Here is a 55387-nt window from a genome sequence, read left to right on the forward strand (position 1 = left end):
ATCACGCGATCGACTCGGCTGAGGCTGTGGGTGACATGCTGGGGGAGTCGGACCAGAGCGTGTCACAGTGAGGTGGCCCATGGGTAATATGCCGGGTTTCGTATCCATTCGGGAGGTTGGGCCGCGCGACGGGCTCCAGAACGAGGAGCCGATTCCGACCGACGCGAAGGTGCGACTGCTCGATGCGCTCTCCCAGACCGGGGTGGAGCGGATCGAAGCGGTGTCCTTTGTGCACCCAAAGGCGATCCCGCAGATGGCTGACGCCGACGAGGTGTGGCGGCGGGCGGAGCGGACCGAAGGGGTGCGTTACTCGGCGCTGGTGCCGAACACACGGGGTGCCCACCGCGCGTTGGCCGCTGGGTTCACTGAGATAGAGGTGGTGGTCTCCGCCAGCGACACCCACAACCGGCGCAACGTCAACCGTTCCACTGACGAGTCGCTGGACGACATCGCCGAGTTGGTCGAACTGCTGCACAACGCTGGTGCTCGGGCGGAGGTCATCGTCGCGACCAGCTTCGGCTGCCCGTATGAGGGGGATATCGACCCCGTTCGGGTGGCGGGAATCGTGGACCGGGTGGTGCGCGACGGCGCTGATCGGGTGGCGTTTGGCGACACCACCGGCATGGCGACGCCCCGCCGGGTCCGCGAGTTGGTAACGGCCGTACGTGATCGCCACGCACACATACCGGTGCTGCTGCACTTCCACAACACCCGTGGCGCCGCGTTGGCGAACCTGTTGACCGCCATCGAGCTGGGGATCACCGAGTTCGACGCGAGCGTCGGCGGCCTGGGCGGCTGCCCGTACGCGCCCGGGGCCAGCGGCAACCTGGCCACCGAGGAGGCCGTGCACCTGCTGCACGACATGGGTGTCGATACCGGCATCGACCTGGCCGCCCTGATCGAGGTCGCCGAACTGGCCGAGGAGCTGGTCGGCCGATCCCTGCCCAGCGGTGTGCTCCGGGCCGGCCCGCGGACCCGGCTGACTCCCCTGCCAGGCTGACCAACTCGCCAGGCTGACCTCTCCCTCGCCGGGCTGGTTCTCACCACCGTGCGGTCGGACCGGCCGCACGGTGGTCGCTGCCGTGGAGCCGGATGGGCGTCCGGATCCGCCCGGTGTGGGGCAGGCAGATGGTGGGCATAGTGCGCTACCCTAACGATCGTTCAGGAAGGTTCGGTGGTGCGTGCGAGGTGCGCCGGACCGGGAGCGGCGGCACAGAAGGAGTCGGCGTGACGCTCGATGGTGAGGCGCTGGAGCAGCTACGCAAGCGGGCCCGGGCCGGTGGTGCGGACAAGTACCATGCGGCGAATGCCGCGAAGGGCAAGCTCTTCGCCCGGGAACGAGTCGCGTTCCTGGTTGATGAGGGGTCGTTGGTCGAGGACGGGCTCTACGCCAACGCGCTGGCCGAGGGGCTGCCCGCCGACGGCGTGATTACCGGAACCGCCACGATCGACGGCCGCCCGGTCTGTGTGATGGCCAACGACTCCACGGTCAAGGCCGGCAGTTGGGGAGCCCGGACCGTCGAAAAGATCATTCGGATCATCGAGCGTGCCTACGCGACCAAGGTTCCGATGGTCTACCTGGTCGACTCGGCTGGTGCCCGGATCACCGATCAGGTGGATCTGTTCCCCGGTCGGCGGGGCGCCGGAAAAATCTTCTGGAACCAGGTCCGTGCGTCTGGCTCGATCCCCCAGGTCTGTGCGCTCTTCGGGCCGAGCGCAGCGGGTGGGGCCTACATCCCCGCCTTCTGCGACGTGGTCGCCATGGTCGAGGGAAACGCCAGCATGTACCTGGGTTCGGACCGCATGGTCGAGATGGTCACCGGAGAGCAGACGACGCTGGAGGCGATGGGCGGGGCCCGAGTGCACTGTGCCGAGTCCGGCGTCGGTCACTTCCTCTGCCGGAGTGAGGCCGACGCACTCGACGTCGTGCGGCGCTACCTGTCGTATCTGCCGACAAACTGGACCCAGCAGCCGCCCTCGGCGCCCCCTGTCGAAGCACCGGCGAAGGTCGATCTGGCGGCGCTGGTGCCAACCAACGAGCGCCAGGCGTTCGACCTGCGTCGGTACGCGAAGGGGCTGCTTGACCAGGGCAGCTTCTTCGAGATTCAGGCGCTCTGGGCCAAGGAGTTGACCATAGGTTTCGGCCGGCTCAACGGCGAGGTCGTCGGCGTGGTCGGCAACAACTCGATGTTCAAGGGGGGCGTTCTCTTCGTTGACTCGGCCGACAAGGCGACGCGGTTCGTGCAGCTCTGCGACGCCTTCAACGTGCCGCTACTGTTCCTCTCCGACGTGCCCGGGTTTATGGTCGGCAGCGCGGTGGAGAAGCAGGGCATCATCCGGCACGGCGCCAAAATGATCACTGCGATCTCCGAGGCGACCGTACCCAAGATCTGCGTGGTGGTGCGCAAGGCCTACGGGGCCGGCCTCTACGCAATGGCCGGCCCCGGGTTCGAGCCGGACGCCACGATCGCCCTGCCGACCGCGAAGATCGCCGTGATGGGTGCGGAGGCGGCGGTGAACGCGGTCTACGCCAACAAGATCGCGGCAATCGGGGACGAGAGCGAACGCGCCGCCTTCGTCGCTGCCCGCCGCGAGGAGTACGAGCAGGACATCGACATCGTCCGGCTCGCCAGCGAACTGGTGGTTGACGCGATCGTGGAACCACCCGAGCTGCGAGGTGAGCTGATTCGCCGGTTCACCGCCGCCCGCGGCAAGGATCGTCACTTCGCGACCCGTCGGCACGGCGTCACCCCTGTCTGACCCGGCCGCCCCGGCGTCACGAGCGACGGGTGGCCCCTCCCCCTACCAGGAGAAACCCATGGACTTTCGGCTCACCGAGGAGCACGAGGCACTGCGGACGAGCGTCCGCGACCTCGCCCGCGAGGTGGTCGCTCCGGTCATCGCCGACCACTACGAGCGGCACACCTTCCCGTACGACGTCATTCGCCGGATGGGGAAGATGGGCCTGTTCGGTCTCCCCTTCCCGGAGGAGCACGGCGGAATGGGGGGTGACTACTTCGCCCTCTGCCTCGCGCTGGAGGAACTGGCCCGGATCGACTCCAGCGTGGCGATCACGCTCGAGGCGGCGGTTTCGCTCGGCGCTATGCCCATCTACCGGTTCGGCACGGATGAGCAGCGGGCGCGGTGGCTGCCGCGGCTACTTAACGGCACGGCACTGGCCGCGTTCGGATTGACTGAGCCGGGCTTCGGCTCGGACGCCGGGGGGACCCAGACTCGGGCGGTACTCGATGAGTCGACGGACGAGTGGGTGATCAACGGGTCGAAGGCTTTCATCACCAACTCCGGGACCGACATCACCGATCTGGTCACCGTCGCCGCGGTTACCGGTACGAGGCCGGACGGTTCGAAGGAGCTGTCCACGATCATCGTGCCGACCGGGACCCCGGGCTTCACGGTGGCACCGGGGTACTCCAAGGTGGGCTGGACGGCCTCCGACACGCACGAGCTGACCTTCGACGACTGCCGGGTACCGGCGGAGAACCTGCTCGGCGAGCGGGGTCGAGGCTTCGCGCAGTTCCTGCGGATTCTCGACGAGGGGCGGATCGCGATCGCCGCGCTCGCAGTAGGACTGGCCCAAGGCTGTGTGGACGAGTCGGTCCGGTACGCGAAGGAACGGCACGCCTTCGGCCGTCCGATCGGGGCCAACCAGGCGATCCAGTTCAAGATTGCGGATATGGAGCTGCGGGTGCACACCGCTCGGCTGGCGTACTACGACGCCGCGGCGCGGATGCTCGCCGGAGAACCATTCAAGCGCCAGGCGGCCATCGCCAAGCTGCATGCCAGCACCATCGCAGTAGACAACGCCCGGGACGCCACTCAGATCCACGGCGGCTACGGCTTCATGAACGAGTTTCCGGTGGCCCGCTTCTGGCGGGACGCCAAGATTCTGGAGATCGGTGAGGGTACCTCCGAGGTGCAGCGCATGATCATTGCTCGGGAACTGGGGCTGTAGCCGGACCGGGACGCTCTTCGGTGGAACTACCAGCGGCATCGCTGTCGGGTATCCGCAGTGGCCCGTCAGTAGGGCGACGATGACCTGTCGGCAATCGTCGTTGATCCGTACTCTTCCTGGCCATGAACCCGGAGGATGACCATCCACGGTGGCCGGGCGGACGGGTGGGGCTGCCCGACCTGCTCCGCGGGCACCGGCTCGCCGCTGGCCTGACCCAGGCCGACCTGGCGGGCCGGGCTGGCATCGGGGTCCGGACTGTTCGGGACGTGGAGCGAGGACGTTCGTCGCGGCCCCAGCGGACCACCGTCGAACTACTCGCGACCGCCCTTGGCCTGGCCGGAGCAGCGCGGTCCACCTTCGTCGCCGCCGCCCGACACGTGCCGACGTCCCGCTGCCCGGAGGACGAGTCACCGCTCTACGCCGGCCCGGAGGGCATGGTGTGGCCGACCGCGCTGCCCCCGGCCCCCGAACTGATCGGTCGGGAGCGTGACGTCGCCGAGCTGGTCGGGATGCTCACCGGCGAGCCGGCAGCCCGGCTGGTCAGCCTGGTCGGATTGGCTGGCGTTGGCAAGACGGCGCTGGCCCTGTCGGTGGCCCACGCGGCTGCCGAGCACCTTCCGGGTGGGGTAGCCGGGGTCCTTACCGGGGAGGGAACGGATGTTGCGGAGCTGCTTGCCGCCTCGGCGGCGGTCTTTGGGGCCGCTCGCCTCCCCGAGCTCGCCACCCTCCTTACGGATCAGCCGGCACTGCTGCTTGTGGACGCGGTGGAGCGGGCTCCCGGCCCGGTCGCCGAAGCCCTGCACCGGCTCGCGACCACGGTGCCCTCCCTGCGTGTGCTGGTCACCGGCCGGCATCCGGTCGGGCTGCGTGGTGAGCGGGTCCGGCCCGTAGCCCCGCTCGATACGCCACCGTCGGACCGCGACGAGGCGGGTCCGGCGGCCCTCGCCCGGTATCCGGCGGTGGCGCTCTTCACCACCCGGCTCGCGTTGGTCCGGCGGAACCCGCCGACGGCCGAGGAGTTGCCGGCGTTGGCCCGGCTGGTCCGGCGCCTCGGTGGCCTGCCGCTGGCGATCGAGCTGATGGCGGCGCGGGGGCACCTTCTCGACCTCAACGAGCTACTCGACCGATACGGCGATCGGGTTCTCGATCTGGCGACCGCCTCCGGGGCAGCGGAGCGGCCGGGTTGGAACGCTGCTGACCCGGGCCCGGCACAGCGATCGCCCGCGGCGGTCGTCGAGACGCTGCGGGACGCTGTTGCGACCAGCTATCTCCTGCTCAAACCCCAGGAGCAGGCGGCCCTGCGGCGGCTCGCCGTCTTCGGTAACCGTTGGTCGATCAAGCTGGCCGAGGAGATGCTCGAGGCTGGTGCCGAAACGGCGGACGTGGCGCTGGTCGGTGATCCGGTTGTGCTGCTGGACCGGCTCCGGGAGCTGGGTCTACTCAGCATTCGGGGAGTGGGGTCGTTCCGATTCCGGCTGCTCGACGCCGTCCGGGAGTTCGCCGTTGAGCAGGCTGCCGGCGCGGGGGAACTCACCCTGGCCCGACGTCGACATGCCCGGGTCATGGCCGGACTGGTCGCCGAGACGGCCCCGTACCTGGTCGGGGCGGACCTGACCGCGGCGGTGCACCGGCTGGATGATGTGGGCGGGGACATCAGCTCCGCTCTCGCGCATGCCGCTGTCGACGAGCCGGTGACCGCGCTGGGCCTGGCGGCCGGACTCGTCCGCTGGTGGCGCTTCCGGGGGCGGGACGTCGCCGGTCGGCAGTGGCTGCGCCGGTTGCTGGCGGATCCGCGTACCGCTGACGCTGCCCCCGTCCTGCGGGCGTGGGCGTTGCTGGGCGTGGCCCAGCTGGCTGCCGAACACGGCGCGGGGGCTGAGGAACTGCCGGCCGCCCGCGCGGCACTCGCCGCTTTGCAGTCGGCCGGTGACGTCACCGGTGAGCTGGCGGCCCGTACGGTTCTGGGCAGGTTGTTCACCGGCACCGGCGACCACGATGAGGCGCGGGGACAGGCCGAGGCGGTACTGGCGCTGGCCACCCGGCATGGGCGGATCCGGGACATGACGGTGGCGCAGAACAACCTGGCCTGGCACGGGATCCGGGTCGGTGACCTCGCCACCGCCCGGCGCCGGCTGGCTGCCGCCGATCGGCTGGCGGCCCAGTGTGGGGAGCGGCGGCTACGAGTACTCGCGATGGCCAACCTGGCCGAGGTCACGCGACTTGAGGGCCGGTACGACATCGCCGTCGATCAGGGGTGGAGGACGCTGGCGGCGTTGACGGCGCTGGGTGACCCGGGGCACCACCGTCGGGTGCTGGGCACGGTCGGGCTGGCGCTGGCACAGGACGATCGGGTGACGGAGGCGGCCGAGGTGCTGGCCGAGCTGCGGCCGGGGGGACCGGCGGCGGGTCTGAGCGGGATGCCGGCGGACGGGATCTGTGGGTTGATCGAAGGAACACTGGCGTTGCGCCGGGGTGATCGGGAGCTGGCGGCCGAGTGGTTCGCCGTCGCTGCCGAGGCGGGGGCCAACAGTCAGGACCGTCGCGACCTGGTGGAGGCGCTGGTGGGGCTGGCCGCCAGCACGGCGGAGCCGGCGGTGTTGGATCGGCTGGATGCGGTATGCCGGGTCAGTGGGATCCGTCTGTTGCCGCCGGAGGTGGAGGCCTTGGCTGCGGTTACCCGTCGGCCGTGACCGGTTGCGGCGGAGAACGGGGGGCCGGTGAACAGGTCCCGGGAGGTGGCGCGAGCGAGAGCCCCCTCTGTTACCCCTCGCTCGTCGCCCGCGCCCTCCCCCGGGTGCATCCCCCGTTGATTGGAGCTTAGTAGGCGGGTAAAAGTCGGCTGACCGATTTACCCAACAATGGGCAGGCCATGGACCAGTTCTGCCGCTCTTTCTGCCGGTGCTGTCCTCCACTGGCCGGATCGTCGCCAGCGGAGGACACCACCGGGCCAACCACGGCGGGTGTCAGTCGCTGCCCCGGTCCGGTTCCGAGCCGGTGGCACCGGCGGTGGCACCGGGGTGGGCCGCATCTCGCACCCGACGTAGTCCATCGAGGAGTCGGGCCAGCGACTCCGGGTCGAGCTGCCCGGTGAACCACTCCTCAATGATTCGTAGGTGGCCCGGGAGCACGGCGTCGAGCCGCTTACGGCCGGCTTCGGTAGCCACTGCGAACGAGCTGCGTCGGTCGGCGGGGCAGGCGCGTCGGGCGAGGAGCCCATTGCGTTCCATTCGGTCGACCACGCGGGTCGTCCCGCTGGTGGAGAGGGAGGTCTGTGCGGCGAGGTCGGTCATCCGAAGCTGGTTGTCCGGCGAGCGGGCGAGCCGGGTGAGCACCTCGAACTCCACCGGGGAGAGGCCGTGCTCCTCGAACTGGGCGGTGAACCGGGCCGACAGTCCGGCGTGCGCCTCGACGAGTAGGCCGACAGCGGTGATCCGGGGGTCGTTGAACAGATTGTGGTCCACCCATCGATCTTACCAGTAGTTGATCAGTGCAATATTGCTGCGGACGTATTTGCCCTGCATGTTATTTGCAAGACAAGCACATTGTGGACGGAACCTGGGCCCAGGTTTGGTGGGCTCGTGTGTGCCCGGCTCTGGCCTGCTGCCTTGGGCGCTCTTACCGTAAATGGTTCACAATGCGCTGCGGAGCGGCATCGCACCGTCACCTTTGGGCGCCAGGAGGACACATGGGCAGGGATGTCACGCGAGGCGCCTTCTCCCGGGAGGATCGGGTGCGCTACCGCCGCAAGGTACGTCGCTGCCTGGACGTCTTCGCCTTGATGTTGGACGACTTCGGGTTTGCTGCCGACCGGCCGACGACCGGCTTGGAGATCGAGCTGAACCTGGTCGACTCCGCCGCCGAACCGGCGATGCGGAACGAGGAGATTCTCGCCGACATCGCTGACCCGCTTTTCCAGACCGAGCTGGGGCAGTTCAATCTTGAGCTGAACGCAGCGCCCCGACTGATCGAGGGCACCGGCTTCGCCGGCTATGAACAGGACCTTCGCGGCAGTCTTGCCCGCGCCGACGAGCGGGCCGCCAAGTCCGACGCGAAGATCCTCCTGGTGGGAATCCTGCCCACCCTGACCGAGGGGCACCTGGTCGTTGACAACCTCTCCACCAATGAGCGCTACCGGGTGCTCAACGACCAGATCGTCGGAGCGCGGGGCGAAGACATCGAGCTCGACATTCGCGGGGTCGAGCGGCTGCAGACCCACACCGACTCGATCGCTCCCGAGTCGGCGTGCACCAGTCTGCAGTTGCACCTCCAGGTCGCGCCGGACAGCTTCGCTGACTACTGGAACGCCTCGCAGGCGATCGCTGCCGCCCAGGTGGCTACCGGGGCTAACTCCCCCTATCTGTATGGCCGGCAACTCTGGGCGGAGACCCGGATCGCGCTGTTCCAGCAAGCGACCGACACCCGGCCAGACGAGTTGAAGGCGCAGGGCGTCCGCCCTCGGGTCTGGTTCGGTGAACGGTGGATCACCTCGATTTTTGACCTCTTCGAGGAGAACGTCCGCTACTTCCCGCCGCTGTTGCCGATCTGCGAGGAAGAGGACCCGGTGGAGGTGCTGCACGCCGGGGGAGTGCCGAACCTCGGCGAACTGCGCCTGCACAATGGGACCGTCTACCGGTGGAACCGACCGGTCTACGACATCACCGAGGGGCGTCCGCACCTACGGGTGGAAAACCGGGTCCTGCCAGCCGGTCCGACTGTGATCGACATGCTGGCCAACGCTGCCTTCTACTTCGGATCGGCGCGCGGGCTGGCGGAGGCGGATCGTCCGGCCTGGAGTCAGCTGACGTTCAGCGCGGCGGAGGAGAACTTCCACTCCGCCGCCCGTCGGGGCATGGACGCGGTGGTGCACTGGCCTCGGCTGGGTGAGGTGCCGGTCGCCGAGTTGGTCCTCGACGTGCTGCTGCCGCAGGCGGCGATCGGGTTGGACCGGTTCGGCGTGGCTCCCGGTGAGCGAGACCGGCTGCTCGGCGTCATCGAGCAGCGCTGCCAGACCCGGCGCAACGGCGCGGTGTGGCAGGCGGAGACGGTGTGGGCGGCCGAGCGACACCGGAAACTCGACCGTTCGGCGGCGCTGCACCACATGGTCCAGCGGTACGCCGAACTCCAACGCACTAACGAGCCGGTGCACACCTGGCCGGTCGACTAGGCGGCCGGCGGGTTGACCGTAGGCCCCTCCGGCCGGAGCGTCGGGGTCGATGGTGACCGCCGGGCACGAGGCAGCGCCCGGTCGTAGGGCGCCCCGCCAGCACCGTCAGCTGGTGCGGCGGGTGGATCGGGGCCGGCGCGAACCCGTTTCCTTCGGCTCCGCTGAGGCGGGGGCGGAATCCTCTGCTGGCGCATCGTCCGCGGTGCGCTGAACCGGTACCCCGCTGGTGGCGTCCGCCTTCACGGTGCGGGGCCGTCGGCTGCCTGCTCCGCGGGGCCGGCCGCGAGTGGTGGGCGTCGCGACGGTCGAACCGTCCGGCTCCGGGTCGCTTGGGGACTTCGCCGACTGGGACGAATCAGCTGAGGGCTCCGTTGGCCGGTGCGCAGTTGTCCGCCGCCGGCGGCTGGCCTGTTGGCCGACTGCGGTGACCAGCGCCGAACCCCCAAAACCGAGGATGACCGCGTACGGGGCGATGAGGTGCGCTGACGTCTGGCCGGGAGCGAGGTCGGCCAGGTCCGGCACGGCGAGCAGGTAGGCGACCGCGACGAGGAGCGGGCCGGCTGCGCCGGAGGCGGTGGCACCCACCTGCTGGCCGGGACGTTGGGCCGGGCCACGGGCGACCAGTACGCCGATGACAAGGGCGGAGCCGAGGGATAGCAGCGCACCCGGCCAGTAGAACCAGTCGCGGAGCCACAGCTCGGTTCCGCCGACGCTGAGCTGCCAGATGCCGAGCTGGGCGGTATTCAGTCCCTGTCCCGCAATGACGCCATCCACCACCGCCACCACCGCGAGCAGCCACAGCCAGCCGACGGTTGCGATCACGTTGGTGGCGGCGGCGCGGGAGTGCAACGCCCAGCCGGCGATGGCCATGCCGACCAGGACACCCAGGGCGGCGTATCCAGCGGCGACCTCGCGGGGCGCGGCGACGCCGGGTACCACAGCCACCCGTGCCGGTACGGCGGTCAACAGCACCGTGATCAGAGCACCGCACCCGCTGGCGCCGACGAGCGCCGCTCTGCCGAGCGCACTGTCGGACTCGGCCAACTCGGCCTGGCCAGGCCCCACCCAGGTGGTCGGTGCGGCGGCATCTGATCCGCTCGGGTTGCCGGTCGTCGAGTCCGCTCTGGACGGCTCGCCGTGGCTGTTGGTAGGCGGATGCACCACCGGGCCACGACGACGGAGGCGTTGTGCGCAGATCGCACCAGCCACAGTAGAGGTAGCGGCGATCCACGTGGCCCAGATCAGGCTGGCTGTCCAGGCGGTGACGGCGACGCTCTCATCGGGCGGCGGGGCCCAGTTGATGATGCCCAGGCCGTAGCCGAAGCCCAGCGCGGCGGCGCCGGCCCCGGCAGCGGTGCCAAGCGCGGTCATGATCGATATTGCCCAGCCGCGTCTCGCCATGCCGGCGAGCGTAACGTCCTGTGGTCGGGGCGGGGAGTACCACGCTCAGATTCTCACTCAGAGTAATCGTTCTGGGGTGTTCCGGTTTTCGGTGCTCGAGGTGACGATAAGTGCGATCGCCCTGGCGATCGCTGGGTCGGACGTTGACACGGACCGGGCCGCGGTGAACTGATTCCCGTCAAACCCCCTGCTGGCGGGCTAGGTTGTCGTCAGGCAGCGAGGGGGACGTGGGATGAGTGACGACCGAAAGCCCGCCGCCGACGGGCCGGACGATGAGACCCGTCCGCTGCCCGCCGACCAGACCGCGCCGCTGCCGCCGACTGGAGGGCCGGCGACATGGTCCGGGCGTGCGGGTGTGCCGCCGCCGCGTCCGCCGGAGTATCAGGAGGCGCCCGGGTGGTACGCGGAGCCGAACGGGCGACGGTGGTGGTCGCCGATTCTCTGGGGGGCGATTGTCCTCCTACTCGCCGTCTTCGGCGCCGGTCTGTGGCTCGCCCTCGGTGCCGGCGACGACGAGCAGGTCAACCCCGACTCCTCGCCGTCGGCCACCACGGCACCGGCATCGCCGACGCCAACGACTCCCACACCGACCAGGACCGCCCCGACCACGACCGGGCCAACCACGACCGCGCCGTCGCCGACGGAGGAGCCGGGTGAGGTCCCGATGCCCCCAGTGGTCAACCTGCCGCTGACGACGGCTCAGGCGCTCCTGGAGCAGACCGGACTGGCATACCGGGTCCAGTACCAAATCTCGGAGCAGCCCGCCGGCATCGTGATCGAGACGGAGCCGCGCGCGGGTGCGCTGGTGCCGGAGGGGACGGCGGTCGTCCTGGTGGTGTCGAGGTCCGGGCCGTCGCCGCAGCGGCCGACGCTCACTCCGAACCCGGAACCCACCCCCACCCCGGAACCCACCCCCACTGGCTGACCGAACACTCACCTCCAGCCCACCGGTGGCCGGGCGTCACCCCTGCCGGCTGACTGGCCGGTGCTCCCAGGTGCGGAGTTCTGGGGGTGCGGGTGGAGCTGCCGGGTAGGCGTACCGGTGTTCTCTCGTAGGTACGCCCACCGGCGGTGGATCGCAGCAGTTCAGCCCACCCGTGCGGGGGTCCGCGCCAGCGGTCGGCGCTGTGTCCCTACGGTGTGTGGGCGGCGTTGCGGCGCGGCCTGGATCTGGTCCAGCCCTTCCTGCTGTACGAAGATCGACCGCCGGCTGACCGCGTCCCCCGATGCGTTCAACTCGTAGCCGTCGAGCCAGAGCCAACCGTCGTAGGTCGGCCAGTCGAGGACCCGGATCACTCGAAAGGCGATGGGTCGGAGGAACTGGACACTCGCCGCGCGAGTCACGTGCAGTACGTCACCGGTGCGGGGAAGCACATGGGCTCCTGGGAAAGAGGGCCGGCGGAGGCGCCGGCGGGAGTTGTCGGGGGACATGTGTTGTCGGCCTCGGGGTGGTGCCCCGCCGGCTGGCGTTGTTGGTGTTTGGCCGTGGGATCACCACGGTGGGAGAGCGGAGTAGGACTCTGCGTGATCCTCCATAGGGAATAGAGTGCATCAGTGACGTGCGACATGCAAGTTGCATGTCGGTTCTTGCCGATGGGTTGTCTGTCCAGAGCGATGCAATGCTTGAGCTGTTCGTATTCGGGCGGCACACTGAGGGCCGGGTTCGCCCCGCCACCATCCGCCGTCGCGAGCCCGTCCACCGGCGTGCCCTCCCCGGCGCGACGGCCGCGCCGGGAAGTTGTCAAGGTGGAGGGGGACGGGTGGCAATGACCGCGAGACTGAGTCCGGGGTGGCACCGTGGCTGAGCGGCGAAGCCCGACGATCCGCCGGCGGCGGCTGGGCGCGGAACTCCGTCGGCAGCGTGAGGCTGCGGGGATCACCATCGAGTCGGTCGCCGAGCAGCTCGAGTGCTCGGCCTCGAAGGTCTCCCGGATCGAGACCGGCCACACCACAGCGACGCCCCGCGATGTCCGGGACATGCTCCGGATCTACGGCGTGGTCGGTGCGGAGAGCGACGAGCTGGTACAGATCGCTCGCGAGGCCCGACAGAAGGGCTGGTGGCATCCGTACAGCACAGTTCTGGTCGGGGCGTACGTCGGCCTGGAGGCGGCGGCCAGCTCCATCCGCGCCTACGAGCAGCAGGTCGTGCCGGGTCTACTTGAGACCGAGGAGTACGCGAGCGCCATGATCCGCGCTGCCCGGCCGGACTTCACCACAGAACAAGTCGCACAACGTGTCCGTGTCCGACTGGGTCGTCAGTCGTTGCTGACTCAGGATGATTCAGTCGATGTGTGGGTGGTGCTCGATGAGGCAGTGGTGAGCCGACCGGTGGGTGGGGACACGGTGATGCGTGGTCAGCTCAAGCGGCTGTTGGAAGTAACCGAGTTACCGAACGTGACGTTGCAGATCCTGCCGTTCGAGGTTGGTGCGCACGCGGGCATGGACGGGACCTTCAGCATCCTGAGCTTCCCCGAACCCAGTGATCCGGATGTTGTGTACGCGGAGAACGCCACGGGTGGGCTCTTCCTGGAAAAGAGTGACGAACTGCAGAAGTACAGCTTCATCTTTGATCACATCCGCGCGGCGGCCATCAGTCCTGAGGAGTCCATCGCACACATCGCGAAACTGGCAGAGGAGCCGTTGTGGAAATGGCGACCAAGGAGTTCCCCGTGGACCTGACGCAGGGCACCTGGTTCAAGAGCTCGAAGAGCGGGCCGAACTGCGACAACTGCGTTGAGGTGGCGTACGTGCCGGGGGCGGTCGGCGTGCGGGACTCGAAGGACAAGTCTGGCCCGGCCCTGGTCTTCAGCCGGGGTGACTGGCGTTCCTTCGTCAGCGATGCGCGGGGTGGAGCTTTCGACCCGCGTTGACCAGGACCGGTGTCCCCGTCCGCCCGTTCGGATGGGGACACCGATCGGTTGTTCTGGGTTCGGCGAACCGGGCTTGCCCCGGGCCCGTCGCCACAACGGCTCCGTCTCGTTGAACCCGTCGGTACGGTGCAGGTCAGTGACCCGCCGCGCCGATCGGCAACCGAACGAAGTAGGCGAGACGGATGACGACGATCGGGTCAGAGAACCTCACCAACGGTCCGGGCAAGCCGGAGCGGTTCGGTGGCAAGTACCGCGGGACACGCCGGGACACGGTGCTCACCGAGGTGGTGTCACCGGACGCCGAGGCTGGCGAGCGGCAGGATGGGTCCACACCTCCGCGACCTGCGCCGCCGCACCCCCTGCCTTCGCTCGACCCGGAGCCGCCAACCGGGCCGGGTTTTCCGGCCGATGGCTGGTCAGCCGGACCGGTTGAATCACTTGTTGATCACCCGTTGCTGCGTGGTCTCCTGCTGGAACTGCCCCCGAAGGGCAGTGTTCCGCCACCGGGTTGGCTGGATCGCTGGTTCGAGGCGACCCGGGCCATCCTCGAACTTCTCTATGTGCAGGGCTCCGGGCGCTCCCGCTGACCTTGTTTTCCACGTCGGGCCGCTGGTCAGGCGCGAGTCCGCGGTGCTGATCGGTGGTGCCTGCGGTGGCTTCCTCCCCCGGTGCCCGGACGTGGCCCCGTCGCCATCTCGGTGACTTTCCGGGCAGGCCACTGGGGCCCGGTAACTAGATGTGTTGATTTCTCATCTCCCCGCCGATTATTCTTATCGATAGATTGGCATCTATCGATTGACTCGCCGGGAGTCGGTCGACCTCGATGCCATCCGGAGGGAGACAGAGGAGATGGGTCTATCCCGAAGGTCCATGTTCGTCGGACTAGCCACGATGGCCATGATGGCGTCCGCAACCCCCGCTATGGCCGCTGAACCGGTTGGTGAGATCCGTAGTGCGGGAGGCGCTACGGCCGTAGCCGACAGCTACATCGTGGTCTTCAAGGACAGCGCGGTAGGCCGCGGTGCGGTCGAGCGGTCAGCCGCTCGCTTGGCGGACCGGCACGGTGGCCAGGTTGCCCGGACGTACACCGCAGCCCTCCGCGGAGCCGAACTGCGGGTGGACGCCGGTGCCGCCGCTCGGATCGCCGCCGACCCAGCGGTGGCCTACGTCGAGCAAAACCACCATGTGTCGATCACCGACACCCAGAACAACCCCCCGTCCTGGGGTTTGGACCGGGTTGACCAGCGCGACCTGCCGCTGGACAACTCCTACACCTACCCGAACACCGCCAGTGACGTGACTGTCTACATTCTCGACACCGGCATCCGCACCACCCACCAGGACTTCGGTGGTAGGGCTACCTGGGGCACCAACACCGCCGACAACAACGACACCGACTGTAACGGGCACGGCACGCACGTCGCCGGCACCGTCGGTGGCACGGCGTACGGCATCGCCAAGGAGACCAACCTGGTAGCGGTGAAGGTGCTGAACTGCGCGGGCACCGGCAGCTGGGCCGGGGTGATCGGCGGCGTCGACTGGGTGACCGCGAACGCGGTCCAGCCGGCGGTGGCGAACATGAGCCTTGGCGGCGGTGCGAACAGTGCGTTGGACGCCGCGGTGACCAACTCGATCGACTCCGGTGTCACCTACGCGCTGGCGGCGGGTAACAGCAGCGCCAACGCCTGTAACTACTCACCGGCCCGCACCCCCGACGCGATCACTGTCGGCTCTACCACCAGTAGTGACGGAGTGTCCTGGTTCTCCAACATCGGAAGCTGTCTGGACATCTTCGCGCCGGGCTCGTCGATCACCGCGCCGTGGATCGACAGTGACACCAGCACAAACACGATCAGCGGCACGTCGATGGCATCGCCGCACGTCGCGGGTGCCGCGGCGCTGGTCCTGTCGGCCAACCCGTCGTACAGCCCGCAGCAGGTTCGGGACGCGCTGGTCGACAACGCCACCGACGGTGCGATCGGCTCCCCGGGCAGTGGCTCCCCGAACAAGCTTCTCTACGTCGGTGACGGTGGCACCACGCCTCCGCCGCCGCCGACCGGTTGCTCCGGCACCAACGACACCAACGTGTCGATCCCGGACGCTGGTTCCGCGGTGACCAGCTCGATCGCCATCGCCGGCTGCGATCGGGACGCCTCCTCCTCCTCGACCGTGGCGGTGGACATCCCCCACACCTGGCGGGGCGACCTCGTCATCGACCTGATCGCGCCGGACGGCTCGTCCTACCGGCTGAAGACCAACGACCTGTCCGACTCCGCCGACAACGTCAACGAGACCTACACGGTGAACCTCTCCAGCGAGGCAGCCGACGGCACCTGGCAGCTTCAGGTCCGCGACGCCTACCGCGCGGACACCGGCTACATCGACACCTGGACCCTGACCGTCTGATCCGGTTCCACGGGGCGGGGCCCTTTCCGGAGTCTCCGGGAGGGGCCCCTGCCGTGCCGGGACCTTCTCAGACGGCGAAGCTGGTGGGCTTGCCGGTGGCGGGTTCCGGCGGCTCCGCCTTCCACAGGCCGGTCTTCTGTGCGGCCAGCCGGGCCAGGTAGGCCGGGTTGAGGATCAGGTAACGACGCCAGAGGCGCCCTGGTTCCAGACCGAGTCGCCAGAACCACTCCAGGCCGGCCCGCTGCATCCACGGTGGCGGCTGCCGCAGCAGACCCGCATGGTAGTCGAAGGCCGCGCCGACCGCCATCAGCGGCATGTCCAGCAGCGGTCGCATGGCGTACGTGAAAATCTCCTGCCGCGGGCAGCCCAGCCCGACCAGAACGAGTCGGGCCCCGCTGTCCCGAATCCGATCGGCGATCTCGACATCCTCACCGGGTTGCACCGGTCGAAATTTGGACGGCTCCACCCCGGCGAGCTTCAGCGCGGGAAACATTCGCTCCAGCGCCGGCACCAGGGTCGCGAGGGTCTCCTCGGTGGAGCCGTAGAGGTAGACCGGAAGGCCCTCGTCGGCGAAGCGGGACAGCACATGCAGGGTGAGCGTCGGGCCGTAGACCCGGTCGGTCAACCCGGCGCGGTGCAGCAGGTTGAGTGCCCAGCGCACCGGCTGTCCGTCCGGAGTGACCACGTCGAACGAGTTCAACCGGGCGTTGTGTGCGGGATCGAGCACACCGGTCATCACGCCGTGAACGGCCAGGGCGGTCAGCGCCAGTGGCTGCCGCTCGTGCGCCGCCGTCACCACCGTCTCGGTGGCGGTGGCGTAGTCGGTGACATCGACGAGGACGCCGAGCACGTTCCGCTTGCCCCGGAGGGTCATGACTGCGGAACCCACTTGTCGACGTTGGCCTCGTAGATCTCACGCATGATCATGGGCACGTCGTAGACCTGCTTCCAGTCCGGGTAGTCGGCGTGGAAGGCTTCGTTCGAGCCGATCCACCACTTGTGGTCGCCGATTCGGTTCGCCTCGACGTACTCGGAGTTCATCTCCTGTCCGGTGATCTGCTGGGCCAGGGCGAAGGCCTCGCGCATCGAGGTGTTGGAGTGCCGGCCGCCGCCCAGGTTGTAGACGGCGGCGGAGCGCGGGTTACGAAAGAACGACTCAAACGCCGAGACCACGTCCGAGCTGTGGATCGCGTCCCGGACCTGTTTCCCCTGGTATCCGAAGATCTTGTACTTCCGGCGCTCCATGTTGGCCCGCATCACGTACCCGAGGAAACCGTGCAGCTCGGTGGCGGCGTGCGCGGGCCCGGTCAGGGTGCCGCCGCGGAAGCAAGCCGTCCGCATGTCGAAGTAACGGCCGTACTCCTGCACCATCACGTCCGCCGCCACCTTGGAGGCGCCGAAGATCGAGTGCAGGCAGGCGTCGATCGACATGTCCTCCCGGATGCCCTGCTCGTACGGGTGCCCGGGCTCGATCTCCCACCGGGTCTCCAACTCGACCAGGGGCAGGCTGTTCGGCCGGTCGCCGTAGACCTTGTTGGTGGAGCAGTGGATGACCGGCGCCTCACTGCAGTGCTCGCGGACGTTCTGTAGCACGTTGAGGGTGCCGGCGGCGTTGACGTCGAAGTCAGTGAACGGGTCGCGGACGGCCCAGTCGTGCGACGGCTGCGCTGCGGTGTGGATCACTACGGCGGTGTCGCGGCCGTAACGGCGAAAGAGCTTCGCGAGCGCGTCCCGGTCGCGGATGTCGATGCTTTGGTGCGAGTAGGCGGCGCCGAGTTCCTCCGTGAGCCGTCGGACGTTCCAGGCCGTCGAGGCCTCCGCGCCGAAGAACTCCTGCCGCATGTCGTTGTCAATACCGACGACGTCGAGGCCGAGGCTGGCAAAATGCCGGACCGCTTCGGAGCCAATCAGACCGCCCGATCCGGTCACGAATGCGACACTCACATGTCACTCCTGGTCCGTCGGAGTCAAGAACGATCGGAGCATAGCGTGACGCAACGTGCCCCGAGACGGCGCGAGGGCCCCGCTACTGCGGGGCCCTCGTCTGGTGGGGAAGGGGGGAGTTGAACCCCCACGCCCTTTCGGGCACACGGACCTGAACCGTGCGCGTCTGCCATTCCGCCACTTCCCCGTGGCTTCAACCGGAGACACCTGGTGTCCGGCCCCCGGGCGGTGCCGGGCTCGGGACATTCTACGTGGCTCCTCGCACTTGCCACCAACGGTTACCCTCGTAGGACGGCCACCGTTTGTGGCGGACGAAAGACTAGCACGACGGAGCCGGCCCGCCGAACGGGCCGGGATCAGCGTGGCCGAGCGGCGTGTGAGCTGCACGCTTCTCGGCCGGATACCATCATGTCCTCGGGACCCGAGGAGGAGCCGGTGAGCGTGCTGCAACGCTTCGAGAAGCGTCTGGAAGGCCTGGTCGAAGGGGCTTTCGCCAAGGTCTTCAAAGGGGTGGTCCACCCCGTGGAGATCCTCAACGCCATGCAGCGGGAGGCCGAGGCGCACAAGGCGATCCTGGCCGGTGGGCGCACGTTGGTGCCCAACCGCTACGTGATCGATCTCTCGCCATACGACCACAGTCGCCTGGCGCCGTATGCCGCCGCACTGGCCCAGGAGCTGGCCCAGTCGCAGGCGGAGTTCATCGGCGAGCAGGCGTGGACGGTCTACGGCGACGTGATCGTCGAGATCGAACGGGGGGAGGGGCTCGACACCGGCATGTTCCGGGTCACCGCCGAGGTGTACACCGGCGGTGAGGTCGCCCCGGTGTCGGGGCCGGGCTACGACGCCGGCCCGCCGGCCTACCCCGCCTACGACCAGGGGGGCGGTTACGGACCGCCGCCCGGCCAAGGTGGCGGCCACAACGTGCGGCTGGTCTCCGGCGACGGGCGGACCTACCCGCTCCAGCTGGGCACGACCGTGATCGGCCGAGGCGACCAGGCCACCCTGCGGCTACCCGATGTCGGCATCTCACGGCGACACGCCCGGCTGGACTTCGACGGCGGGCAGGTCGTGCTGACCGACCTCGGGTCGACCAACGGCACGATGGTCAACGGTCAGCGGGTCTCCGCGGTCGCCCTCAACCCCGGCGACATGGTCCAGCTCGGCACCACGACGCTGACCTTCCGCGTGGACGGCTGATCCGCCTTGCCGGAGCTCGTCATCACCGTTGCCCGGTTCGGGTTCCTGATCCTGTTGTGGATTTTCGTCTTCACAGTGGTCGGGGTCATTCGCCGGGACCTCTTCGCGGGTGCCCGCTCTGGTCGGCTGGTGGCGGCTCCCCGGGGCGTCGGGGCCGTCCTTGGCCAGGGCGGTAAGCCGGCCCGGGTGAAGCGGGGAAAGGCGGCACACCAGCTGGTGGTGACCGCCGGCCAGCTAGCCGGCACCCGCATCACCCTCGGTGAAGCGCAGATCACAATCGGCCGCGCCGAGGATTCCACCCTCGTGATCACCGATGATTACGCCTCCGCTCGACACGCCCGGCTCGTGCCTCGCGACGGGCAGTGGTTCGTCGAGGACCTCGGTTCGACTAACGGCACCTACCTGGATCGCGCTAAGGTCACCGGACCTACCCCCGTCCCCCTCGGCGTGCCGATCCGCATCGGGCGCACCTCACTCGAATTACGGCCATGACTCTGACCCTCCGCTATGCGGCCCACAGCGACCGCGGGCTGATCCGAGACGGTAACCAGGACTCCGTCTATGCCGGGCCACGGCTACTCGCCGTCGCCGACGGCATGGGCGGTATGGCCGCCGGTGACGTCGCCAGCAACATCGTCATCGGTGCCATGGCACCGCTGGATGAGGATGTGCCGGGCAACGCCCTCGTTGATGCGCTTCGTTCGGCTGTCACCAACGCCACCCAACAGCTACGCGAGACCGTTGACGCCAACCCGCAGCTGGAGGGGATGGGGACGACGCTCACCGCGATCCTCTTCTCCGGCAGCAAGCTGGGCATGGTGCACATCGGCGACTCCCGTGCCTACCTCCTGCGGGCCGGCGAGTTCGCCCAGATAACCAAGGACGACACGTACGTCCAGATGCTCGTTGACGAGGGCCGGATCAGCGCCGAGGAGGCGAGTAGCCACCCCCAGCGGTCGCTGCTGACCCGGGCTCTTGACGGGCGGGACATCGACGCGGAGTACTCGGTCCGCCAGGTCCTTACCGGCGACCGGTACCTGATCTGTAGCGACGGTCTCTCGGGCGTGGTGAGCGCGGAGACGATCGTGGAGACGATGCGGGAGTACGCCGACCCGCAGCAGTGTGTGGAGCGGCTGGTCCAGCTCGCGCTGCGCGGTGGCGGACCGGACAACATCACCGTGATCATCGCCGACGCGACGGACCAGGACATCGTCGAGGCGACCCCGATCGTCGGTGGCGCCGCCGCCCGGGACCGGGGCATGGCGACCTCCGCCGACGACTCCACCCCCGCGGCCCGCGCCTCGGCGCTCTCCGGGTCTCCACCGGTGACGCCGGACGAGCCGACAGCCGGGGTTGACGAGGAGCCGGAGCGCCGTCGCCGTCGGCCGGTCCGCCTCGCGGCGATGAGCCTCGCCCTGCTCGTCCTTCTGGGCGGAGCGCTCTACGGTGGGTGGAGCTACACCCAGCGGCACTACTACGTCGGAGCCACGGACAGTGGCCAGGTCGCGGTGTTCCGCGGCATCGAGGGGCAGGTTGCCGGCCTCGACCTCTCTGCCGTGCACTCGACCAGCTCCGCCAAGCTGGACGATCTCACGCTCGCCGCGCAGGAACAAGTCAAACAGGGCATCCCGGCCAAGAGTGAAGCGGATGCGCAGCGTCGGCTGGCCGAGCTGACCGCCGACACCCCGACCAACCCCAACCTGAAGCCGACCTGTCCCCCCAGCCCCAGTCCGAGCCCGAGCCCGCCAGTGGTGCCGAGCCCGACAGCGGAGCTTGCTGCGCCGACGTCCGCTTCCGCTCCGAGTTCGCCTCCGGCGACCACCGCCACACCGAGCGCACCTCCGGCGAGCCCTGCCACACCGAGCACGCCGGCAACCGGCGCGCCGACCGACCCGACCCCCTCGCCTGACGCCTTGCCTGCCATCCCACCGCCGGCCATCGATCCGGCTGCCTGCCGGTCGCCCGAGTGAGCGCCGGCTTGAGCTGTCAGGACATTCAGTGACCGCAGCGGCCACGTCGACGTCCCCGCCCGCCAGCACGGGTGGGCAGAGCGGCGTGCGGCTGGCCCGGTCCCGGCGTAACGCCGAGCTGTCGCTGCTGCTGCTCGCCATGGTGCTGGTCGCCGCGTACGGGGCGATGGTCGAAGCCAGCGTGCTCGACACGGTCACGCCGAGCTTCTGGGTGCCGGCGGCCGCGCTGAGCGCGGTCTTCCTCGGCCTGCACGTGGCGATCCGGTTCCTGGCTCCCTTCGCCGACCCGGCCCTGTTGCCGGCCGTCGCCCTCCTCAACGGCCTCGGTGTCGGCTTCCTGCACCGGCTGGACCTCGCCCGCGCCACCCCAGCCGAGCGTGCCGACCTGGCGACCTTCGCCGGCACCGGCGGGCGCCAACTCGCCTGGACGCTGATCTCGGTCGCTCTCGCCGCCGGGTTGCTCGCCGTGGTCCGTGATCACCGTTCGATCTCCCGGTACGCGTACACGCTGGGTCTCGCCGGCATCGTGCTGGTGATGATCCCGGCGGTGCTACCGCCGAGCATTTCCGAGATCAACGGCGCGAAACTCTGGATCCGGGTCGGCGGTCTCTCCATCCAGCCCGGCGAGTTCGCCAAGCTCGCGCTGCTGGCCTTCTTCGCGTACTACCTGGTCCGCAAGCGGGAGGTCCTCTCCCTGGCCAGTCGCCGGTTTCTCGGTGTCGACTTCCCCCGGGGCCGGGACCTCGGGCCGGTCGTGGTGGTCTGGCTGATCAGCCTCCTGGTCCTGGTCTTCGAGAAGGACCTGGGTACCTCCCTGCTCTACTTCGGCATGTTCGTGGCGACGCTCTACATCGCCACCGAACGGGTGAGCTGGCTCCTCATCGGCTTGGTGCTCTTCTTCGGTGGCGCCTACCTGGCGTATGTGTTGGGCGACGTGATCGGTGGCCCGTTCGCCAACTTCTACCTGCGGGCCAATATCTGGCTGGACCCGTTCGCCGACCCGTACAACGACGGCTACCAGCTGGTGCAGGGGCTACTCGCCCTTGGTAGCGGAGGAATGTTCGGCGCCGGGCCCGGCGCCGGCCAGCCGCTCAAGCTGCCCGAGGTGCAGAACGACTTCATCTTCGCCGGCCTCGGCGAGGAGATCGGTCTCTTCGGTCTCTCCGCCCTGCTGGTGGTCTACCTGCTCATCGTCGAGCGGGGGCTGCGCGCCGCGCTGGCGGTCCACGACTCGTTCGGCAAGCTGCTCGCCGGTGGCCTGGCGTTCACCCTCGGGCTCCAGGTCTTCGTGATCGTCGGCGGGATCAGCGGGCTGATTCCGCTCACCGGCCAGACCACGCCGTTCCTCTCCGCCGGCGGTTCGTCGCTGATGGCGAACTGGTTGCTCATCGCGATCCTGCTCCGGATCTCGGACGCCGCCCGCCGGCCGGTGACCGGCGGGGGCCCTCCGTCGACTCGACCGACGGGCGGACCGCCAGAGCAGCTACACGGTGCCCCCACGGAGGTGATCAGACCGTGAACGCACCACTGCGTCGGGTGGGTCTCGTCGTGATGGTCCTGTTCGGGCTACTCTTCGCGAACCTGAACTGGATTCAGGCCTACAAGGCCGACGACTACCGCAACAGCGACTACAACGGCCGGGTCCAGGTCGCCGAATACGAGCGTAAGCGCGGCAACATCGAGGCTGGCGGTACGGCGTTCGCGGTGAGTAAGCAGACCGACGGGGAGCTGGAGTACCTGCGCACCTACCCCGGTGGGGTGAAGTACGCCCACGCGATCGGCTACAAGCCGGTCAACCTGGCCGACACCGGCATGGAGGAGGCGGAGAACGCATTCCTGGCCGGCACCAGCGACCAGCTCATCGGCGACCGGCTTCGGGACCTGGTCACCGGCGATGAGACCGCCGGCGCGAACGTCCTGCTGACCCTCTCGGAGCAGGCGCAGGACGTCGCGTACGAGCAGCTGCGGGAGAACCGTAGCGGGGTCACCAAGGGTGCGGCCATCGCGCTCGACCCGCGTACCGGGGCGGTGCAGGCGCTGGTCTCGATGCCGAGCTTCGACCCGAACCCACTGGCCAGCCACGACCCGGACGTGGCCACGACGGCCTACAACGAGTTGCAACAGGACCCGGACGGTCCGCTGAAGAACCGGGCGCTCGGCGAGGTGCTCCCCCCGGGCTCCACCTTCAAGATCGTGACGGCCGCCGCCGCGCTCGAGAACGGTGTCACCCAGGACACGAAGATCCCCGCCGGGCCCAGCTGGACCCCGCCGACCTCGGGCCAGCCGATCGAGAACGCGGCCGCCTCCATCTGCCCGGAGGCGGAGGTCACCCTGATGAACGCGGTGACCGAGTCGTGTAACACCGGCTTCGCCCAGCTCGGCGTGCGCCTCGGCGCGGACACGCTCAAGGAGAAGGCCCGGCAGTTCGGCTTCGAGCAGGACGACCTGAGCGTCGGCCGGCTCGGTGAGGATGGCGAGCCGGTCGCCGCCAGTCGGACCGGCGGCATGGAGAATGCCGACGGCAGCGTCGACCCGGCTGCCCTCGCCCAGTCCTCCATCGGCCAGCGTGATGTCCGGATGACTCCGCTCCAGGGCGCTCTGATCGCCGCCACGGTCGCCAACGACGGCAACCAGATGCGGCCGTACCTGGTCAGTCAGATTCTTGGTGCTGATCGCACCACCAACTACTACACCGCCGAGCCCGACAAGTTGCGCCAGCCGGTCAGTGACCAGGTCGCCGCGGACCTGCGGGAGATGATGGAGAGTGTCGTCCAGAACGGTACTGGCCGCAATGCCCGGATCAGTGACTACACCGTCGGCGGCAAGACCGGCACGGCGCAGTCCGGTCCGGATACTCCCGATCACGGCTGGTTCATCGGCTTCGCGCTCGACGAGGACGGCAACCCGGTCTCCGCGGTCTGTGTTCTGCTGGAGGAGGCCGGCGACGGCGGCAGCGCCGAGGCCGCTCGGATCGCCGGGCAGATCATGCGGGCGGCGATCGCCTCGCCGGGGAGCCGCTGACATGCTCAGTTCCGGGGTGAAGCTCGGCAACCGTTACCGTCTCGACGAGCGGATCGCCAGCGGCGGCATGGGCGACGTCTGGCGTGGCACCGACGAGGTACTCGGCCGGACAGTCGCGGTGAAGAGTCTCCTGCCGGCCCTGCTCGACGATCCTGACTTCGCCGAGCGGTTCCGGGGCGAGGCGCGCACGATGGCGACCATCAACCATCCTGGTGTCGTCGACATCTACGATTTCGGCAGCGACCAGCAGATCGCTTTCCTGGTGATGGAGCACGTGGAGGGCGAGGCGCTCCTGGCCACCCTGAACCGGGTCGGCCGGCTCACCTCCGCCCGGACGATGGCCCTGGTGGCCCAGGCCGCCGATGCGTTGCACGCCGCTCACCTGGAGGGCATCGTGCACCGAGACGTGAAGCCCGGCAACCTCCTCGTCCGGCCGAACGGCACCCTGGTGCTCACTGATTTCGGTATCGCCCGATCTGACCTGGTGGCCCAGCTCACGGCCGCGGGCTCGGTGCTCGGCACCGCCTCCTACATCTCACCGGAGCAGGCCACCGGTGCGGTTGCCACCCCCGCCTCCGACGTTTACGCCCTTGGTGTGGTCGCCTACCAGTGCCTCTCCGGCCGGCGGCCGTTTGCGGGCGACAACCCACTCGAGATCGCCCTGCAGCACGTCCGGGAGACGCCTCGGGCGCTGCCTGCCGACATCCCACCGCAGGTGCGGGCGGTGGTCGAGCGGGCCATGGCGAAGGACCCGGCGGACCGTTGGCCGAGCGCGGCGGCGCTGGCCGGGGTGAGCCGACAACTGAAGGCCCAGCTCTCTCAGGCAGCCCGGGCGGCGGGACAGGCCAGTCCGATCTCACCGGCGCCGGGTCGGGCCGGTCCGGTTTCGGCGGTGCCGGGTCGGGTCAGTCCGGTTTCGGCGGCGCCGGGTCGGATCAGTCCGGTTTCGGCGGCGCCTGCGGCGCCGGGCCGAGCCAGCGTGGTGTCGGCCGCGCCCGCCGCGCCGGCGCCGGGTCGGGCCAAAGTGCCGCCGCCGGTCGTTGCCCGTCCACCGCAGGTCTCCCGCTCAGCGGTGGCACCGCAGCCTTTCCCTCCGCCCGCCCCGCAGCCGCAGGTCGGTCGGTCCGCGGTCGCCGCTGTGCCGCTGGGGTCAGCGCGTCCCGGGCACCCCCCGGTGCCAGGCCCGCCGCCCCGCCGGTCCAGGTTTGGGAGAATGCTCCTCGCTCTCCTCCTGGCCGCTCTGGTCCTGACATGCTTTGGCATGGTTTCCTACGTTTGGGGCGAGGTGACTGCCGGGCCCTCCCGCTGGCCGGGGCAGTCGCCGGGAACCTCCGGCGAACTCCGGCTCGACGGACGCGATGATTCAGACCGAACGTCGTACCGTCAACTGCAACTGCCCTCGACGGGCGGCGACGAGACGACGACGAGCGAAGGACGACAGACGCGATGACAGCGCAGGCCCGCCTGCTCGGTGGCCGCTACCAGGTCGGCGAGCTTATCGGCTACGGCGGCATGGCCGAGGTGCATCGCGGTCGTGACCTGCGACTCGGTCGGGATGTTGCGATCAAGATGCTCCGGGCCGATCTGGCCCGGGACGCCACCTTCCAGATGCGGTTCCGACGGGAGGCGCAGAACGCGGCCTCCCTCAACCATCCGGCCATCGTCGCCGTCTACGACACCGGTGAGGAGCAGGCGCCGACCGGTGAGACCCTGCCATTCATCGTCATGGAGTTCGTCAGCGGGCGGACCCTGAAGGAGGTGCTGGTCGGCGAGGGGCGTTTCCAGCCGCGCCGGGCGCTGGAGATCTGCGCCGACATGTGCGCGGCGCTGGAGTTCAGCCACCGGCACAGCATCATCCACCGGGACATCAAGCCCGGCAACGTCATGCTCACCCAGACCGGCCAGGTCAAGGTGATGGACTTCGGAATCGCCCGGGCGTTGGCCAGTGGTGCGACCACGATGACGCAGACCAGCGCCGTGATCGGCACCGCACAGTACCTCTCGCCCGAGCAGGCCCGCGGCGAGTCGGTGGACGCCCGTTCGGACGTCTACGCCGCCGGCTGTGTGCTCTTCGAACTGCTCTGCGGGCACCCGCCGTTCGTCGGGGACAGCCCGGTAAGCGTCGCGTACCAGCATGTCCGGGAGGCGCCACCGACGCCCAGCGACCTCAACCCGGAGGTCCCCCCAGCCGTTGACGCGATCATCCTCAAGGCGCTGTCGAAGAACCCCCTCAACCGCTACCAGAGCGCCGGCGAGATGCGGGCGGACCTGCTGCGTGCCGCCGCCGGACGGCCGGTCATGGCGACCCCGGTCCTGCGGGAGGAGGAGACCACCCAACTCGCCCCGGCCGGCGCTGGTTACCCGGCCGCCGCGCCCGGTCCGCGTACCCAACAGATTCCGGCCCGCGTCGGCGACCCACGGCGGCGCCGGGCGTCAACGTGGCTGATCGCTACCTTCGTCGCGCTCGGCGTACTCGCGGTGGTCGCGTTGGCCGTCAACGAGTTGCGGCCTCGGGAGCCCGAGCGGGTCACGGTCCCGCAGGTGACCGGGCTGACGCAGGCTGAAGCGTTCGCAGCGATCCAGCGGGAAGACCTGGTGCCGGACACCGGCGAGGCGGTCCGCGACAACGACTGCACCAAGGACAGGGTGACCAAGCAGGAGCCAAGCCAGGGCCAACGGCTGGCGCCGAACACCACCGTCACGGTCTTTATCTGCGCTGGGCCGGCGACGGTGACGATCCCGAACACCCTGGTCAACGCCAGCTTCGACAACGCGAAGCAGCAGCTGGAGAACCTCGGCTTCGAGGTGGAGCGCGATGATGTCAACAGTGCGGAGCCGGAGGGCACCGTCCTGCGGGTGACGCCGGATCAGGGTAGCCAGGCGGCGGAGGGGGAGGTGGTCACACTGACCGTCTCCAAGGGCAACCTCGGCACCGTACCGAACGTGGTGCAACGCTACGTCGAGGATGCCAAGGATGATCTCGAGGACGCCGGCTACGAGGTCAAGGTCAAAGACGGCCAGCCGGTGCCACCGGGCGATGAGGGCCGGGTGACGAACCAGGAACCGCGCCCGAACACCAAGCTTGAGAAGGGCAAGACGGTGACCATCACGGTGACCGTGCTCGAGGAGCCGACGGAGCCCCCGACGCCGGAGCCGACCGAGACGCCGACGCCGACGCCGACCGAGACGCCAGGCGATGGTGATGGCGGTGGGGGCGGCGGTGGCCTGCCCCTCTCGACCACACCTCCGGCCCGCTTGCCGACCCGCTGACGGGCCGGTCACCCCGCGTCGGAGCTACGGCGTGGGGGGCGGGTGGCGTTGTCAGGCAGACACGGGACGCCGCACGCCGTCGTCAGGCGCAGTCGATTGGCGGTCAGGTGGTGCTGAATGCGGTACGCCGGCGCGCGTCGACCTCGGCAGCCAACGCGGGGGCACGCTCCAGCGCCTCGGGAAAGCCGCAGGACGCCAGCCAGTTCGCCAGCATGAGGTGCCCGCCCTCGGTCAGGACTGACTCGGGGTGAAACTGCACCCCCTCGATCGGCAACGTCCGGTGGCGCATCGCCATCACCACGCCGGAGCTGGTCCAACCGGTGACCTCCAACTCGTCCGGCAACGTCCCCGGTACGAGCGTGAGCGAGTGGTAGCGGGTCGCGGTGAACACCTTTGGTAGGCCGGCCAGTACCCCCACGCCCTGGTGCTGAACCTCGGAGGTCTTGCCGTGCAGCAACTCCGGGGCCTGGGCGACGGTGGCACCGAACGCCTCCCCGAGCGCCTGGTGGCCAAGGCAGACACCGAAGAGGGGAAGCACCCCGGCGTACTCCCGGATGACATCCAGGCAGATGCCGGCGCGGTCCGGGCTACCCGGGCCGGGGGAGAGCAGGACGCCATCCGCGTTCGCCTGCCCGACCTCCGCGACGCTGATCTCGTCGTTGCGGCGCACCTCGCAGTCGGCGCCGAGCTGACCCAGGTACTGCACCAGGTTGAAGACGAACGAGTCGTAGTTGTCGATGACCAGGATGCGCACGGGTCACTCTCCCGGGGAGGGGGGCGGGTTGTTCTCGTCGGTGTCGTACGGCAGGTCGTGCCCGTCCTCGGTCGGTGCCGGCCCGTCGCCGGCCGGCGGGTAGCCGGGAACATCGGGTTCCCCGGGGTCCCCCGTTTCCTGGGTGACCTGTACATCGTCGAAGGGGAGCAGCGGCTCAGCCCAGGGGAAGACCACATACCAGAGCAGAGCGACCGCAGCCGTCGCTAACAGGACGCTGCCGGCCAGCTTGCCGGGAAGCCCGAACGGCAACTTCCGCCAGATCCAGGCGTACATCTCCTCAACCCCCCAGTTCCGTTGGTCGACCCGCCGACTTGGCCTGGGTTCGGTCCAGCTTCGCGTGGATGATCAGGCGTTCGTAGTTGTCGAACTTCGGATGGCAGGTGGTCAGGGTGAGCATCGCGTCGGTCGGCTTGGCTCCCGGTTCGCCGGGAACCGGCGCCACCACCGCCACCTCGCTCGGTTTGACGATGTGGTTGCGGGTGACGCGGTAGATGTGCCAGTTGTCCCGATCTTCGGCCACGACTACGTCGCCGTCGTCCAGCTCGTCAAGCCGCCAGAAGGTGGCCCGGTTCCGGTGCCCAGCGATGGAGAAGTTGCCGAGCTGGCCGGGGAGGGCGCTGGTCGGATAGTGGCCCGGGGCGTACCGGAGATCCTTCTGGGTCACCCCCTCGACCACAATCCAGTTCTTGTCGAGCCGCGGGATGTACAGGCCGGCGATCGGAGTGCCCTGCACCTCCGGCGTGGGGGCAGAGGCGGGGGCGGATGAGGAAGTAGCGGAGGGCGTCACAGTCGGGTCCCCGGTGGGCCCCCACGCCTCGGCGAGCTGCTGACTGAGGTCGTTCTGGTGGGCGTTGACGATTATCGACTTCCCCCAGATCTCGTATCCGGCGAAGAGGAGTACCACCATGCCGAAGGTGATGAGTACCTCTCCGGCGGCGCGGACGCCGATGCGGAGGCGGGACCGGAACGTCGGTCGGGTCAACTCCGAGTAGACGCTCCGGTAACCACCGGCGGACTGCTCCGGGCGAAGCTTGACCACCCGCTCGCCCCGGCGCGGCTGGGCCGGCTCCCCGGTGCCGGGTTCGGCCGGGGCGTTCGCGTCGCGGGGTGGCTGGGGCACAGCGCCCATCAGTGCGGTGGAGTCGAGCGGCGGCGGGGTATGGCTGGCTACGCGCGCAATGAGCGCGGTGGCCGCGGGATCGGCGGCAGGACCGGTGCCCGGGGCGGCATCGGGACCGGCGCCGGCACTCGGGGCGGCGCCGGGTTTCGGGGCCGGGGTTCGCAGCGGTGTCGTCGGGATGAGCGCGGTGGGGGCGTCAGTCGTTGACGGGGTGCGGTCCCATGCTGACCGGCTTGGGTTGACCGGGCTTGGTGGCGGGGGAGGGGTGGCTGGGCCCGATGAGTGGGGTGGGGAGTCGGGCCGAGGTTCCCGGTGGCCTGCGGGCGGCTGGTCGAGGGGGCGATCAGCCGCTGGCACCGTCAGCGGTGATGGTGACGGGTACGCAGCGTCGAAGTTCGAGCCGGTTGGAGGTGTGGAGGCGGGGCGGGCCACGTGCCGCGGCGACTGGCTCAGCGGGCGCGGCGACGTATCGGTCGATCCCGGTGGCTTCCGGGGCGGGCCCAGCTGGCCCGGCTGGCTCGGCAGGTCCGGTTGGCCCGACTGGCTCAGCGGTTCCGACCGGCTCGGCTGGCCCGACCGGGTCAGGGGTCCCGGCGGGGGCGATGACGGCTGCTCCGATTCGTGCCGGGGCTGCTGCCGGGGGCGGTCCAGTCGCGGCAGGAACGCCGTCTGGTCGTCGTCCTGGTCGGGCTGCCAGTTCTCCGATGCCCTGGTCATTCGGGCACCGTCGCCCAACGGAGTGCGGCCGAGCCATCGAACGCTGGCACCGTCACGGTGGAGACAGTCTCCTTATAACCCAGCTTGTAGGTTTTCGCCAAGTCCCTGAACAACCGGACTCCCTCGGACTCGGCGAGGGCCCGCTGGAGGGTAGCGGGGTCGCCGATCGCTACGATCTTGAATGGAGGGGAATACACCCGGCCATGGAGCAGCAGGGTGTTACCGACGCAGCGTACCGCGCTGGTAGCGAGTACACGGACATCCATGATTGACATCGCCTCCGCGCCGCCGGCCCAGAGGGCGTTCACCACGGCCTGTACGTCACCCTGGTGCACCACCAGGTCGTCGTTGGTGACGCCCGTGGGCAGGCTGCCGTCGCTGCGCCGCGGCGCGTCGTTGAGCTCCACGGTCACCCCGACGCCGGTGAGGGCGGTGAAGCCGGCCGGCTCCTGGCTGGTTGCGGCTCGCTCCTGCTGCTGCTGGATCGCACCGTCGGAACCGGCCAGGGCGCTGGTGCGGTCCTCGACCGTCGCGCGGAGCTCCGCCGCCCGCTGCTCGCTGGCCGCCACCTCGGTGTGGCGGTCCTGGATGAGCTGGTTGAGCTGGGGGCGCCGGTCCTCGCGCAGGGTGGTTCCCCCAGCGGTGGTGGCGGTGGTGGTGAAGAGTAGCCCGGCCGCCGCGGCGATCAACGGCACGCCGACCGGCCAGCCGAGTCGGCGCTGCCGCGGGCGTCGGACGAGGGCGGCGACGACGCGCCGGCGCACCTTCCGCCAGGAGGCCGCGCCGGATGTGTACTCCACGGGGCTCCCTCCCTCGTCGCCTGCCAGCCCGCTCCAATGACCTCTCCGGGTGTTGGAGAAGACCCTTTCGTGGCCTGAACGGGTCTTCCGGACTACGCTAGCTGTCGAACATTATTGGCCATGGACCGTCGCCCTCGCGCCCGGTTGTCAGGCCGGACGAGGTCGTCACCCCCTCTGGAGAGCGTCGTGCCCAAGTCTCAGGTCCGTAAGAAGAAGGTGTACACCCCGCCGACGGACGTGCGTCCGACGGCGACGGCGGCGACGCGTAAGCCTAGCCCGGTCTGGTTGCCGGCCACGGCGGTCGCGCTCATCGTCGTCGGCATCGGCTGGCTGGTGGTCTACTACCTTTCCGAGCAGGCGTATCCGGTCATGTCGTGGGGTTACTGGAACCTCGCGGTGGGCTTCGGCGCAATGGTCGGCTCCCTGATCCTGCTCTCGCGCTGGCGTTGACCACGCGTTGACCCGCGCGCCGGCTCCGGCCGGCGCGCCCGCCTAGCCAGCTCGGTCGACTCGGGCCCCAACCGGCGCTGCCGGGCGCGGCACCTTATGGTGTGCGCAGGACGGCGTCGTTCGGAATGCGAGATGCGTCACGTTACCGCTGGGTAACCCCTTGCGCGTAGGCTGCACTGCACGACCGGGCGAGGCAAGGTCAACGATCGGTCCGGGTCGAGAACGTGGCAAGAGTTCTGCGCGCCGCGTCCTGACCGGGTGTCGATCGCCGAGCCGCTCGAGGCAGTAGTAGACCGGGAGGGCCGACTCGATGGGCAGCGTCCAGATCGTCACCACGATCGTCGCGGCCGCCATCACCGCTGTGGCGGTGTGGCTCGCCGTGCGGGCAGTCATGAGGATGGTGGCGGTGATCCGGCTGGGCCAGCCGGATCCGGCCCGCTTCACCGACTGGGCCACGCGGACGAGGACGATGCTGGCGGAGACCGCCGGTCACACCCGAATGCTCCGCTGGAGCCTGGTGGGTGCCGCGCACTGGTTCGTGATGGTCGGGTTCATCGTGCTGTCGCTGCTGGTGCTCGAGGCGTACTTCGAGGTCGTCTCCCCCACCGGCGGGCTCCCGCTGGTCGGGAACTGGGCGGTCTACGGTTTCGTCACCGAGTGGCTCGGCATCTTCGGTATCGCCAGCATCCTGGTGTTGATCGCGATCCGGGTGCGCAACCGGCCGACCCGGACCGGTGGAAAGTCCCGGTTCACGGGCTCAACCATGTGGCAGGGCTACTTCGTTGAGGCCGTCATTCTCGGCGTCCTGGTGATGGGTTTTCTCATCCGGGGCTTCCGGGTCGCTACTGATCACTTCGCGCACCCGGTCTGGGCGACGCCGCTGAGCCACGCCGTCGGCGGGCTGCTACCGGAGTGGGAGGCCGGGGTCAGCGTCGCCGCTGTCATCAAGATCGCGATCTCGATGTCCTGGCTTATCGTGATTTCGCTGAATGTGACCATGGGGGTCGCCTGGCACCGCTTCCTGGCCTTTCCCAACATCTTCTTCAAGCGCAAGCCGGGTCAGCCGGGCTCTGGGCTCGGTGCGCTGCGACCGATGACCAGCAACGGCGAGCTCCTCGACTTCGAGGAGGCGGATCCGGATAAGGATCAGTTCGGTGTCGCCCAGGTCGAGCAGTTCACCTGGAAGGGGCTGCTGGACTTCAGTACCTGCACCGAGTGTGGCCGCTGCCAGTCTCAGTGCCCGGCGTGGAACACCGGTAAGCCGTTGTCGCCGAAGCTGTTGGTGCTCAGCCTCCGCGATCACGCCTACGCGAAGGCCCCGTACCTGCTAGCCGGCGGCGGCAAGGATCTGACCGGTGCGGAGAAGGCCGCCGACGGGCAGCTCGCCCACGTTGACGCACTGGCGCTCGCCGAGGCCGAGAAGCCGCTGATCGGCGGTGCCGAGGAGTCCGGTGTCATCGACCCGGACGTGCTCTGGTCCTGCACCACCTGCGGGGCCTGCGTCGAGCAGTGCCCGGTCGACATTGAGCATGTCGACCACATCGTCGATATGCGCCGTTACCAGATGCTCATCGAGTCCAGCTTCCCCTCGGAGGCCGGGGTGATGCTGCGCAACCTGGAGAACAAGGGCAACCCGTGGGGTGCCCCGCAGAACACCCGAGAGGACTGGACCAAGGGTCTCGACTTCGAGGTGCCGCGGGTCGGCGAGGTCGACGACTTCGAGTATCTGTTCTGGGTTGGCTGCGCCGGCGCCTTCGAGGACCGGGCCAAGAAGACCACCCGGGCGGTCGCCACGCTCCTGCACGAGGCCGGCGTCTCCTTCGCCATCCTGGGTGAGGGGGAGACCTGCTCCGGTGATCCGGCTCGCCGGATCGGCAACGAGTTTGTCTTCCAGATGCTCGCCCAGCAGAACGTCGAGACCCTGAACGAGGCGTTTGACGGCCGGGAGAAGAGCCGCCGCAAGATCGTCGCTACCTGTCCGCACTGCTTCAACACCCTGGGCAACGAGTATGGGCAGCTCGGTGGCGAGTTCGAGGTCGTGCACCACACCCAGCTGCTGGCCCACCTGGTGGCCACCGGCGCGCTTACGCCGGTCCAGCCGATCGATGGCGGCGTCACGTACCACGACCCCTGCTACCTGGGCCGGCACAACCGGGTCTTCGCTCCGCCGCGTGCGGTGCTCGGCACGGCGGTTCAGGGCGAGCTTACCGAGATGCCGCGGAACAGTGAGCGCTCCTTCTGCTGTGGTGCCGGCGGTGCCCGCATGTGGATGGAGGAGAGGATCGGTAAGCGGATCAACGTGGATCGGGTCGAGGAGGCCATGTCGACCGGCGCGGCGACGGTCGCGGTCGGCTGCCCGTTCTGTTCGACGATGCTCAACGACGGCGTGAACGGTAAGGGCGCTGGCGAGCAGGTCGAGGTGGTTGACGTGGCGAGCGTTCTGCTCCGGTCGGTACGCCCGGAACAGCCGTCTGTTGACCAGGAGAGTGAGCAGGTCGCGGGCTGATTCTGCCCTGGGCAGGGACGGCGGCGGCACCATCAGGTGCCGCCGCCGGTCGCTTCACCGCCAGCCCTGAGTGAATCTCGATTACTGAAGGTAATTGTTGTGGGTATCAATGTGCTGGAGATCCGCAATTTTGAGTCGGGTCAGTACTATTTGTGGGCGGGTGACTACGCAGAAGTGAAAGCGGTTCGTCTGCCTTGATTCCACACCGGGGCCCTCCCTATTGTTGTGGTTGGCTGCGGTGGATCGTCTGCCTCGTATCCCCCCCCCTTGTTTCGGGGCGCCCCGTGGTCCGGGTGGCAAAAGGAGTCCGGGTTGTACAAGGAGTCCGGTTTGCGCAGGGAGTCCGGGTTGCGCAGGGAGACGGTGCCGGTGGCAAATATGCCCCCTCGTCGTCAGGACTCGGCATGGCCGCGCCGTCCGGGAGGAGCACGTCGGGCCGCTCACGGTCTGCTCGCTGCGGTCGCCGCGGTCGCGGTGGGTCTCGGTGCGCTGGCGATCCCCGCGCAGGCCGAGCCGACCGTGGAGGAGATTGAGGCCGCGATCGACGAGCAGTGGCGCGAGATGGAGCCCACGATCGCGGAGTACAACAAGGTTCGGGCGCAGCTGAAGGTCAACCGCGAGAAGTCGGAGGAGTTGGCGGAGAAGCTCGTTCCGCTCCAGCAGAAGAGCGAGGCCGCATTGACGCGGATTGGTGGTCTGGCCTCGCAGTACTACATCAATGGACCGTCGCGGGAGCTTGGGGCGCTGCTGGTCAGCGATGATCCGAATGAGATCAGCGAAGAGTTGGCACTACTGAACCGGGTTGCCCTTATGGAGCACAAGCAACTCGAAGAAGTGCTGACAATCCGCAAAGAGTACGAGGGCCAGAAACAGGAACTCGACGAACTGATTGCCGTGCAGGACAAGCAGGAGAGCGAGCTGGCGGCGAGAAAGAAACAGATCGACGCCGAGATCAAACGGCTCAAGGACTCACTCCCGGTGACTACGGTGTCGACTCCGCAGTGCCCCACCATCAACGGTGTGGTCAGCGAGGCTGCCCGGACGGCCATCCGGACCGCCTGCGCTCAGGTGGGCGACCCGTACGTGTGGGCTGCCGCCGGCCCCGACTCGTTCGACTGCTCCGGGCTGACGCAGTACGCGTACAAGGCGGCCGGTGTCTACCTGACGCACTACACCGGCGCCCAGTGGAACGAGGGCCAGGCGATTTCGCGATCCGAAGCGCGCCCCGGCGACCTTGTCTTCTTCTCCAGCCCCAGTAACCTGCACCATGTCGGCCTGTACCTCGGTAACGACCAGATGGTGCATGCGCCCCGGACCGGCAAGCCGGTCATGGTGTCCAGCATCAACACCATGCCGTCGATCGCCGGCTTCCGCCGACCCGGCTGAGCCAGCGACTGGATCGAGGGCCCCGGACGACTTGCTCGTCCGGGGCCCTCGTCGCGTGCGTCTGTTGGTTCCCGGCGGTGCCGCCGCCTCATCCGTGTAGCCGCCGGTTCGCCCGGGAGTAGTCGCTGGTCGTCCAGCGTCAGCGCGTCGGCCAGGTCCGCCAACTCTGCCAGGAGCGGCTGGGTGTCGGGCCCCGCTGCCCCTGGTAGCGGGACCCGTAGACGGCCGATCCGTACGGGTGCTCGGCGGGTGAGCAGAGGCGGAAGATGCAGAGCTGACCGATCTTCATGCCGGGCCAGAGCATGATCGGCAGGTTCGCCACGTTGGAGAGTTCCAGCGTCACGTGGCCGGAGAAGCCCGGGTCGATGAAGCCGGCGGTCGAGTGGGTGAGCAGCCCGAGCCGGCCGAGTGAGCTCTTGCCCTCCAGCCGGCCGGCGAGCTGATCACCGAGCGAGATGACCTCGAGGGTGGAGGCGAGCACGAACTCACCGGGGTGCAGCACGAACGGCTCGCCATCGGGTACCTCGACCGGCGAGGTCAGGTCGTCCTGTTGCTGGGACGGGTCGATGTGTGTGTACAGGTGGTTGTTGAACACCCGGAAGAGCTTGTCCAGCCGTACGTCGATGCTGGACGGCTGGACCAGCGCGGGATCGAACGGCTCCAGCGCCAGCGTGCCGGCCTTGATCTCGGCGGCCAGGTCACGATCGGAGAGAAGCATCGGACCACCATAGCGAGTGGGACGACACGCGCCCATTTCGCCTGGGCATTCGAACGCACGTTCGATAGGGTGCGGGTATGGCTTCCTGGTCCGAGTTCGCCGCCGACGTACCCCGCCTCGCTGACGGGGTTCGTCGGCTTCTCCAGCAGTACGGGCCGGGCCTGGGCTACCTGGCCACGGTCCGCGCCGACGGCGGTCCTCGCGTGCATCCGGTCTCCCCGGTGCTCACCGACGAGGGCCTCTTCTGTTTCGTGATTGACTCGCCCAAGCGGCGCGACCTGGAACGCGACGGGCGTTACGCGCTGCACTCCTTCCCCGCCGAGGAGAGCGACGACGAGGCCTACGTCGCGGGTCGTGCCCGGCTGGTGACGGATCCGGTCCGGGTGACCCGCTTGGCCCGCCGGCACTGCGCGATTCACGACATCGACTGGCGGCTCTTCGAGTTCAGCATTGATGTCGCGATGATCGCCCAGCACGACATCGCTGGCGTGGCGCGACCGGCTGTTCAGGTTTGGCTGGAGCCGGGTGGCCAGGCCGCGTCGGGTCGCCCCGGCCAGCCTCGACGTGCCGGCTCGCCGACCCCCACCGTTGACCAGGGCAGCGCGGCGGCCTGAGCGTTCGTCGACCAGGGCAGCCCAGTGGCCGGCCGCCGCCTCGGCCCTGCAAGCGCCGCTACCGGCTCCACACGTTCGGAGCCGGTAGCAGGCCCGTACCGGTCGAGGGGCTATGCCCGATACGCATTCCAGGCGGTCAGCATGCGGCTGGCCTGGCCCGGAGTGAATTCGTACATGCAGGAGTCGTATGTGTAGTCCATGAAGTTGTGGATCGGGTCCACGCCCGCTGAGGAGCAGGTGTCCCGTCCGGTGGGGCACTGGTAGGCCGGGGAGGCTTCGGCCGGGGTGTCGCTGACCCCGTCCCCGGAGCCGCTACAGCCGCCCTGGAAGGTGTGGTAAAGGTTCAGCCAGTGGCCAACCTCGTGGGTGCCGGTGTCGCCGAGGTTGTAGTTGGTGGCGGTGCCACCCGGCAGCGACTCGTTCAGCACGACGACGCCGTCCAGCTGGTTGATCGAGCGCCTCGGGAAGGTTGCCCAGCCGAGCAGGCCGCTCGAAAGATCACCGAGGTAGAGGTTGAGGGTTTCCGCGCCACCGGTGCGCAGGGACCTCTTCATCGACCGTTCCGTCGATGAGCCGTAGTTGATCGGGTACCAGCTCGGGTTCGTAACCCGGTTGATCGACTGGAGCGTGAAGCCGAAGGCCGTCGGTGCGCCACCGGTCGCTCCGGCGAATGACTCGTTCAGCACGTCGATCTGGGCATGGATCATGGAGTCCGGGATGTTGCCGCCGGCCCGGGTGCTGTTCTCCTGGATGACGTGCACCACCACCGGGATGGCGATCGATGCCGGAGCCACGGGCGCGAAGGCAGCGGCGCCCTCGCGCCGCACCTGCTTCTCCGCCAGTTCGGCGAGCTCGCTCTCCCGCGCCGCGACCTCGGCTTCGGTCAGGTGGTTCGGGTCGTGGTCGGTGATGCCGTCCGGCCGAGCCTTGGCCCTGGCGTCGGCGTGGACCGGCTCGCATTCCTCACTCGCGGCATGTTCCGCGGCGTGGTTCGCCAGCGGTGCCGCGTGCGCCGGGACGTAGCCGGCCGTGACGGCGCCGAGGAGCAGCGCGAACGACGTTGACGCGATGCCGGCGCTTCGACGGGACAGTAGGTTGAGACGGAGGCCCATGGGCCACCTCCTTTTGGCAGCACAGCGGGGGGAGTGTGCGTGCCATGGCAGGAAACGTGGGGCAGACGTTACAAGACATCGACAGCTTTGAAAATGCCGAGCCGGCTCCGAAGGGCCTGACCGGCGGTTCGCTCCCTCCCCTGGCCGGACTCGTCCGGATGGCCGCACCGCCAGCGCCGACGTTTGCGGCTGCGGGTTCAGCCCGCTCCGGTGCTGTCGCTCGCAGGCCGCTCGGGTCGGCGGGTGCCGGGATGTGCGCCGCGCGGTGCTTCAGGTAGGGTGTTGCCACCTGCGGGTGTAGTTCAATGGCAGAACATCAGCTTCCCAAGCTGACAGTGCGGGTTCGATTCCCGTCACCCGCTCCACGCACGGAAACCCTGGTCAGGACACATGTCCCGCCAGGGCTTCCGTCGTCCTAGGTCATGCTGAAACAAGGGTGGGCCATTAGCGGGCCATTAGCTCGCCTCGGTGGCCGGTCCGTCGCCCTCGGCGACCCGCTTGATCTTGCGCTTGCTCGGCTTGCGCCGGGCCGCCTTGACGGCCCGGTCGATCGCGTCGGCAATGCCCTGGTCGGCCTCCTGGTTGGCGTGCTGGTAGATCAGCGCGGCGCGGGCTGTCGTGACCCATCCGCGCCATGATGTCGCGCAGGCTCGCGCCTGGTGCCCGCGATGCGAGGGTGTTGCCGGTGTGCCGCAGAGGCCGCACGTCACCATCGATGTTGCCGGTTCTCCGGCGAGACGCTGCGGGACGCGCTCGCCGAGGCGCTCGACAAGGTGCGGGTTGGAAGGCTCGCGCCGGAAATGATCGCGGTGCGGGTGCTGATCTCTGACATGACGGCGCCCAGTCGGGGTTGCTTCTCGTCGAGGTTGGGGCGATCGGCTGCCGCGCAGCGGAGCTGCTTGCCCCCGGACTCTCGCGGGCACCGCCCGCAGTTTGATGACGACGGGACCAGGACGTGACCCATCCCCCGGATGCCCGATCCTCTACGCCACCCGCCCGGCGTCAAGGGCGCTGCGCGTCGGCACGCCGATAGCCTACGGCCACCCTTGACCCCGACCGGGCGACGCAGTCTTTGGCGCCTATCCGGGGGATGGGGGCAGACTGGCGCCCGCCTTTCATCGGGAAGCGGATGGCCTACAAGCGCCAGGCGATGCCGACCGGGTCAGGTGTGGCATCTTCAGCTGTCGCACACCGTGTCGGCGTAGCGGGCGAATTCTTCGGGCGTGTGGAACGCGGCGACGTAGCCGCCGTGCTCCCCGCCCTCCCACCGCTTGGTGAGGATCACGGCGGAGCCGGTCCGGCCGCGCAGCTCGCTGATCCGGAACGGGAAGTCCTTCACTGCGCCGTCGTTCTTGTTCCACGCGCGCAGGTCGTAAATCTGGCCGTCGTCTAACGTGGGCGGCGCCAGCTTCGTCTGCCACCCAGCCGCCGGGTCGAGCAGCACGACTTCCTCTGCGGTGCGGGCGCTGCGGCCGGGATCCCGCTCGAGCTGGATCACCTTGTCGGTGACCCCACCGTCGTCCCTGCCGAGGTAGAGAGTGATCGTGTCGGTCCCGGCCTTGCCCCGGCACCAGTCGACTACCCCGACCAGCCGGCCGTCGGTGTCCAGCCGCACTCCGACCGCGCCCTCAGTGGCCAAGCTGCATCCGGTCAGCCCGGCCAGCACCAACGTGCAGATCAGTCCCAGCATCCCCGTCCGTCGCATCCCTTCAGCGTGAGCATCGGCGGTCACCAGGTGATCACGGCGAGAAGTCGGCTTAACGACATCGAGGATCGGCCTACTGATCCAGCACGCCACAGCTCGAAGCCATGTAATGCAAGTCCCAAGCTGACAGTGCGGGTGCGATTCCCGTCACCCGCTCCACGCACGGAAGCCCCGGTCAGGACACATGTCCCGCCAGGGCTTCCGTCGTCCTAGGTGGCTGAAGCAGGGGGTCGTGCCATTAAGGTGCCTCGGCGGTGGGTCCGCCGCCCTCGGTAGCCCGCTTGACCCGCCATCATGCAACTGATCAGCCCGCTGCCCGCTGGTCGTGATCTTCATCCCGCGACAGGAAAAGGATCAACCAAGGGCTACGTCATGATCAGCCAGAGTTCATCCACACCGACCCCCGATTCAAGATCAACGCATCGATCTCGATCCAGGGTGGTAAACCACACCCGGTTCACGAAGCGAGTAGCTGGATGCGTGCGATTTACGCCAGGTCGGATGTCTCCGCGCGGCCAGGGGTCCGGCCAGGGCGACAGATGGGCTATCGCCGTGCGTACGATGCGGTATGCCTGCTGGCGGACCAAGCCGCTACAGTCTCCGGATGATCGCTGGAGTCATCGTCCCGGGGAGCGGTTACGGCCCCCAAGCCCCGTTGCTCAACCTCGCCGGCGAAGCGCTCACCGACCTCGACGCCGCAACAGAGATCATTACGTGGACCGTCCCAAAGGGACTGCTGGACATCGGCCCCGAGCCTTTCGTCAGGGCGCACGTCTCTGCGGCACTGCACCGGCTAACCAATGCGGCACCAGACATGCAGCCCGTCATCATCGCTAAGTCGCTCGGGACATACGCCGCCGGGCTGGCGGCGGAGCGGCAACTACCGGCTATCTGGCTGACGCCGCTCCTGAACGACAACGCAGTGGCCGAGGCGATCACCCTTAACCCAGCGCCGGCCCTGCTCGTCGGGGGGACACACGATCGAACCTGGGTTCCTGAAGCTGCAGGACGGACAGGCAAGAAGGTGCTGACCATCGAAGGCGCCAACCATGCCCTGCGGCCGCATGGACCATTAAGTGCCTACACCGATGCACTGGCCGCTGTTGGCATGGAAATGGAAAGGTTCTTGTCTCAATTGGTCTGACCGCACCAGGCCGATGATCCGGCGCACTCGCTACCAGGGCGGCCCACAACCGGTGGTGAAGGCTGAGCGGTCGGAGATGCGCTGGCCACGCTCCGGCGGCGTGGGCAGTCAGAATTCCCGCCACTCTGGCCACTGAGGCCGGGTATCTGAGGTCAGCGCCTCGCGCATGACGTGCTCTACCTCGGCTGGGGTCAGCTGGGGACGCTTCTGCGGGATCTTGCCTCCCGGGCGAGCTGCGTACCACATCCGGCCGTCATCTTCGGTCATCATGATGTCGGTCGGGGTCCGTCCTTCGCCGACCACGCAAACCGACCCCATGATCGATTGATGATCACTGTCTCGTCTCGCTCCTGATGGAGCTCGCGCAGCGGGTCGAGGTGGTCATGGCGCAAGTATCTGGCGGCGTGCCCGATCCGTGCCCGTTCCAGCGGACAACTCCGGTCGACAGCGGCACATCGACAGCCTCAATCTGACGGTCCGTCCCGCCCGACCGGTTCGATTCCCGTCACCCGCTCCACGCACGAAGCCCTGGCCAGGGTGCATGTTCTGCCAGGGCTTCCGTCGTTTAGCCGGCAGAAGCAGGTGGTTGCGTCGTGGTCGGCGACGACTAGGTGCCGGCCCTGGTCAACAGGGTGCTGAGGATCGGCTCGGCATGGGTCCACAGCACCGCTCCGCCGATCGCCGGTACGAGGTGATGCTCGGCGCCGGGTATCCGGGCGGTGAGCAACGATCCGTTGTCCGGCGAGTGGCTCTGGTCCAATTCGCCGTACCAGACGTCGACCGGCACGGAGATCTTTCCGAGGTTGATGGGCCAGGGGCTCATGGCCAGGACCGTGTCCCGCGCGTACCCAGCTGCCCCCTGCGTGAACGCCTCGTTCACGGCCCGACGATAGGCGTCCGCGAACCCGGACTCGCGGTACACCGCGAGGTCACACTCCGGGCTGCCGTCCAGTACGAAGTCAAGCAACCTGTCGGCGCTGTATCCGGCGAAGAAGCGCTCTGCTTCGGCCGCGTCCCGTACCGTCCAGTCGACGAGCTTACGAAGCTCGGCGGGCAGTGCGGAGGCGAATTCCGGCGCGGCCACCTCGTCTGCGCCGGAGACGATGGCGAGGGCAGCGGTGACACCTCCCTCCGCGCAGGCCAGCGCGAACGGCGCGCCCTGCGAGTTCCCGACCATCGCCGGCCGACCCAATCCGCGCGTCGCGGTGAACTGTCGGAGGTCTGCGACGAAGTCGGCGAACGTCCGACCGGGCAGCGGCGTCGAGGCGCCGAGCCCTGGACGGTCCACAGAAACGAGTCGTACGCCGAGCCGGTCGATGACTTCGGCGCCGAACCCGAGCCAGCGGCTGGTGGCGGCACCAGGCGAGAACAGCACGGGTGTCCCATCCTGCGGTCCCCATTCTGCCCAACCCAGCAGCCGCCCGTCAGAGAGCTGAACTTCACCAACGCGGTCAGGAGCTGTGACGTACATGGAGTAATCAAATCAAGCGGGATCGGCCTTCCTGCCGACGGCCCGCGCACTGTCCCGCATGTCACCCTGATCCGCTGCCGCCGGTGCTCTCGCGCCGGCGTCTTTGCTCTACCTGGACCGCCAGCGGCGCGGCGGTCACCAAGATCGACGAGAAGGCTCAGATCCAGGCCCTCGACCGGACCTGACTGCTAAGGCGCGACCTGGACGTGGCCCACCGGTCGGCATGGCAAGGCCGGAATCCCGCTTGGTGTGGTTGTCGGTTTGAGGGTGATGAACACGGTGCGGTGGGTGGGTCATCCGGTCAAGCGTTGACTCCCGATCTTTGGGCTCAGCTCAAGTTGACGTTCGGGAGGGTGATAGGTCGGCATTTGGCGTCGGCCCGGAGCGGCCATGGAACTGATCTCGCCGTCTTTGTCATACCAGCGAGTCAGGATGAATTCATGCGTGGGCGGATCACCGACGACAGCGCCACCCCGAGAGCAGGGCGGCGGGACTACTGGGGCGTGGTGCTGGACGCACCGGACGCGACGATGCTCGCCCGGTTCTACACCGAGTTGCTTGGTTGGCCGGTCTACCAGGAGGAGCCGGATTTCGTCAGCATCGCCGCGCCGGATGGTGTGGCCTACCTGGCGGTGCAGACCGCCCCCGGCTACCAGCGCCCCACGTGGCCGACCACCTCAGGTGCTCCGCAGATGATGCTGCACCTGGATTTTGAGGTGTCAGACCTGGGTGCGGCGGTGGCGCACGCCGTGGAACTGGGTGCGACGGTCGCCGACCACCAACCACAGCAGCGGGTACGGGTACTGCTCGATCCCGCTGGGCACCCTTTCTGCCTCTACCTGGGCCGCTAGTTGACCTGGGTGTCCCAGGCGGACTGTGTTGGCCGGCGCGGGTCGTGCCCCCGAGTAGCCTTCGACCATGGGTCAGGTCGTGAAACTGCGGGACATGCGCCAGGACGAGTACGACGTCTACTCGGATCAGCAGCTCCGGGAGTATGTGGAGGCTCAGACCGGGCTGGTGTCGACCGAAGCCGCCCGACGGAAGGCAGCTCGGGATCGGGAGCAGTTTCTGCCCCACGGGCTGGCCACCGAGCGCCATCGGCTGTTGGTGGCGGAGAACAGCAGCGGTGAGGCAGTCGGAGTCCTCTGGCTCGGCCTGGACGACCCGCGCAGCAAGTCGGCCGAGATGGCCTGGATCTTCGATATCAGGGTTGATCCCGCCCACCGACGGCTGGGCTACGGCGCTGCCATCCTGTCGGCGGCCGAGGAATTGGCCCGGGAGGCGGGGGCGCTCCGCCTGGGGCTCAACGTCTTCGGTCACAACAAGCCGGCGATCGCCCTGTACGAGCAGAGCGGGTACGAGATGACCACCCAGCAGATGGCGAAGCCGCTGCGCTGACGGGCGGTGTATCGCTGCGTACGGCGATCAACAGTTGGATGATTCCGCTCGCGTACCGCCGAGCCTTCTCCATGCCACCGGGTGCTGTGCGGGGAAGGGGATAGGCTGGTGATCATGCGGATCGGCATTGTGATCCTTCCAGACCAGCGCTGGGCGGAGTCGGAGCGGCGTTGGCGGCAGGCGGACGAGTGGGGTTTCGACCACGCCTGGACCTATGACCATCTGGGCTGGCGGGACCTGGTGGACGGGCCCTGGTTCGACTCGATGACCACCCTGACCGCCGCCGCGGCCTCGACCCGCCAGATTCGGCTGGGCACCCTGGTCGCGTCGCCGAACTTCCGGCATCCGGCCGCCTTCGCTCGCCAGGTCACCGCCCTCGACGATGTATCCGGCGGCCGGGCCCTGCTCGGTCTGGGTGCGGGCGGCATCGGGTTCGACGCCGCGGTGTTCGGCGGCGAGACCCTTCCGCCGCGGCAGCGGGTGGACCGGTTCAGCGAGTTCGTCGAGCTGCTTGACCTGGTGTTGCGCGAGGATGGGACGACGTGGCGGGGTGACTGGTTCACCGCGGTGGACGCGCGGAACAACCCGGGCTGCGTCCAGACGCCGCGGGTGCCGTTCGTCGTCGCCGCCAACGGACCTCGTTCGATGCGGCTCGCGGTCCGGTACGGCCAGGGCTGGGTCACCACCGGCCCCACCACCGATGACCTGGAGGCGTGGTGGGACGGGGTGGCGGAGCTGGCCGCTCGGCTGGACAAGTCGCTGGCCTCGGTCGGCCGCGAGCCCGGTTCCCTCGACCGGCACCTGTTGGTGGACTCCGCGCCGGTCTTCTCGCTCCGTAGCGCGGAGTTCTTCGCCGAGCAGGTGGGGCGGGCCGCGGCACTCGGGTTCACCGACGTGATCACCCATTGGCCCCGGTCCAGTAGCTGGTACGCGGGGGAGGAGGCGGTCCTGGAGGAGGTCGCCTCCCAGCTGCCGGAGCTGCGCCGGCTGACCGGCCGCGCCGGGTGACCGGCTCGCACCGAATGACGTCGGGTGGCCGGCCCGCACCGAGTGACCCCGGGTGACCGACTTACCCCGGCTGACCGAGCTACCTCGGCGGCGGCTCAGGGGGTGAGGTCGGCGCCGGTCAGCAGGCTCTGGATCCGGAGCTCGGCAGCGACTTCCGGGGGACAGTCGGCGACCACCGTGGCGGTGCCGATGGCGGTAGCGCCCCGGGCCGCGCAGATGTCGTAGAGGGCACGCACCTGGGCTCCGGTGGAGACCCAGTCGTCCACCACCAGCACCCGGTCTCCGGCGTCGAGGTTCCGGTCTCGTACGGCGAGGTCGAGTCGCCGCCCGCGATAGTCCGGCGGCCCCTGCGCCCAGGTGAGTGTGCCCGGGGGGAGGCGGCCGTCACCGGGCTTGTGGGCTGCGACGAAGCCGATACCGAGCGCGGTCGCGGCGAGTGGTCCGAGTAGGTAGCCGGTGACCGCTGGGGAGATCACTACCGTTGGCCGGGACTGCTGGAAGGGTTTGACCAGGGCCGGGCCGAGGCGGGCCAGCACCGTCGGGTCCCGCCACCAGCCGGAGATGTCACTGACCAGATGGGTGGCGCCCGGTCCCGGGTCGATCCAACGGATGAGATCGGCTAGACGTCCACTCAACTCGGGGCGCATACCGCCATTCTGGTCCACTGCCGGCGATCGGCTAGCCGGACCATTGCCGATCGGATGATCGGCTATTCATTTCCCCATAAATCGGGCAATACCTCCATGATCACGTTGACTTCGGATGTGCTTTGCTCGCTACGGTCCGACCGCTTTGTTCAGTTGGCGAAAGGATCGGGCTGGTGGCCGGCAGGCATACGCGTACCCGAAGGGTCTCCCCGACCGGCGTCGCGGCAACCGCGGCGATCGGTGTCGTGCTTGCGATCGGTGGGACGATGGGTGCCGTCTGGCTGACCTCCGCCAACGAGACTGACCGGTTCGTCGCGGTCGCGCCGACCACGGTTGACTCTCCGGCTGCCCGGCCCGCCCCGGTCTCCGCCTCGCCGAGCGCCAGCGCCCCGGCTACGCCAGCCGGAAGCCCCACGCCCACCCGGACGACCGAGGCGCCGTCGCGGAGCAAGCCGAGATCCAGCACGCCGCAACCGGCCGCGACGACGTCGACCAGCGCCGCCCCGACGTCGACCAGCGCCGCGACGACGTCGACCAGCGCCGCGCCGACCGTGGTGGAGACCGGGTCCTGCGGCGCCTCCTACTACTCTGAGGGGCAGCTCACGGCGAGCGGGGAGGCCTTTGACCCCTCGGCGATGACCGCCGCCCACAAGACCCTGCCGTTCGACACGATGGTGCGGGTTACGAACCCGGTTACCAGTACGTCGGTGACCGTGCGGATCAATGACCGGGGCCCGTTCGTCACGGGGCGCTGCATCGACCTGTTCCAGGCCGCCTTCGCGGTGATCGCCCCGCTGACTGCGGGGCACGTCGAGGTTCGGTACGAGGTGTTGGGCTGAGCCCACCGCCAACCGCGAATGGCTTCCCGGGGTGACCCGCACAGTCAGAACCACCTCAGATGTCAGGTCAGGTTCATTCAACGACCGCTGTCCATCAGGCATGCTGTCCCTCGTACGCACACAGCTTTCCCAGCTGGGCCGCGGCCCACTGGGCCCCGGATCCCGTGCCGGCCTCGGCGCGGCCCTTGCCCTGCTCGTAATCGTCTCGGTGCTGGAGAGCGCCGACGGTCGTGGGGTCGACTACATCGCTCTGTTGATCGCTGCCCCGTTCCTGGCCGCCGCCCTGGCCTCCTGGCAGGTGGTGCTGGGGGTGGGGGTCGCAGCCGTCTGCCTTGGCGTCGGCTTTGCACTGGCCGAGGGGCACGGTTCGCTGGCGGCCGCGGTCGCGGTGGCTGGCATCGCCCTGGGCGCCGCGTTGGCGGCCACCATGGCGGCAGTCCGGCAGCGGCAGACCGAGCGGATCGAGGAGTTGTCGAGGCTCGCCACGGTTGCTCAGCAGGCGGTACTCCGTCCGCTCGGTCCGCAGGTCGGCTCCTTGGCCATCGCCGCCCGATACATCTCCTCCACAGCCACTGCGGAGATCGGCGGTGACCTGTACGAGGCCCTGGACACGCCGTACGGGGTACGCATGATCATTGGGGATGTTCGGGGTAAGGGCCTGGACGCGGTCCGGTTGGCCAGCATCGTGCTGGGCTCCTACCGGCATGTGGCGTACGAGCGGGCGGACCTGCGGGCGATCGTCGCGGACCTGGACCGGGCGGTGGCCCGGAGCGGGGGTGACGAGGACTTCGTGACCGCGGCTCTGGTCGAGGAGCGGGGTGGCACCCTGACCATCGTCAACTGCGGACATCCAGCTCCGCTGTTGCTGCGTCGGGGTGCGGTGATCGCGTTGGAGCCACCGGCTCCGGCTCCGCCGCTGGGGTTCATGCCGGCGGTGCGGGCCCGGGTCGAGCGGTTGGAGCCGGGCGACCGACTGCTGTTGTTCACCGATGGGCTCGGCGAGGCCCGGCGGGACGGCGAGTTCTTCCCGACCACCGATCGGGCCTGGCGGTTGCTCGGGCACGGGACCGTCGCCGACGGGCTGGCGTCTCTGGAGGCGGCGCTGGTCGGGTGGGTGTATGACCGGCTTGACGACGACATCGCGCTGGTGCTGATGGAGTACACCGGGACCCGGACCGGGGGTTCTGTCGCCGTGCCGAGTTGGGAGGTCGGCGCGGCGGAAGGGTGAGGGGCTTGTCGTTGCCTACCCGTGAGTAATACAGTCAGGGTTACTGATCGGTAACACGCGTCCGGAAGCGGGGCCAGCGACCATGACCCACTACAAGAGCAACCTTCGGGACCTTGAGTTCAACCTGTTCGAGGTGTTCGAGGCGGACCGGGCGTTCAGTCAGGCGCCCTACACGGAACTGGATGTCGACACCGCCCGTAGCTTCCTCGCCGAGGTCGACCGCCTGGCCAGGGAAGACCTGGCAGCCAGCTACACGGACAGCGACCGTAACCCGCCGGTCTTCGACCCGGCGACGCACACCGCGCCGCTGCCGGAGTCCTTCAAGAAGTCGTACCGTCGGTTCATCGACGCCGAGTTCTGGCGGCTGGACCTGCCCGAGGCGCTCGGCGGTAGCAACGCACCCCGCGCCCTCTGGTGGTCGCTGGCCGAGCTGGTGTTGGGCTCCAACGCCGCGGTCTGGATGTACGCCTCCGGCCCCTCGTTCGCGCACGTCCTGCACGTTGAGGGCACCGAGCGGCAGCGGAAGTGGGCCAAGCTCTTCATCGACCAGGGCTGGGGTTCCACGATGGTGCTGACCGAGGCGGACGCCGGCTCGGATGTCGGTGCCGGCCGCGCCCGCGCCATCCCGCAGCCGGACGGCTCGTGGCACATCGAGGGCGTCAAGCGCTTCATCACCTCCGGCGAGCACGACCTCAGCGACAACATCGTCCACTATGTGCTGGCCCGGCCGGTCGGGGTCGAGGGCGCGGGTGGTCCGGGCACCAAGGGACTCTCCCTCTTCGTGGTGCCGAAGTACCACTTCGATGAGGAGACCGGCGCGCTGGGCGAGCGCAACGGCGTCTTCGCCACCAACGTCGAGCACAAGATGGGCCTGAAGGTCTCGAACACCTGCGAGCTGACCTTCGGCGAGCACGGGGTGCCGGCCCAGGGCTGGCTGCTGGGCGAGAAGCACGACGGCATCCGGCAGATGTTCATGATCATCGAGTACGCCCGGATGATGGTCGGTACGAAGGCGATCGCCACCCTCTCCGCCGGCTATCTGAACGCGCTCGAGTACGCCAAGAGTCGGGTGCAGGGCGCCGACCTGACCCAGATGACCGACAAGAGCGCCCCCCGGGTCGCGATCACCCAGCACCCGGACGTACGCCGTTCGCTGCTACTGCAGAAGTCGTACGCCGAGGGGCTGCGGGCCCTGGTCTGCTACACGGCCGGCTGGCAGGACAAGGTCGCCATCGCTGAGGCGGCCGGCGACGAGCAGACCGTGAAACTGGCCAAGCGGGTTAACGACCTGCTGCTGCCGCTGGTCAAGGGGGTCGGCTCGGAACGGGCGTACGAGCTGCTCGGCCACGAGTCCCTCCAGACCTTCGGCGGCTCCGGCTTCCTCCAGGACTACCCGCTGGAGCAGTATGTCCGGGATGCCAAGATCGATACCCTGTACGAGGGCACCACGGCGATCCAGAGCCTCGACCTGATCTTCCGCAAGGTCGTCCGGGACAACGGTAAGGCCCTGATGGCCGTCGCCGGCGAGATCCAGGAGTTCATCGCCGCCGAGGGCGGCAACGGTCAGCTCAAGGAGGAGCGGCAGGCGCTCGGCCGCGCCCTCGGCGAGATTCAGAGCATCCTGGGCACGCTCACCGGCTGGCTGGGTGAGGCGCAGGGCGGCGAGACCCGGGCGCTCTACAAGGTCGGCCTGAGCAGCCGCCGGTTCCTGCTCGCCATCGGTGACCTGGTGGTGGGCTGGCTGCTCCAGCGGCAGGCCGACGTGGCGCTGACGGCGCTCGCCGGTGACGCCGGAACCGACCGGGACTTCTACACCGGCAAGGTGGCCGCCGCCCGGTTCTTCGCCCGCGAGGTGCTGCCCCGCATCGGTGCCGATCGGCGCATCATCGAAAACGTCGACCTGAGCGTGATGGACCTCCCGGAGGAGGCGTTCTGACCCGCTCCGAGGGGCAGGGCTGATCCGGGGGCAGACCCGGCAGAATCGACGGCCGGCGGGGTGACCCTCGCCGGCCGTCGCGTTGGTTGTCACTGCTCATGCCGGGCCTCAACCGGCCCCGGGGCGGGGTTACCGGCCCGGGCAGGGGTAGCACCCGGCGGCGGCGGGTAACCGGCATCAGGTCAGGCAGAGAACGCCCAGAGCCATCGCACGGGGGAGTGCAGCGCACATGGGCATTGGTAGCGGTATTTTCCTGATCGCCCTCGGGGCGATCCTCACCTTCGCGGTCCGGGCCAACGTCTGGTGGGTTGACCTGCGAGCGGTCGGCTGGGTCTTCATCCTGGCCGGGCTGGCCGTCCTCCTCACCACCGTGTGGTTCTGGCAGGACCGGCGCAAGCGGGCGCGGACGCTGATCGTGGAGGAGAACCGGCTGTCGCATCCGACCGCGATGATGCCACCGCCGCCCGACCCACCGCCGCCGACAGCGCCGCCGTCCTGAGCGGCTTAGCCGCGGGCGGTGTGCTCGGCGGTGATGACGGTGTCCCGGCGGCCGAGACCGGCCCACTCCGCCGTGGTGCGGTGTACCACGGCCTGGCTGGTCCGTTGCGGGTCCCGGTCCGCCTGCTCGGAGTCGAGCAGTATCGACAGCTGCGACACGCCGGGGTTGTGGGCAATCAGCAACACCGTCCGGGCGGCTGGTGCGACCCGCCGCACCAGGGCCAGCAGATCCGCCGGATGCGCCTCGTACGCGTCGTCGGCGTAGTGCACCTCGGGTGCCGGGCCCGCGGAGCCACCCTCCGGTGGCGCTCCGGTCATTCCCATGGCCACGCCGTGCCAGGTTTCCCGGGTGCGGCGGGCCGAGGAGCAGATCACCACGTCTGGGAGGAGCCCGTGGTGGGCCAGCCACGCGCCGGCCGCCGCCGCATCCGCTCGCCCCCGCGCCGTCAGCGGCCGGTCCATGTCCGGCTGGTCTCCCGGGAGCTCTGCCTTCGCGTGCCGGAGCAACACCAGGGTGCGGTTTTGGGCGTGCGCGTGCGTCATACCCCCAGCTTGCCTGATCGGCGTTTCGACCGCCCGGGTACGTCGATGCTGTCGGCGGTGTTCTGCTGTTGGAGAGTGCGACGAACTCATTGACGTGAACCACCCGGATGCTGCTCGCCGCGCACTCGGAAGGTTCTGCGATAGGCGCCTGGTGTGGTGCCGACGACCTCCTGGAATTGCGCACGAAAGTTGCTCGTGGTGGTGAAGCCGGTCTGGTTCGCTACGCGGTCGATTGTGTAGTCGGTGGTTTCCAGGAGCTCCTGGGCGTGACGAATCCGGACACCGGCTACCCACTGCATCGGGCTCTGTCTGGTCTCGATGGCGAATCGCCTGGTCAGGGTGCGCGCGCTCAGGTTCGCGGCGGCGGCGAGGTCGGCGAGCGTGAGGGCTCGATGCGCGTTGGCCTCGATCCAGGCGAGGACGGGTTCGAGGGCTGAGGGTCGCAGGGGTTGCCGGTTCCGCAGGATGTACTGCGCCTGTCCGCCGCTTCGGTGCAGTGGGGACACGGCGAGGCGCGCCGCGTCCGCGGCCACCGCCGCGCCGTAGTCGGTGTGAATCACGTGCAGGCACAGGTCCAGTCCGGACGCGGCACCGGCAGAGGTGAGGATGCTGCCGTTGTCGATGTAGAGCACGTCGGGGTCCACCTGGACCGACGGGTATCGGTGCGCGAGTTCTTCGGCGGCGAACCAGTGGGTCGTGGCCCTCATGTTGTCGAGTAGCCCGGCTTCTGCCAGCGTGAATGCTCCGACGCAGACGGAGGCGACGCGCGTGCCCTTGGCCGCGGCGGCACGTAGGGCGGTGAGCACCGAGGGCGGGGAGGGCTGTAGGGGGTCGTTGCGGCCAGGCACCACGACCAGGTCGGCGCGGTCGAGCGCATCTAGATCTTCGTTGACCGTCAGTTGCACCGGCCCGGCGTCGACGACCTGTTCGGGCCCTGCGACGAGGATCCGGTATCCGGGCCGGCCATCCGGCAGGCGGACGCGGCCGAACGTCTCGACCGGGGTGGCCAGATCAAAGGCAATCACATCCGGCAGCGCGAGCACAACGACCGTACGCATGCCTGAATAGTAGGTCAGATTGAGGCCTGGCCAGATTCAGGCGTTGTATGACTCGAAAGCCACTATCAAGAGGCGTGCGACTGCCCGATCATGAAGGTATCCACTACGTGAAAGGGGCTACCGATGCCCACGCTTCGCGCCCAGTTCGTGCTTTTCGACGGCTTCGATCCGCTTGACGTCATCGCCCCATTCGAGGTGCTCTTCGCGGGCGGCGCCGCCCTCGACGGCGTGCTCGAGTGTGCGCTGGTGAGTGGGTCGGGAGGGGGCAGCGTCCGATCGGGAGTCGCCGGCATCTCTCTCCCCACCAGCGCGGTGCTGGAGCCGGAGGCACCCGGCTACGTCATCGTTCCGGGCGCGCCCGGGTCCTTCGACGGCGATTCAGACGCAGACGAGCTGAACATTCCCGCGCTGCTCGGGCGGTTCGCCGCAAGTCCCACGATGTCACTCGTCGCCCGGGCTCTGGCCGCGCCGCAGGTCACCGTCGCCACCGTCTGCGGCGGTGCGCTCGCGCTCGCGATGGCGGGCCTGCTGGAGGGGAGGACAGCGACCACCCACCACCTCGGCCTCGACCGACTGCAGTCCACCGGCGTGAACGCGGTCCGCGCGCGGGTGGTCGACGACGGCGATCTCGTCACCGGCGGCGGTGTCCTGTCCGGCGTCGACGTAGCCCTCTACCTCCTCGAACGTGACTTCGGTTGTGCCGCTGCCCGCGCCGTCGAGGACCTCTTCGAGTGTGAGCGCCGCGGCACCACCTGGAAAGCGCCTGCCGGACGCCTGCCCCGCACGCCTGTCGCCGCGTAGCGAGTGCCGGCATGAGCGCCTTCCTGTTGTCGGTCCACGTGTTGGCCGCGATTCTCACCATCGGCCCGGTAGCTGTCACCGCGAGCATGTTTCCGCGCTTCGCCCGACTCGCGCTCGACGGGCCTGCCGACCCCCGCCGCGGTGCCGTTGTACGCATCCTGCACCGGATCACCCGCGGCTACGCCGTGATCGGTGTGCTCGTTCCCGTGTTCGGGCTCGCTACCGGTGCCAGTATCGGTGTCCTTGGTGACGTGTGGCTTATCGTGTCCATCGTTCTCACCGCGGGTGCCGGCGCGGTGCTCGTCGGCGTCGTTCTGCCCAGCCAGCGTCGCACGCTGCGCTGCCTCGACGAGGGTGCGGAATCCGCGGACCTCGCCCGCGTCGCCCCGCGCTTGGGTATGCACACGGGAATCTTCAACCTGCTCTGGGCGATCGTGGTGGTTCTGATGATCTATCGTCCAGGATCGACGACGGGGGTCGGACGGTGAGCCCCCGTCACCTGCTGCGGGTCATCGGCGCAGTCGAACTGGCCACACTGACACTGATGCTTCTGAATGTCTTCACCGCGCACACGCCTACCGTCTCCCGTATCCTCGGACCGTACACGGACTGGCCTACGCCCTCACAGTCATCACCGCGGCCCTGGTCATGCGGCGATGTCACCGAGTCTGGCTGATCGCACTCATTCCCGGCATCGGTGGGCTGCTGGCGGCCCGTGTCGCGGCGCCAGAACCCTTCGCCACCGTTTCGGACGTCGACCTGTAATACCGGGGACGGCGTCAACCTGCGCATCCCGGTGTGGGCCACCGCGACATGAACGGCCCGAACCAGCCCTGAATTTAGCCGAACCGCTCCGCCTGCTCCGCGGCACTGACCGGGCGCGTCATTGCTAGGCGAAGAGGGCGAAGTAGATCGCGATGTGGTGGCAGATCGCGGCGACGAGGGTGCAGGCGTGGAAGAACTCGTGGTGACCGAAGACGGTGGGCCACGGGTTGGGTCGGCGCAGGGCGTAGCTCACCGCGCCGACGCTGTAGATCGCACCGCCGACGATCAGCAGGACCAGGGCGGTCACCCCGCCCGCGTGGAGGATGTCCGGCAGCATCGCCACCGCGACCCAGCCGAGCGCCAGGTAGAGCGGCGCGGAGACCCAGCGTGGGGCGTGCGGCCAGATGAGCTTGAGCGCCACGCCCCCGAGTGCGCCACCCCACACCAGCGAGAGCATGATCGTCGCCGGTCGGGGCTCCAGCAGCAGGACGCAGAACGGCGTGTACGTACCAGCGATGAAGACAAAGATCATCGAATGGTCCATCCGCCGCATGACCTGGAAGCCCCGCTCGGACCACACCCGCCGGTGGTAGAGCCCGCTGGTGCCGAAGAGCCCGCAGACGGTCAGGCTGTAGATCAGGGTGCTGACCAGCGGCGACCAGCCGGATCGGGCGGCGGCGATGGCGCAGAGGACGATCCCGCAGACGAGGGCGGCGAAGAACGCGTACGCGTGCAGCCAGCCGCGCATTCGAGGTTTGCCGAGGTCGGTCGGCTTGAGGCGGGTTGGTGCGGAGGTGGTCACGCCAACAGGTTACGACGCCGTAGGTTACCTGGTGGTAGTGCCTATGGTCACGTTAACCGGTACCGAGCGGGTGGGCGTCCGGCAGCGCCAGCGGGCCGGCTGCCAGCAGCTGCGGCGTGATCGCTCGTTCCGGAACCCGGCCGGGTCCGGGAGGATGGCGGGATGCGGATCCGGCCGGTCGGGGCGCGCGCCCTGCTGCTCGACTGTTCCGACGCCGAACAGGTGGAGGCGTGGCGGGCCGAGCTGTGGCGACGCCGGGAACGGGGCGACCTGGACGCCGTCGAGATCATCCCGGCGGCCCGCACCGTACTGCTCGACGGCCTTCCCGATCCGACCCACACCGCCGCGCTCCTCGGCACCTGGAACCCGTCCCCCAGCAACGCCGCCAGCACCGGCGCCGCCAGCACCGGCGCCGCCGGCACCGGCGCCGGCAGGGGAGGCGCCGGCGCTGTCGAGGTTCCGGTGCGCTACGACGGGACGGACCTGCCGACCGTCGCCGGCCACTGGGACGTCGCCGTGCCAACCGTCGTACGCCGGCTCGTCGCCACCGAGTTCCGGGTGGCCTTCTGCGGGTTCGCGCCCGGCTTCGCGTATCTGACCGGGTTGCCCGCCGGGTTGGCCGTGCCCCGGCTGCCGACCCCCCGCCCCCGGGTCCCGGCCGGCTCCGTCGCGCTGGCCGGTCCGTACGCCGGGATCTATCCGACCGCCTCGCCCGGTGGCTGGTTGCTCGTCGGCCACACCGACCTTCCCCTGTTCGACGTGCACGCCGACCCACCGGCCCGGCTCACGCCCGGCACCCGGGTGCGGCTGGTCCCGGCATGACCGGCACCCGGCCCGGCGGGCCGCAGCAACCCAACGCGCCCGTGGCCGGCAGCGGCGGCGTGGTCGAGGTGCTGCGGGCCGGCATTCTCACCACCGTGCAGGATCTCGGCCGGCCTGGCTGGGCGCACCTCGGCGTGCCGCGCTCCGGCGCCCTCGACCCGGGCGCGCTCCGGCTGGCGAATCGGCTGGTTGGCAATTCGGAGAGCGCCGCCGGTCTGGAGATCACTCTGACCGGGTGTGAGCTGCGGTTTCGTCGTGCCACCACGGTCGCGGTCACCGGGGCGGAGGCTCCCGTCCACGTCGGTGAGCGTCCCGGCGACGTGGGGCGGCCGCTCGCGGTTCCGGCGGGTGCGGTGGTGCGGGTCGGCCCGCCCCGCACCGGGCTGCGGTCCTGGCTCGCCGTCGCCGGCGGGATCGCCGTCGAACCGGTGCTCGGCAGCCGGGCCACCGACACCCTCTCCGGGCTCGGCCCGCCTCCGCTGCACGACGGCGACCGCCTCCCCATGGGCGCGTCGGCCGGGCCGCCCGCCCCGGTGGATGTCACGGCGATCGTGCCAGCACCGGACGAGGTGCGGCTGGCGCTGCGCCTCGGCCCGCGCGCCGACTGGTTCACCGCACCCGCACTCGACCGGCTGTTCGGTACGGCCTACACCCTGACCCCGGTCAGCAACCGCGTCGGCGCGCGCCTGTCCGGGGCGCCGCTGCCCCGAGCGGTGTCGGGGGAGCTGCCCAGCGAGGGTCTCGTACTCGGGGCGGTACAGGTGCCGGCGGATGGCCAACCCCTGGTTTTCCTCGCCGACCATCCGACCACCGGTGGGTACCCGGTTGTCGGGGTGGTGGTTGACGTGACCCCGCTTGCGCAGGCCCGGCCAGGGACTACGGTGAGGTTCTATGGACCTCAACGCGGATCTCGGTGAGGGCCTCGGCGTCTGGCGGCTCGGCGACGATGCCGCGCTGCTGGACCTGGTCACCTCCGCCAATGTCGCCTGCGGCTTCCACGCGGGCGACGCCGTCACCATGCGCCGGGTCTGCGCCGGCGCCGCCGAGCGGGGAGTCATGGTGGGCGCCCAGGTCAGCTACCGGGACCTGGTCGGCTTCGGTCGTCGGCACATCGCGTACGAGTTCGCCGAGCTGCGCGACGAGGTCATCTACCAGCTCGGTGCGCTCGACGGCTTCTGCCGGGTCGCCGGGACGCGGGTCCGCTACCTCAAGCCGCACGGCGCGCTCTACCACGCCGTCACCCACGACGAATCGCAGGCGGCGGCGGTGGTTGCCGCGGTCGCCGAGTACGACGATCAGCTTCCCCTG

51 protein-coding genes, 2 tRNA genes and 4 pseudogenes (1 of these 57 running past the window's edge) are annotated in these 55387 nt (G+C 69.0%); 37 read left to right on the plus strand and 20 right to left on the minus strand.

Annotated features, from left to right (window positions below; all coding sequences use genetic code 11):
- The first annotated feature begins 88 nt into the window (after nucleotides 1-88).
- The 4 genes from AC1UKG_RS00280 (at nucleotide 89) to AC1UKG_RS00295 (ending at nucleotide 6663) form a co-directional block, all read left to right on the plus strand.
- Nucleotides 89-1000 (plus strand): hydroxymethylglutaryl-CoA lyase, encoded by a 912-nt coding sequence (locus AC1UKG_RS00280; RefSeq protein ID WP_018813924.1) that lies wholly within the window; start codon nucleotides 89-91, stop codon nucleotides 998-1000.
- Nucleotides 1001-1227: 227 nt separating this feature from the next.
- Nucleotides 1228-2760: an acyl-CoA carboxylase subunit beta gene (locus AC1UKG_RS00285; protein ID WP_018743559.1), complete on the plus strand. Its 1533-nt coding sequence runs from the start codon at nucleotides 1228-1230 to the stop codon at nucleotides 2758-2760.
- 58 nt (nucleotides 2761-2818) lie between these two features.
- A complete protein-coding gene (locus AC1UKG_RS00290) occupies nucleotides 2819-3973 on the plus strand; it encodes an acyl-CoA dehydrogenase family protein (protein WP_018743560.1) in 1155 nt (384 codons plus the stop codon).
- A 122-nt stretch (nucleotides 3974-4095) separates the two neighbouring features.
- Nucleotides 4096-6663 (plus strand): helix-turn-helix domain-containing protein, encoded by a 2568-nt coding sequence (locus AC1UKG_RS00295; RefSeq protein ID WP_018813923.1) that lies wholly within the window; start codon nucleotides 4096-4098, stop codon nucleotides 6661-6663.
- A 273-nt stretch (nucleotides 6664-6936) separates the two neighbouring features.
- On the opposite strand, the gene AC1UKG_RS00300 is transcribed toward AC1UKG_RS00295, so the two are convergent.
- Nucleotides 6937-7434, minus strand: a complete 498-nt coding sequence (locus AC1UKG_RS00300) for a MarR family transcriptional regulator (protein WP_018743562.1) — start codon at nucleotides 7432-7434, stop codon at nucleotides 6937-6939.
- 224 nt (nucleotides 7435-7658) lie between these two features.
- Between AC1UKG_RS00300 and AC1UKG_RS00305 the strand changes: the two genes are divergently transcribed.
- The gene (locus AC1UKG_RS00305; RefSeq protein WP_018743563.1) at nucleotides 7659-9137 is read left to right on the plus strand and encodes a glutamate-cysteine ligase family protein; all 1479 of its coding nucleotides are present in this window, start codon (nucleotides 7659-7661) and stop codon (nucleotides 9135-9137) included.
- A 105-nt stretch (nucleotides 9138-9242) separates the two neighbouring features.
- Here AC1UKG_RS00305 and AC1UKG_RS00310 read toward each other — a convergent pair whose 3' ends face one another.
- Nucleotides 9243-10508: a hypothetical protein gene (locus AC1UKG_RS00310; protein ID WP_475889607.1), complete on the minus strand. Its 1266-nt coding sequence runs from the start codon at nucleotides 10506-10508 to the stop codon at nucleotides 9243-9245.
- Nucleotides 10509-10770: 262 nt separating this feature from the next.
- On the opposite strand from AC1UKG_RS00310, the gene AC1UKG_RS00315 reads away from it, so the two are divergent.
- Complete coding sequence (locus AC1UKG_RS00315; protein WP_482642812.1) at nucleotides 10771-11463, plus strand: PASTA domain-containing protein; 693 nt, start codon at nucleotides 10771-10773, stop codon at nucleotides 11461-11463.
- Nucleotides 11464-11624: 161 nt separating this feature from the next.
- Here AC1UKG_RS00315 and AC1UKG_RS00320 read toward each other — a convergent pair whose 3' ends face one another.
- Nucleotides 11625-11912: a hypothetical protein gene (locus AC1UKG_RS00320; RefSeq protein WP_018743567.1), complete on the minus strand. Its 288-nt coding sequence runs from the start codon at nucleotides 11910-11912 to the stop codon at nucleotides 11625-11627.
- A 423-nt stretch (nucleotides 11913-12335) separates the two neighbouring features.
- On the opposite strand from AC1UKG_RS00320, the gene AC1UKG_RS00325 reads away from it, so the two are divergent.
- From AC1UKG_RS00325 to AC1UKG_RS00340, 4 genes are all read left to right on the plus strand, one after another.
- Nucleotides 12336-13217, plus strand: a complete 882-nt coding sequence (locus AC1UKG_RS00325; protein WP_018730928.1) for a Scr1 family TA system antitoxin-like transcriptional regulator — start codon at nucleotides 12336-12338, stop codon at nucleotides 13215-13217.
- Nucleotides 13187-13408, plus strand: a complete 222-nt coding sequence (locus AC1UKG_RS00330; protein WP_018743568.1) for a DUF397 domain-containing protein — start codon at nucleotides 13187-13189, stop codon at nucleotides 13406-13408. The genes AC1UKG_RS00325 and AC1UKG_RS00330 overlap by 31 nt, the downstream gene beginning before the upstream one ends.
- A 182-nt stretch (nucleotides 13409-13590) precedes the next feature.
- Nucleotides 13591-13995 (plus strand): hypothetical protein, encoded by a 405-nt coding sequence (locus tag AC1UKG_RS00335; RefSeq protein ID WP_018743569.1) that lies wholly within the window; start codon nucleotides 13591-13593, stop codon nucleotides 13993-13995.
- Between the two features lie 262 nt (nucleotides 13996-14257).
- Nucleotides 14258-15814, plus strand: coding sequence for a S8 family peptidase (locus tag AC1UKG_RS00340; RefSeq protein ID WP_482642811.1), 1557 nt, complete (start codon nucleotides 14258-14260; stop codon nucleotides 15812-15814).
- A 67-nt stretch (nucleotides 15815-15881) separates the two neighbouring features.
- Here the strand turns inward: AC1UKG_RS00340 and AC1UKG_RS00345 are convergent, their stop codons facing one another.
- The 3 genes from AC1UKG_RS00345 to AC1UKG_RS00355 all read right to left on the minus strand — a co-directional run bounded on the left by AC1UKG_RS00345 (nucleotide 15882) and on the right by AC1UKG_RS00355 (nucleotide 17945).
- Entirely contained in the window at nucleotides 15882-16688 is an 807-nt protein-coding gene (locus tag AC1UKG_RS00345; protein WP_018743571.1) for a WecB/TagA/CpsF family glycosyltransferase, read from the minus strand.
- Entirely contained in the window at nucleotides 16685-17758 is a 1074-nt protein-coding gene (locus tag AC1UKG_RS00350) for an NAD-dependent epimerase/dehydratase family protein (protein ID WP_018813916.1), read from the minus strand. Before AC1UKG_RS00350 ends, AC1UKG_RS00345 begins: the two co-directional genes overlap by 4 nt.
- A gap of 101 nt (nucleotides 17759-17859) precedes the next feature.
- A tRNA-Leu gene (locus AC1UKG_RS00355) sits at nucleotides 17860-17945 on the minus strand.
- A gap of 221 nt (nucleotides 17946-18166) precedes the next feature.
- Here AC1UKG_RS00355 and AC1UKG_RS00360 point away from each other — a divergent pair.
- Genes AC1UKG_RS00360 through pknB form a run of 7 tightly spaced genes read left to right on the plus strand, consistent with a single transcriptional unit; the run spans nucleotide 18167 to nucleotide 27216 of the window.
- Complete coding sequence (locus tag AC1UKG_RS00360; RefSeq protein WP_018743573.1) at nucleotides 18167-18955, plus strand: DUF3662 and FHA domain-containing protein; 789 nt, start codon at nucleotides 18167-18169, stop codon at nucleotides 18953-18955.
- Between the two features lie 6 nt (nucleotides 18956-18961).
- On the plus strand, nucleotides 18962-19447 hold the full coding sequence (locus tag AC1UKG_RS00365; RefSeq protein WP_018254878.1) for an FHA domain-containing protein FhaB/FipA: 486 nt from the start codon (nucleotides 18962-18964) through the stop codon (nucleotides 19445-19447).
- On the plus strand, nucleotides 19444-20925 hold the full coding sequence (locus AC1UKG_RS00370; protein ID WP_482642810.1) for a PP2C family protein-serine/threonine phosphatase: 1482 nt from the start codon (nucleotides 19444-19446) through the stop codon (nucleotides 20923-20925). Before AC1UKG_RS00365 ends, AC1UKG_RS00370 begins: the two co-directional genes overlap by 4 nt.
- A gap of 28 nt (nucleotides 20926-20953) precedes the next feature.
- Nucleotides 20954-22444 carry an FtsW/RodA/SpoVE family cell cycle protein gene (locus AC1UKG_RS00375; RefSeq protein WP_018813915.1) on the plus strand — a complete coding sequence of 497 codons (1491 nt, stop codon included), beginning with the start codon at nucleotides 20954-20956 and terminating at the stop codon, nucleotides 22442-22444.
- A complete protein-coding gene (locus AC1UKG_RS00380; RefSeq protein ID WP_018813914.1) occupies nucleotides 22441-23946 on the plus strand; it encodes a penicillin-binding transpeptidase domain-containing protein in 1506 nt (501 codons plus the stop codon). The genes AC1UKG_RS00375 and AC1UKG_RS00380 overlap by 4 nt, the downstream gene beginning before the upstream one ends.
- Before the next feature lies 1 nt (nucleotide 23947).
- Nucleotides 23948-25396, plus strand: coding sequence for a serine/threonine-protein kinase (locus tag AC1UKG_RS00385; protein WP_482642809.1), 1449 nt, complete (start codon nucleotides 23948-23950; stop codon nucleotides 25394-25396).
- Nucleotides 25393-27216 (plus strand): Stk1 family PASTA domain-containing Ser/Thr kinase, encoded by a 1824-nt coding sequence (gene pknB / locus AC1UKG_RS00390; protein ID WP_482642808.1) that lies wholly within the window; start codon nucleotides 25393-25395, stop codon nucleotides 27214-27216. Before AC1UKG_RS00385 ends, pknB begins: the two co-directional genes overlap by 4 nt.
- 103 nt (nucleotides 27217-27319) lie before the next feature.
- Here pknB and AC1UKG_RS00395 read toward each other — a convergent pair whose 3' ends face one another.
- Genes AC1UKG_RS00395 through AC1UKG_RS00410 form a run of 4 tightly spaced genes read right to left on the minus strand, consistent with a single transcriptional unit; the run spans nucleotide 27320 to nucleotide 30628 of the window.
- On the minus strand, nucleotides 27320-27970 hold the full coding sequence (locus AC1UKG_RS00395) for an aminodeoxychorismate/anthranilate synthase component II (RefSeq protein WP_482642807.1): 651 nt from the start codon (nucleotides 27968-27970) through the stop codon (nucleotides 27320-27322).
- A gap of 3 nt (nucleotides 27971-27973) precedes the next feature.
- Nucleotides 27974-28264 carry a hypothetical protein gene (locus tag AC1UKG_RS00400; protein WP_018743580.1) on the minus strand — a complete coding sequence of 97 codons (291 nt, stop codon included), beginning with the start codon at nucleotides 28262-28264 and terminating at the stop codon, nucleotides 27974-27976.
- A gap of 4 nt (nucleotides 28265-28268) precedes the next feature.
- Nucleotides 28269-29828, minus strand: coding sequence for a class E sortase (locus tag AC1UKG_RS00405; protein WP_482642806.1), 1560 nt, complete (start codon nucleotides 29826-29828; stop codon nucleotides 28269-28271).
- On the minus strand, nucleotides 29825-30628 hold the full coding sequence (locus tag AC1UKG_RS00410) for a DUF881 domain-containing protein (RefSeq protein WP_018743582.1): 804 nt from the start codon (nucleotides 30626-30628) through the stop codon (nucleotides 29825-29827). The genes AC1UKG_RS00405 and AC1UKG_RS00410 overlap by 4 nt, the downstream gene beginning before the upstream one ends.
- Before the next feature lie 186 nt (nucleotides 30629-30814).
- Between AC1UKG_RS00410 and AC1UKG_RS00415 the strand changes: the two genes are divergently transcribed.
- The 3 genes from AC1UKG_RS00415 (at nucleotide 30815) to AC1UKG_RS00425 (ending at nucleotide 34970) form a co-directional block, all read left to right on the plus strand.
- Nucleotides 30815-31078, plus strand: coding sequence for a cell division protein CrgA (locus tag AC1UKG_RS00415; protein WP_018738360.1), 264 nt, complete (start codon nucleotides 30815-30817; stop codon nucleotides 31076-31078).
- A gap of 310 nt (nucleotides 31079-31388) precedes the next feature.
- Nucleotides 31389-33584: a (Fe-S)-binding protein gene (locus tag AC1UKG_RS00420; protein ID WP_026325257.1), complete on the plus strand. Its 2196-nt coding sequence runs from the start codon at nucleotides 31389-31391 to the stop codon at nucleotides 33582-33584.
- 378 nt (nucleotides 33585-33962) lie between these two features.
- Nucleotides 33963-34970, plus strand: coding sequence for an NlpC/P60 family protein (locus AC1UKG_RS00425; RefSeq protein ID WP_050564249.1), 1008 nt, complete (start codon nucleotides 33963-33965; stop codon nucleotides 34968-34970).
- A 139-nt stretch (nucleotides 34971-35109) separates the two neighbouring features.
- On the opposite strand, the gene dcd is transcribed toward AC1UKG_RS00425, so the two are convergent.
- Nucleotides 35110-35688 carry a dCTP deaminase gene (gene dcd, locus AC1UKG_RS00430; RefSeq protein WP_018217843.1) on the minus strand — a complete coding sequence of 193 codons (579 nt, stop codon included), beginning with the start codon at nucleotides 35686-35688 and terminating at the stop codon, nucleotides 35110-35112.
- 77 nt (nucleotides 35689-35765) lie between these two features.
- Here dcd and AC1UKG_RS00435 point away from each other — a divergent pair, with 77 nt between their 5' ends.
- Complete coding sequence (locus tag AC1UKG_RS00435) at nucleotides 35766-36302, plus strand: pyridoxamine 5'-phosphate oxidase family protein (RefSeq protein ID WP_018743586.1); 537 nt, start codon at nucleotides 35766-35768, stop codon at nucleotides 36300-36302.
- A 110-nt stretch (nucleotides 36303-36412) separates the two neighbouring features.
- On the opposite strand, the gene AC1UKG_RS00440 is transcribed toward AC1UKG_RS00435, so the two are convergent.
- Nucleotides 36413-37414, minus strand: coding sequence for a zinc metalloprotease (locus AC1UKG_RS00440; RefSeq protein WP_018743587.1), 1002 nt, complete (start codon nucleotides 37412-37414; stop codon nucleotides 36413-36415).
- 291 nt (nucleotides 37415-37705) lie between these two features.
- Between AC1UKG_RS00440 and AC1UKG_RS00445 the strand changes: the two genes are divergently transcribed.
- A tRNA-Gly gene (locus AC1UKG_RS00445) sits at nucleotides 37706-37779 on the plus strand.
- A gap of 90 nt (nucleotides 37780-37869) precedes the next feature.
- Here the strand turns inward: AC1UKG_RS00445 and AC1UKG_RS00450 are convergent.
- Nucleotides 37870-38110, minus strand: a pseudogene (locus tag AC1UKG_RS00450) (site-specific integrase); the annotation flags it as partial.
- Here AC1UKG_RS00450 and AC1UKG_RS00455 point away from each other — a divergent pair.
- Nucleotides 38108-38256: pseudogene (locus AC1UKG_RS00455) on the plus strand (GntR family transcriptional regulator); the annotation flags it as partial. The pseudogenes AC1UKG_RS00450 and AC1UKG_RS00455 overlap by 3 nt on opposite strands.
- Before the next feature lie 335 nt (nucleotides 38257-38591).
- Here the strand turns inward: AC1UKG_RS00455 and AC1UKG_RS00460 are convergent.
- A complete protein-coding gene (locus tag AC1UKG_RS00460) occupies nucleotides 38592-39119 on the minus strand; it encodes a hypothetical protein (RefSeq protein WP_033669250.1) in 528 nt (175 codons plus the stop codon).
- A 604-nt stretch (nucleotides 39120-39723) separates the two neighbouring features.
- Between AC1UKG_RS00460 and AC1UKG_RS00465 the strand changes: the two genes are divergently transcribed.
- Nucleotides 39724-40263, plus strand: coding sequence for an alpha/beta hydrolase (locus tag AC1UKG_RS00465; RefSeq protein ID WP_018743591.1), 540 nt, complete (start codon nucleotides 39724-39726; stop codon nucleotides 40261-40263).
- A 108-nt stretch (nucleotides 40264-40371) separates the two neighbouring features.
- Here AC1UKG_RS00465 and AC1UKG_RS00470 read toward each other — a convergent pair.
- Nucleotides 40372-40631: pseudogene (locus AC1UKG_RS00470) on the minus strand (hypothetical protein); the annotation flags it as partial.
- A 239-nt stretch (nucleotides 40632-40870) separates the two neighbouring features.
- Nucleotides 40871-41734, minus strand: coding sequence for an alpha/beta fold hydrolase (locus AC1UKG_RS00475; protein WP_026271300.1), 864 nt, complete (start codon nucleotides 41732-41734; stop codon nucleotides 40871-40873).
- A gap of 440 nt (nucleotides 41735-42174) precedes the next feature.
- On the opposite strand from AC1UKG_RS00475, the gene AC1UKG_RS00480 reads away from it, so the two are divergent.
- From AC1UKG_RS00480 to AC1UKG_RS00490, 3 genes are all read left to right on the plus strand, one after another.
- On the plus strand, nucleotides 42175-42585 hold the full coding sequence (locus tag AC1UKG_RS00480) for a VOC family protein (protein WP_482642805.1): 411 nt from the start codon (nucleotides 42175-42177) through the stop codon (nucleotides 42583-42585).
- Between the two features lie 67 nt (nucleotides 42586-42652).
- Nucleotides 42653-43132 (plus strand): GNAT family N-acetyltransferase, encoded by a 480-nt coding sequence (locus AC1UKG_RS00485; protein WP_018743596.1) that lies wholly within the window; start codon nucleotides 42653-42655, stop codon nucleotides 43130-43132.
- A 108-nt stretch (nucleotides 43133-43240) separates the two neighbouring features.
- Complete coding sequence (locus AC1UKG_RS00490) at nucleotides 43241-44140, plus strand: LLM class flavin-dependent oxidoreductase (protein ID WP_018813903.1); 900 nt, start codon at nucleotides 43241-43243, stop codon at nucleotides 44138-44140.
- 95 nt (nucleotides 44141-44235) lie between these two features.
- Here the strand turns inward: AC1UKG_RS00490 and AC1UKG_RS00495 are convergent, their stop codons facing one another.
- On the minus strand, nucleotides 44236-44787 hold the full coding sequence (locus tag AC1UKG_RS00495; RefSeq protein ID WP_018743598.1) for a phosphoribosyltransferase family protein: 552 nt from the start codon (nucleotides 44785-44787) through the stop codon (nucleotides 44236-44238).
- A gap of 173 nt (nucleotides 44788-44960) precedes the next feature.
- Here AC1UKG_RS00495 and AC1UKG_RS00500 point away from each other — a divergent pair, with 173 nt between their 5' ends.
- From AC1UKG_RS00500 to AC1UKG_RS00515, 4 genes are all read left to right on the plus strand, one after another.
- Entirely contained in the window at nucleotides 44961-45626 is a 666-nt protein-coding gene (locus tag AC1UKG_RS00500; protein WP_482642804.1) for a septal ring lytic transglycosylase RlpA family protein, read from the plus strand.
- 100 nt (nucleotides 45627-45726) lie between these two features.
- Nucleotides 45727-46854 (plus strand): PP2C family protein-serine/threonine phosphatase, encoded by a 1128-nt coding sequence (locus AC1UKG_RS00505; RefSeq protein ID WP_018743600.1) that lies wholly within the window; start codon nucleotides 45727-45729, stop codon nucleotides 46852-46854.
- Between the two features lie 82 nt (nucleotides 46855-46936).
- A complete protein-coding gene (locus tag AC1UKG_RS00510) occupies nucleotides 46937-48790 on the plus strand; it encodes an acyl-CoA dehydrogenase (protein ID WP_482642803.1) in 1854 nt (617 codons plus the stop codon).
- A gap of 229 nt (nucleotides 48791-49019) precedes the next feature.
- Nucleotides 49020-49289, plus strand: a complete 270-nt coding sequence (locus AC1UKG_RS00515) for a DUF6458 family protein (protein ID WP_018217865.1) — start codon at nucleotides 49020-49022, stop codon at nucleotides 49287-49289.
- A 5-nt stretch (nucleotides 49290-49294) separates the two neighbouring features.
- On the opposite strand, the gene AC1UKG_RS00520 is transcribed toward AC1UKG_RS00515, so the two are convergent.
- Together AC1UKG_RS00520 and AC1UKG_RS00525 are read right to left on the minus strand one after the other, a co-directional pair.
- Complete coding sequence (locus AC1UKG_RS00520) at nucleotides 49295-49831, minus strand: histidine phosphatase family protein (protein ID WP_018743602.1); 537 nt, start codon at nucleotides 49829-49831, stop codon at nucleotides 49295-49297.
- A gap of 86 nt (nucleotides 49832-49917) precedes the next feature.
- Nucleotides 49918-50889 carry a GlxA family transcriptional regulator gene (locus AC1UKG_RS00525; protein WP_482642802.1) on the minus strand — a complete coding sequence of 324 codons (972 nt, stop codon included), beginning with the start codon at nucleotides 50887-50889 and terminating at the stop codon, nucleotides 49918-49920.
- 123 nt (nucleotides 50890-51012) lie between these two features.
- Here AC1UKG_RS00525 and AC1UKG_RS00530 point away from each other — a divergent pair, with 123 nt between their 5' ends.
- From AC1UKG_RS00530 to AC1UKG_RS00540, 3 genes and pseudogenes are all read left to right on the plus strand, one after another.
- Nucleotides 51013-51690, plus strand: coding sequence for a DJ-1/PfpI family protein (locus tag AC1UKG_RS00530; RefSeq protein WP_482642801.1), 678 nt, complete (start codon nucleotides 51013-51015; stop codon nucleotides 51688-51690).
- 11 nt (nucleotides 51691-51701) lie between these two features.
- Complete coding sequence (locus AC1UKG_RS00535) at nucleotides 51702-52178, plus strand: DUF2269 family protein (RefSeq protein WP_018743605.1); 477 nt, start codon at nucleotides 51702-51704, stop codon at nucleotides 52176-52178.
- Nucleotides 52175-52455 (plus strand): annotated as a pseudogene (locus tag AC1UKG_RS00540) (hypothetical protein). Before AC1UKG_RS00535 ends, AC1UKG_RS00540 begins: the two are co-directional and overlap by 4 nt.
- 124 nt (nucleotides 52456-52579) lie before the next feature.
- Here the strand turns inward: AC1UKG_RS00540 and trhA are convergent.
- Nucleotides 52580-53257, minus strand: a complete 678-nt coding sequence (gene trhA / locus AC1UKG_RS00545) for a PAQR family membrane homeostasis protein TrhA (RefSeq protein WP_018813899.1) — start codon at nucleotides 53255-53257, stop codon at nucleotides 52580-52582.
- Between the two features lie 162 nt (nucleotides 53258-53419).
- On the opposite strand from trhA, the gene AC1UKG_RS00550 reads away from it, so the two are divergent.
- The 3 genes in view from AC1UKG_RS00550 to AC1UKG_RS00560 are tightly spaced (each overlapping or abutting the next) and all read left to right on the plus strand, a layout consistent with a single transcriptional unit that may run on beyond the window.
- Entirely contained in the window at nucleotides 53420-54079 is a 660-nt protein-coding gene (locus tag AC1UKG_RS00550; RefSeq protein WP_482642800.1) for a 5-oxoprolinase subunit B family protein, read from the plus strand.
- Complete coding sequence (locus tag AC1UKG_RS00555; protein ID WP_018743609.1) at nucleotides 54076-54996, plus strand: 5-oxoprolinase subunit C family protein; 921 nt, start codon at nucleotides 54076-54078, stop codon at nucleotides 54994-54996. The genes AC1UKG_RS00550 and AC1UKG_RS00555 overlap by 4 nt, the downstream gene beginning before the upstream one ends.
- On the plus strand, nucleotides 54971-55387 hold the 5' portion of the coding sequence (locus AC1UKG_RS00560; protein ID WP_018743610.1) for a 5-oxoprolinase subunit PxpA. Its footprint extends 345 nt past the window's final position; the window shows 417 of its 762 coding nt (coding positions 1-417); the start codon lies at nucleotides 54971-54973; its stop codon lies beyond the right edge, outside the window. The genes AC1UKG_RS00555 and AC1UKG_RS00560 overlap by 26 nt, the downstream gene beginning before the upstream one ends.

Source organism: Salinispora sp. CH2A1_6 (assembly GCF_056820975.1).

Excerpts from the sequence above, each read along its gene's own strand:
- AC1UKG_RS00280 (WP_018813924.1), top strand. The coding sequence starts at position 89 with ATGCCGGGTTTCGTATCCATTCGGGAGGTTGGGCCGCGCGACGGGCTC.
- AC1UKG_RS00290 (WP_018743560.1), top strand. The coding sequence starts at position 2,819 with ATGGACTTTCGGCTCACCGAGGAGCACGAGGCACTGCGGACGAGCGTC.
- AC1UKG_RS00295 (WP_018813923.1), top strand. The coding sequence starts at position 4,096 with ATGAACCCGGAGGATGACCATCCACGGTGGCCGGGCGGACGGGTGGGG.
- AC1UKG_RS00305 (WP_018743563.1), top strand. The coding sequence starts at position 7,659 with ATGGGCAGGGATGTCACGCGAGGCGCCTTCTCCCGGGAGGATCGGGTG.
- AC1UKG_RS00310 (WP_475889607.1), bottom strand. The coding sequence starts at position 10,508 with ATGACCGCGCTTGGCACCGCTGCCGGGGCCGGCGCCGCCGCGCTGGGC.
- AC1UKG_RS00315 (WP_482642812.1), top strand. The coding sequence starts at position 10,771 with ATGAGTGACGACCGAAAGCCCGCCGCCGACGGGCCGGACGATGAGACC.
- AC1UKG_RS00330 (WP_018743568.1), top strand. The coding sequence starts at position 13,187 with ATGGCGACCAAGGAGTTCCCCGTGGACCTGACGCAGGGCACCTGGTTC.
- AC1UKG_RS00335 (WP_018743569.1), top strand. The coding sequence starts at position 13,591 with ATGACGACGATCGGGTCAGAGAACCTCACCAACGGTCCGGGCAAGCCG.
- AC1UKG_RS00340 (WP_482642811.1), top strand. The coding sequence starts at position 14,258 with ATGGGTCTATCCCGAAGGTCCATGTTCGTCGGACTAGCCACGATGGCC.
- AC1UKG_RS00345 (WP_018743571.1), bottom strand. The coding sequence starts at position 16,688 with ATGACCCTCCGGGGCAAGCGGAACGTGCTCGGCGTCCTCGTCGATGTC.
- AC1UKG_RS00360 (WP_018743573.1), top strand. The coding sequence starts at position 18,167 with ATGTCCTCGGGACCCGAGGAGGAGCCGGTGAGCGTGCTGCAACGCTTC.
- AC1UKG_RS00370 (WP_482642810.1), top strand. The coding sequence starts at position 19,444 with ATGACTCTGACCCTCCGCTATGCGGCCCACAGCGACCGCGGGCTGATC.
- AC1UKG_RS00385 (WP_482642809.1), top strand. The coding sequence starts at position 23,948 with ATGCTCAGTTCCGGGGTGAAGCTCGGCAACCGTTACCGTCTCGACGAG.
- pknB (WP_482642808.1), top strand. The coding sequence starts at position 25,393 with ATGACAGCGCAGGCCCGCCTGCTCGGTGGCCGCTACCAGGTCGGCGAG.
- AC1UKG_RS00400 (WP_018743580.1), bottom strand. The coding sequence starts at position 28,264 with ATGTACGCCTGGATCTGGCGGAAGTTGCCGTTCGGGCTTCCCGGCAAG.
- AC1UKG_RS00405 (WP_482642806.1), bottom strand. The coding sequence starts at position 29,828 with ATGACCAGGGCATCGGAGAACTGGCAGCCCGACCAGGACGACGACCAG.
- AC1UKG_RS00420 (WP_026325257.1), top strand. The coding sequence starts at position 31,389 with ATGGGCAGCGTCCAGATCGTCACCACGATCGTCGCGGCCGCCATCACC.
- AC1UKG_RS00425 (WP_050564249.1), top strand. The coding sequence starts at position 33,963 with ATGCCCCCTCGTCGTCAGGACTCGGCATGGCCGCGCCGTCCGGGAGGA.
- dcd (WP_018217843.1), bottom strand. The coding sequence starts at position 35,688 with ATGCTTCTCTCCGATCGTGACCTGGCCGCCGAGATCAAGGCCGGCACG.
- AC1UKG_RS00435 (WP_018743586.1), top strand. The coding sequence starts at position 35,766 with ATGGCTTCCTGGTCCGAGTTCGCCGCCGACGTACCCCGCCTCGCTGAC.
- AC1UKG_RS00440 (WP_018743587.1), bottom strand. The coding sequence starts at position 37,414 with ATGGGCCTCCGTCTCAACCTACTGTCCCGTCGAAGCGCCGGCATCGCG.
- AC1UKG_RS00460 (WP_033669250.1), bottom strand. The coding sequence starts at position 39,119 with ATGCGACGGACGGGGATGCTGGGACTGATCTGCACGTTGGTGCTGGCC.
- AC1UKG_RS00465 (WP_018743591.1), top strand. The coding sequence starts at position 39,724 with ATGATCGCTGGAGTCATCGTCCCGGGGAGCGGTTACGGCCCCCAAGCC.
- AC1UKG_RS00475 (WP_026271300.1), bottom strand. The coding sequence starts at position 41,734 with ATGTACGTCACAGCTCCTGACCGCGTTGGTGAAGTTCAGCTCTCTGAC.
- AC1UKG_RS00480 (WP_482642805.1), top strand. The coding sequence starts at position 42,175 with ATGCGTGGGCGGATCACCGACGACAGCGCCACCCCGAGAGCAGGGCGG.
- AC1UKG_RS00485 (WP_018743596.1), top strand. The coding sequence starts at position 42,653 with ATGGGTCAGGTCGTGAAACTGCGGGACATGCGCCAGGACGAGTACGAC.
- AC1UKG_RS00495 (WP_018743598.1), bottom strand. The coding sequence starts at position 44,787 with ATGCGCCCCGAGTTGAGTGGACGTCTAGCCGATCTCATCCGTTGGATC.
- AC1UKG_RS00505 (WP_018743600.1), top strand. The coding sequence starts at position 45,727 with ATGCTGTCCCTCGTACGCACACAGCTTTCCCAGCTGGGCCGCGGCCCA.
- AC1UKG_RS00510 (WP_482642803.1), top strand. The coding sequence starts at position 46,937 with ATGACCCACTACAAGAGCAACCTTCGGGACCTTGAGTTCAACCTGTTC.
- AC1UKG_RS00515 (WP_018217865.1), top strand. The coding sequence starts at position 49,020 with ATGGGCATTGGTAGCGGTATTTTCCTGATCGCCCTCGGGGCGATCCTC.
- AC1UKG_RS00520 (WP_018743602.1), bottom strand. The coding sequence starts at position 49,831 with ATGACGCACGCGCACGCCCAAAACCGCACCCTGGTGTTGCTCCGGCAC.
- AC1UKG_RS00525 (WP_482642802.1), bottom strand. The coding sequence starts at position 50,889 with ATGCGTACGGTCGTTGTGCTCGCGCTGCCGGATGTGATTGCCTTTGAT.
- AC1UKG_RS00530 (WP_482642801.1), top strand. The coding sequence starts at position 51,013 with ATGCCCACGCTTCGCGCCCAGTTCGTGCTTTTCGACGGCTTCGATCCG.
- AC1UKG_RS00535 (WP_018743605.1), top strand. The coding sequence starts at position 51,702 with ATGAGCGCCTTCCTGTTGTCGGTCCACGTGTTGGCCGCGATTCTCACC.
- AC1UKG_RS00550 (WP_482642800.1), top strand. The coding sequence starts at position 53,420 with ATGCGGATCCGGCCGGTCGGGGCGCGCGCCCTGCTGCTCGACTGTTCC.
- AC1UKG_RS00555 (WP_018743609.1), top strand. The coding sequence starts at position 54,076 with ATGACCGGCACCCGGCCCGGCGGGCCGCAGCAACCCAACGCGCCCGTG.